We start from the raw sequence: 57,671 nt of genomic DNA, 5'->3' as shown, positions 1-57,671 counted from the left end.
TTTTTCGTTTTTAATTAAAAAAAATTTACACCCCACCTAAGGGTTTGCTTTCCGGCGTGCGACTTGAAGTTTGATACCATACTTTAAGCAATGAAGGCACCCTTTATCTCCCCGGTTTTATTGGAAAAATATCTCCTCGATCAATGCAATGATCAGGAAAAAGAAGAGGTTGAGGCGTGGTATGCTGCCATCAAAGGAGATGCCGACCATTTGGAAAAATTATCTGAAACAGAAAAATCTTCCATCAGGGAAAGCACTTTCGAAAGCATTAAAGGTGAACTGAATATTCTGGACGAATCGCCGGCACGGCCTTTCCCATGGCGCTGGATTTCGGGCATAGCGGCGTCCGTGGCCATTGCAGCGGGACTTTATTTTAATTACCCGATCCGGAAGGAACAGCCGGTTTCCATCATTGAAGAAATCCAGCAGAAGAAAAAATCGGACATTGTCCAGTTTGTCAATACGGAATCGAGGATCGTTACGCATATGCTGCCGGACAGCAGCTCGATCATCATGCACCCGGAAGCTTCGGTAACCTATCCCGCCCGCTTCGATACAGACCGGCGCATAGTCACATTTTCGGGGGAAGGTTTTTTTGATATAACAAAAGATAAAACCCGGCCTTTCCTCATCCAGAGCGGGGAAATGGTCATCAAGGTGCTGGGGACAAGCTTTAATGTAAAAGCTGCTTCGGCTCAGAAGGTGTTTCAGGTGGATGTGCTAACGGGTAGCGTAGAAGTTACCGCGCCGGGCACCGAGACGAAGCCACAGCAGCTCGTCCTGAAACCAAAGCAGCAGGCCATCTTTGAAATTGAATCCAAAAGGCTGACTGCGAGGCAAATAACCATACAGCCCCGCAAAGAAATATACGAGCCGGTAACAGTGGTTTTCGAAGAAGCACCGTTGAATAAGGTTATTGAGCAGCTCGAAAAACGGTTTGATGTAAACATTCGCTTGTCTAATCCCACCACTGCTACGTGCAGTGTAACCGCCAATTTCGAGTCGCAGCCATTTACGGTAATCCTGGAAATGCTCTGCACCACCTTGGAAGCCAACTATACTATTTCAGGAAACACGATTTTACTCAATGGAACACCTTGTGAATAACCGCCTATGAACCACCGATCTATTCCGCCATGAAAAAACCGGAGGTGTACCACCACCCCCGGTCCAGAATTCCATCCTTTTAACCTCGTACCACCGAAACTAAGGGATGTTTTTACCCAACAGTGCTTAACCATCAGACAATCAAAATTATGCAAAAAACAGTACGTAACAAGCCCGTAAACTGGCAAATGATTATGCGCATTGGATTGCTTCAATGGCTTTTTGTTGCCTTACTGGCAGGCAGCAGCTATGCAAAGGAAAGTACAGCCCAGTCTATCCTGAGCAAGGATATGACAATCAGTCTTAAAAATGTTTCGCTGAAAGAAGCATTGGATGAGATTCAGGAGAAAGTGGATGCGAAATTTGTCTACAGCAGCCGGGTTTCTCTCAAAGAAAATGTAAGTATCGAGGCAAAAAATCAAAAATTGTCGAAAGTCCTGGACCAGCTGCTGGTTTCCCGCGGCATTAACTACAGGGTTATCAACGGGCAGATCGTGCTGGCAAGAGGAAAGGCCGCGAAGGAAGAATCCAACATTCCGGATCTGGAAGAAAAGCTGCAAAATTACGTCCTGCCGGTCGAAATCAATGTAAAAGGCACGGTAACCTCTTCGGATGGCCAGGGCTCCCTGCCCGGCGTAAGCGTAGTTCTCAAAGGAAGCTCCACCGGGACAACGACGGATGGAAACGGAAACTTCGAGCTCGTGGTGCCCAATGTGGAATCGGTGCTTGTGTTCAGTTTTGTGGGTTATACTTCCCAGGAAGTCGTGGTAGGGAACCGTTCGACAGTGAATATCACGCTGGCTGCCGACAACAAGGCTTTGGAAGAACTGGTTGTGGTAGGTTACGGAACGCAGAAACGCGTAAACCTCACGGGAGCAGTAAGCCAGGTGCAATCGAGGGATTTGGAAAACAGGCCATTGAACAATATGTCGCAAATCCTGCAAGGCATGGTGCCCAACCTGAACATTACATTCGGAACGGGCCAGCCAGGACAAGGCGGAAACTTGAACGTCCGTGGTGAAACCTCGATCAACGGCGGAGGCCCGCTGGTTCTGGTCGACGGCATCCCGGGTGACATTAACCGCATTAATCCTAATGACGTGGAGTCGGTTTCGGTGTTGAAGGATGCGGCCGCGTCCGCCATTTATGGTGCACGCGGAGCATTCGGGGTGATTTTGGTTACTACAAAAAGTGCGAAGAATGGCAAAACCAGTGTCAGTTACAGCAACAACTTCGGCTGGTCAACACCGACAGTAAGTACGAACTTCCTGACCAATGGTTACGACCATACCCGCATCAATGACGAGGCATTCAAGCGCGCCAATGGAAATACCTACACGCGTTATTCCGAAGAAGATTATGCCGAGCTGGAAGCGCGCCGCTACGACAAAACGGAGAATCCTGCACGTCCATGGACAGTGGTGAAGAATGTCAATGGGAAGGACATTTACAATTATTATGGTAATTACGATTGGTGGAAAACGCTTTTCAAGCAGGTTGAGCCGTCCATGCAGCATAATATCAGCCTTTCGGGCGGCACGGATAAGGTCAATTATTTCCTGTCAGGTTCTGCATTCCAGAAGGATGGGATTATGCGGATCAATACAGACAGATTCAATTCCTATACATTAAGAACCAAGGTGAATGCGCAGCTGACGCCGTGGCTGAAAGTTAGCAACAACACCCAATATTTCGATTCGCGTTATAAATATCCAGGTTTGAAAGGCGGTGCAAATGCCAACTTTACCGCCATCACCGTGCACGCGCTTCCCGCGTATGCACCGCGCAACCCGGACGGGACCGCGACTTACAACACATTGAAAAACAACTATTCAATTGGTGACGGATTGTTTGCAAATCTCTTGAAAGGCGTGGCCGGCGGTGAAAAGAAAGTGCATGAGCTCACGACCATTAACTCGGTTACCATTGATTTTACCAAAACCTGGAACCTCGTCGCAAACCACTCCTACTCGTTCTACATCACGGATGATTGGTATCGGTCAGCCATTGCCCAGTACTCGATACAGCCTGGTATCCTGGCAACGGTCCCGAACTACAATACCGACCAACTAGAAAAGACATTCTGGTTTGATCCTATGCATGTTACCAACGTTTATTCCTCATATAATAAAACATTGGGCAAACATTACCTGGGCGCAACTGCGGGGATCAATTACGAATCCAAAAAGCATCAGGTGCTGACAGGCGCACGCAAAAACCTGCTTTCCGAAGACATTAACGACCTCAATCTCGGAACCGGAGAGCAGCTTGTGAACGGCGGCGCTTACGAATATTCGCTTTTTGGTGCGTTTTTCAGGCTGAATTACGACTATATGGGCAAGTATCTGCTGGAAGTAAATGGTCGCTATGATGGCACATCGCGGTTTGGCGCAGGCAGGCGTTACGGATTTTTCCCGTCGGTTTCGGCCGGTTGGAGACTGAGTGAGGAAAAATTCTTCGAATCAGCCCGCAATGTGGTTAGTAACCTTAAAATCAGGGCTTCATATGGAACATTAGGCAACCAGCTTCCGCCTAAGTTCAATGATAATCCAAGTTCAGCGAGCTTTTATCCCTACATCGAAATCATGCCGACGGCTCTTTCGTCGTGGATCAATAACGGACAAAAAATCCCGTACGTCGACAGCCCCAACCCCATCGCTGCCGGCCTGACCTGGGAATCGGCAACGACTTCCAACATTGGTCTGGATGCAGATCTTTTGAAAGGCAAGCTGACTATTGCCATGGACGCTTATATCCGCGAAACCAAGGATATGCTCGTGCCGGGACGTGTGCTTCCGTCGGTGTACGGCGCCACGGTGCCTACGCAGAATGCGGGTGATTTGAAGACAAAAGGATTCGAACTTTCCGTGGCGTGGAAAGACCAGTTCAAACTGGCCGGGAAGACATTTGCTTACAACGCCACATTCATGGTGTCGGATTATAAAGCGAAAATTACGCGCTATGACAACCCAAACAAGCTGCTTTCCAGCCGTTACGAAGGACAAACGCTGGGTGAAATGTGGGGGTATTCCATTGACGGATATTTTAAAACCAACGACGAGGCGCAAGCTTATCCGATTGACCAGACATTGGTTAACAAGCAGCGTTTGAGCGCACCTGGCGAGTGGAGTAAATTACAGGCAGGCGATCTGAAATTCCTGGATTTGAACGGTGACGGCAAGATTTCGGAAGGCGCAAACACACTGGCGGACCACGGCGATTTGAAAGTGATCGGAAATACCAACCCGCGGTTCAGATATGGCCTTAATCTGGGTGCTTCCTGGGGTGCATTTGATTTTTCTGCGCTGGCTCAGGGGATTCTTCGCCGGAACTGGTATCCTGGAGCAAATGCGGATAAATTCTGGGGCCCTTACTCCCGTCCTTACTATTCATTTCTTCCTGAAAACTTCGAGGATGATATCTGGACGCCTGAAAATACGGATGCATACTTCCCTATCCTGCGCGGCTACACAGCGCTTAACGGCGGTGGCGACCTCAATGCCCGCAACGATCGGTATGTGCAGAATGTGGGTTATCTGAGGCTGAAAAATATCGTGCTGGGTTTTACAATTCCTGAGCGCCTCAGCAAGAAAGTCCGCATTCCCCGGGCGCGCATTTACGTAAGCGGCGAAAACCTGTTCACTTACACGCCATTAAGATCTAAATATATTGATCCTGAGCAATTTGACGGTGATTTTACCAATGGAAGAACTTACCCGCTTTCGAAAACATACTCTGCGGGCCTAAGCATTAATTTCTAAAATCATTTGCCAAAACATTAAAAAAAATCACATGAAAAAGCTGATATATATCATGACCCTGGCCATCGGGCTCGCTTCGTGCGACCTCGACAGACTTCCGCTCGACGCCATTTCTCCCGAAACTTTTTTCAAAACTGAAAACGACCTGCTGCTTTATACCAATTCATTCTATAACATGCTGCCGAGCGCGGAAGATGTTTACAATGAAGACGTGGATAATGTGGTCAAAAACAGTTTGCGCGACGAGTTGCAGGGAACGCGTATCGTGCCTACAAGTGGCGGCGGCTGGACCTGGACCAATTTGAGGAACATTAATTATTTCCTGGCCAATTCTGGCAAAGTTCAGGATCCAAAAGCAGTGGCAAAATACAATGGCGTCGCTCGCTTTTTCCGGGCTTATTTTTATTTTCAAATGGTCAAAAGATTCGGCGATCTGCCCTGGTATAGCGGCCCGATTGAAGCAGGAGATGAAGCATTGCTGAACAAAGCACGCGATCCGAGAACGTTAGTAATGGACTCTGTAATGGCAGACATTGACTTCGCAATCGCCAATCTTGAAGCTACGCGACAAGTCGGCACCGTTACAAAATGGACTGCATTGGCTCTGAAATCCCGAATCGGATTATATGAAGGCACATTCCGGAAATATCACACCGAATTCAACCTTCCCGATTCCGAGAAATTCCTGGATGCCTGCATTACGGCCTCGGAAGATCTCATGAAAAACAGCGGATACAGCATTTATAAATCAACCCCTAAAACGGCTTACCAAATGTTTTTCGCATCCGATAATGCGATTGCAGACGAGGTGATCCTGGCGCGCGATTTCAGCGATGCATTGCAGGTCTATCACAACCTGAACTATTATACCATGACGGCATCTTACGGAAAGCCCGGATTGGAAAAGAAGCTCGTTAACAGCTATTTAATGGCTGATGGCTCCCGATTTACCGACATAAAGGGCTACGAAACCATGCAGTTTTATGACGAAGTCCAGAACCGTGATCCTCGCCTTTCACAGACGATCCGCACGCCGGGATATACGCGCATTGGCGAAACGACCCCGCTTGTTCCGGAGTTCGGAGCAACGGTTACGGGTTACCAGCTGATCAAATTTGTTTCGGAGCCAAAATGGGACACATTCGGGAAGGACATTACCGACATGCCTATCTTCCGCTATGCCGAAGTGCTGCTCAATTACGCCGAAGCAAAAGCAGAAAAGGGCACATTGACGCAGGCTGACCTGGACATTTCTACCAAACTCACCCGCGACCGCGTGGGCATGGTGAACATTAATATGGCGACTGCCAATGCAAAACCGGATCCCTACCAGGCCGCACAATACACAAAACTGACCGGCAAAAATACAGGTGTGATCCTGGAAATCCGTCGGGAAAGACGCATTGAGCTGGTTATGGAAAACTTCTTCCGCTGGGATGACATTGTGCGGTGGAAAGAAGGCCAGTTGCTCACGAAACAGTTTAAAGGAATGTATTTTCCCGGTCCAGGAAATTACGACCTGGACAAAAACGGAAAGATTGACCTTGTTATTTATGAAGGCACGAAGCCGGCTGTTCCGGGAGCGCAGTTATTAAAACTAGGCAGCGAGATCCTTCTGGAAAATGGCAACAAAGGAGGGAACATTGTTATCAACAGCCACATTACCAAACGGTTTGACGAAAACAAGGACTACTTATATCCAATCCCCACACAGGAAAGGTTATTGAATCCAAACCTCACCCAGAATCCAAACTGGAAGTAACTTTAAGCTTTGCATCTATTCCTAAACCCATAAAATATGCTTTCAGACAGAAGGTCGTTTCTTGAAAAAATGTCGCAGATCGGCGCGCTGAGCCTCTTGCCATTATCTGCTGCGCAAGCCGGCGACTCCAATGCTTCGTTAGAAGAAAAAAACCATTTCGTTGCGGGCCCTTATTTACAAAATATGGGCACCAACGAGGTGACCATCATGTGGATCACGCATAAAAACAGTTTCAGCTGGGTCGAATACGGGGCCGGGACTTACACCAGCAAGCGGGAATTTGGCTATAACAACGGACTGATTGAAGCTAATAATCGCATCAATAAGGTGACATTAAGCGGATTAAATGCGGGCACGGAGCACAAATACAAAATTGTTTCCACGGAAATAACGGGCTATAAAGGCTCGAAAGTTGAGTTCGGCGACACCATTGCCAGTGCGATGTTTGGCTTCAAAACACCGGCTGAAAATGAGGAAGAGTTTAAAATGGTAATCTTCAACGACATTCACGACCGTCCGCAAATTATCCCGCAACTCCTTTACCGCCACGGTTATACGGGTAACACCCGAGATTATGATTTTGTGGTTTTCAACGGCGATTGTTTTGATTGGGTAACCGAAGAAATTCAGATGGTTAACCATTTGATCAAGCCCGCAACGGACATATTCGCTTCCGAAATCCCATTTATCCTCACGCAGGGAAATCATGAATGCCGGGGAAGCTTTTCGAGGCATATTCCGGCTTACTATGCCTATCCCGAAAACAAATATTACTATGCTTTCACGCGCGGACCGGTGCGGTTCGTGGTCCTGGATTCGGGGGAGGACAAGACGGATGACAGCGTGGAATATGGCGGACTTTCGGCCTTTGACCGTTATCGTGAGGTTCAGAAAAAGTGGTTGGAAAAAGAAGTGGAATCCACGGATTTCAAAAAAGCTGATTTCCGGATCGTCCTCATCCACATATCGCCTTACCATTCCGGGGATTGGCATGGAACATTACATTGTCGCGAGCTTTTCGGCCCGGTTTTGAACAAGGCAAAAATCGACTTGCAGATCTCCGGCCATACGCACCGCTACGCCACGCACGAGCCTGACGCAACGCACAATTATCCGATTGTGATCGGCGGAGGCCCGCTGGAAGGCAAAAGAACATTGATCAAACTGCATGCGACCAAAAAACACCTGGACCTGAAAATGATCCGGGATGATGGCGAAGTGGTCGGAAAGTTTCTGCTTGCAAAAAAGGGCAAATGATCACGCAGTCAAAATATCAATAACCGGCAAGCCTGTTAACTTTGCTTCCGTTCACAAATCATAAGTTTTAAATGAAAAAAATCGCCTTCGCCCTTTCCCTGATGTTAGCATTGTCGCAAAGCACTTTTGCGCAAAAAAATACGATCAATGTTGCCTCCTATAACCTCCGCTATAACACCGCGAATGATGGTGTAAACGCCTGGCCCAACCGCAAGGAAAATGTGAAAGGGTTGATCCGGTTCCATGAATTTGACATCTTCGGTGTACAAGAAGCACTGATAGGTCAATTAAAAGATGTGGCCGAATTGACAGAATTCACATTCTACGGAAAAGGCCGGGATGATGGCAAGGAAGGCGGAGAACATTCGGCAATCTTTTACAAAAAAGACCGTTTCAAAGCGCTGCAATCGGGCGATTTCTGGCTTAGCGAAACGCCCGACAAGCCTGGCAAGGGCTGGGACGCAACCTGCTGTAACAGAATTGCTTCGTGGGTAAAGTTCCAGGATTTGCTGAGCAAAAAAGAGTTCTATTTTTTCAATGTTCATTTCGATCATCAAGGCGTTGAGGCCCGCAGACAATCGGGTCATCTGATGGTAGAAAAGATCAGCGAGATTGCCGGAAAATCTACGGTTATCCTTACAGGTGATTTCAACTCAACGCCTGAGACCGAGCAGATTAAAACTATTCAGGGATTGCTTAACGATTCGCATGAGGTTACAAAACAGCCTCCTTACGGTCCGGAAGGAACATTTAACAGTTTCAAATTTGACGCGGCTATGGACAAACGCATCGATTATATTTTTGTAAGCAAGAACATTAATGTGCTTAAATACGGCGTTCTAACAGATGCCAAAGAGCAACGTTACCCATCTGATCACCAGCCTGTTTTGATCAAGGTTGAGATCAAGTAACCGACGCGGTGCGCGTGCCGGCTTCTGGCAAATCGATTCTGGGATTTTTTTCCTAATTTACTTGTCAAAAGCCGGCCACTTAAAGTCGGCTGCGTCTAAATTTCCGTTGTAAGATGACCAAATGTTTCCTTCGGGTTATTGCTTTTTTCTTCCTGCTATCCCCTGCTTTTGGTCAGATTATTAAAATAAAAATTGTCAACCCGGAACAAATGAAAGGTCGCAAGGCCATTTTATTGACCCGGGAAAAAGGCTTCGCAGCAACTGTACATTCGATCAAGCTCGGCCAGGACAGCATTAATTTGCTCATGGAAAAGGACTTGGTTCCCAACCTGTACCAAATGCAGGTTTCCCAGCTGAAAGGCCAGCTTTTCTTTTTTCTCGAAAATGGTGTAAAGATCCAGCTCGACACTACGGACATTTCAAGATCCGTCGTCAGCAATTCCAGAAGCAATGATGAATGGCGGGATTACTGGAACAACATTCAAAAGCCCTCCGACGACCGCCTGCTCATCTACACCGCTGGTGAAGGACGCGCCAGAAACAAATCCCAAGCCGACAGCATCGATTACTGGCGCGGTCTGCAAGCCCTCGAACGCCTGGACCTCCAAACCAAAACCAGCACCTTCATCCAAAGCAACCTAAGCTCATTCGTAAGCCTTTACCTCTTAAAAATCAACTGGTACGCGCTCAAAAGCCAAGGATTATTCGAAAAACTCAACCCAACACTGGCAAGGCACCGGACGTATAAGTTCTTAAAGGAGAGGCGTCGGGGGAATTGATCGACATGCATCAGCGCTTTTTTTGTTCGCCAAATATAGATATTTTTGTATGTGATGCTTGGAAAAGCCTCTTGTCCTCGGACAACGTATCCAAGTAATAGATCAATGACCTGCCATTTATGACAGGTCATTTTTATTTCCCCTAGAATTAAGATTTATAGATACACTTGCTTCATAAATCCGCAATATACTTCTGCCCGCCCAGATACCGCATTTGGCGTATGATCTGACCGGTTCGTTTTTGGACGTAGCCGGATGGGTTTTTGATGGAGAAACGGACGGGGTTGGGGAGCACGGCGGCGATGCGGGCGGCTTCGGCGCGGGATAGCTTTTTGGCGGATTTATTGTAGTATCTTAATGAGGCTGCTTCTACGCCAAATGTCATTTTTCCCATTTCGGCAACATTCAAATAGACTTCCAGAATGCGCTCTTTATCCCAGATAACTTCGATTAAGACAGTGAAATAAGCCTCCAAACCTTTCCTGACAAAGCTTCTGCCATGCCATAAGAAGACGTTTTTGGCAACCTGCTGCGAGATCGTACTGGCTCCGCGCGCGCGTTTCCGCTTCTCTGTCACCGCATTATAGATCTGGTCAAAATCAAATCCCCAGTGGTTCGGAAAATTCTGATCTTCGGATGCGACAACCGCCAGCGCAACTTCCTTTGAAATATTTTCATAAGGCTCCCAATCGTGATGGATTTCCGTGTCCTCGTCGGCCCGGAAAGCTTCGATTTTTCTGGATAGCATAAATGGCGTTACCCAAACCGGTAAAAACTTCAAAACCAGCACCCAAAAGATTGAAAGAACGAAAAAAACAATGAGAATTCTAAGCGCAATAAATTGCAAACGGCGGAGCATAAAACTTTTTACTTCAAAAACCTGTGACCAAACCAAAACATCAGCGTACAAAGAACAGAAACTAATCAGGTTTAGACAAAGAAAATAAAGGCCATTACATTAAATATTTCTACACACGCTAATTCTAAATGCGATGAATGAAGATATCCTGAGTTTTATATGGCGATTCCAATATTTCGCCAACGAAGCCCTTTACACTGATGAAGGCAGCAAGCTCTCCATCCTCCGAACAGGGCACAGGAACGCCAATGCAGGCCCCGATTTTTCCGAAGCGCGGATCATTATCGAAGATTGTCAATGGGTAGGAAGCATTGAAATCCATGTTAAATCCTCCGACTGGTTTCTGCATAACCATGAGGCCGATCCTGCCTATGAAACAGTGATCCTGCACGTGGTGTGGGAAAATGACCGGCCTATTATAAGGCAGGACGGCACATTACTGCCGACTCTGACATTAAAGAATATCGTCAATCAATCGGTTCTGGAACGATATGCGACATTGCAGGACGAAACAGAGACGATTCCATGTGCATCCATGTTCGCGCAGGTGCACGACATACAAAAATACGGAATGCTCGACCGCGTACTGCTCGAAAGGCTCGATCGGAAAGCCGCTCTGGTGATGGATTTACTAAGTAAAAACAACAACGATTGGGAAGAAACGGCTTATCAATGGTTGGGAAGGCACTTTGGTTTTAAATTAAATGACGCACCATTCGCGCGGCTTACTGAAATTGTTCCCTGGAAAATAATCCGGAAACACCACGAAAAAGTGAACCAGATTGAAGCATTGCTTTTCGGTTGTGCAGGACTCATCCCCGCCGACTCCAATGACCCTTACATTCGTCAGCTACGAGCGGAACATCAATTTTTGAGTGCGAAATATGGTTTGAAAGGTCAGCAAATGAATGGTCATGAATGGAAGAACCTGCGGATGCGGCCTGCTGGTTTTCCAACGGTTCGCCTCGCTCAATTTGCCCGGTTGCTGCATAAAAACGGGAATCTGTTTCCTGAGATTATATCTGCGCAGTCGTTTTCGAACTTGCAGGCCATGTTCCAGATAGAGCAGTCGGATTATTGGCAGGACCATTATCTTTTTGGTAAAAAATCAAAAGGTAAGGTGCCATTTCTAGGAAAAGACTCGGCAAACTTACTGATTGTCAATGGCGCTGTGCCTCTTTTGGTCGCCTATGCAAAGCACCGGCAACAGCCCGAACTGCTGGAAAAGGCCATTTATTGGTTGTCGGAAATCGGCGCAGAAAAAAACCGCATTACGCGGGAGTGGGAAATATTGGGAATGAATGTCAAGACTGCCACTGATTCTCAGGCGCTTATAGAGTGGTATAACAATTACTGTACATTCCGGAAATGTCTGGAATGCACAGTTGGAGCCACACTGGTGCGCTCGGTCAGCCCTTAACAAGGTTCACACCGGTAAGCAAAAACACGGTGCCGACCAGAAACGGAACCACGGATTCCCACTTGGAAACGGTAAGTCCCAGAACGGGCTTGTCAGATAAAAATGCGATGCAGGCAAAAAGCAGAACCGAAATGCCCAGGATAGTGAGAAGTGCGCCGAAGAAGCGTTTGAACTGAGTATTGTTTTCCATTTAATTGTAATGAGGAGTCAGATTTTATGATTGTAAAGTTAAGCCCATTTTTTCGCCCTCTTGCACCATATACGCGTATGCGGGATCAAATTCATTTGGAATAATGCCTTCCAGAATGGCCTCCCGTATCACTTCTTTGATGATGCCGACTTCCTTTGCCGGTTTCAAGCCGAATGCTTGCATGATCATTTCGCCCGTAATCACGGGTTGGAAGTTGCGCAGCTTATCGCGTTCTTCGAGGTCCTTCAACTTCTGTTCCACCAGATCGAAGTTTTGCAGGAAGCGCTTTACTTTATCGGGGTTTTTGGAAGTAATGTCGGCCCGGCAGAGTTTCATCAATGCCTCAATGTCCTCTCCCGCTTCCACGAGCAGGCGCCGCATGGCGGAGTCTGTTATTTCTTCTTTGGACAAAACAATGGGCCGCAAATGCAATCGCACAAGTTTTTTTACAAACCGCATTTTTTCATTCAAAGGCAGTTTCATCCGCCGGAAAATGACGGGCACCATGCGCGCACCTACTTCCTCGTGGTTATGGAATGACCAGCCGATGCGCTTATCAAATTTCTTGGTGGCAGGTTTCGCAATATCGTGCAGGATCGCTGCCCAGCGCAGCCAAAGATCATCTGTGTTTTGGGACACATTGTCCAGCACTTGTAATGTATGGTAAAAATTATCCTTATGTCCCTTGCCATCAATGGTTTGAACGCCCAGCAATTCGATCATTTCCGGGAAAATGATTTGTAAAATGCCTGCGTGATACAGCAACTTGAAACCGTAAGAAGGTATTGGTGACAGGATTATTTTATTCAGTTCATCCGAAATGCGCTCCATCGAAACGATCTCAATGCGATCCTTCATTTTAATGATCGCGTCGAATGTATTGGGCTCAATGTCGAAGTTAAGTTGGCTCGTAAAGCGGATCGCCCGCATCATACGCAACGGGTCGTCGGAGAATGTAATCTCCGGTTCCAGCGGCGTACGGATGATCTTTCTTTTTATATCCCGCATCCCTTCAAACGGGTCCACGAGCTCACCGAATGTTCCCTTATTAAGGCTTATCCCCATGGCATTGATGGTAAAATCACGCCGGTTCTGATCGTCGCTCAATGTGCCGTCTTCCACTGCGGGTTTCCGGGAATCCGCGCGGTAAGATTCTTTGCGCGCCCCCACAAATTCGATTTCCAGACCGCCCTGGCGGATTTGTGCCGTGCCGAAGGTCTTGTATATGCTCACAAAAACGTCGGGGCCGAGCTGGCTGGCAACACTTTCGGCCAGTTCAATGCCGCTCCCGATCGAAACGATGTCAATATCTTTACTATTCCTTTTGAGTATCAGGTCCCTTACAAATCCACCGATAACATATGCCTCCACCCCCAGCTCCGCCGCAGCCTTCGCCACAATTTCAAGAATCGGATACTGGATTAACTGCTCTTTAAAATTCATGCGGCAAAGGTAAAGATTTCTTGTTCTGCCTGACTTGGAGAATTAAATTATCGAATAAGCTGGTAGTCCCCAATGAGGCTGTTTGCTGATAAATGTAGACGTGAGGCAAGGTTGCGGATCATCTCCACACTCAATTTTCTCTTTTTATTCAAAATTTCGGAAACCCTGCTTTTGCCTCCGATCGCCTCAATCAAATCGACTTGCTTCAACTGCATTTCCTCCATCCGGATTTTAATTGCTTCGATTGGATCTGGGGCTTCTATAGGATAATATTGTTGCTCGTAAGCATCAATCAGCAATGCGAGCACATCTGCTTCATCACTTTCAGGTGTTCCGATTGCCGCATCAAAAAGGATTTCCATGCGTTTGAGCGCTGCCTGATAATCTTCTTTTGTTTTAATGAGTTTCATAACATTAGATCAAATTAGCGTCAATGCCGTCATATTCCTGATGTGTTCCAATGAAGCGGATAAAGGCCCATTGCTTTTCAAAATTAAACTTTACAACCAGTCGGTACGCATTGCCTTTAACATTAAAAACGATCCTGCCATCTTTCAGAATGCTCGCAGAAGCGTAAGTCTGCTTAATATCAGCGGGGGTTTTCCAGCTGGCGTTAAAAACCGTATCATACCAGGTTTTTAAATATTGTTCAGTGTCAGGATGTGATTCCCAATATTCTCGTAGTGTGCTTTTAGCAAAGATGCGTTCCATCTAAATTTTATTGACGACACAAAGATAGGAAAAGTTCCCAAATCAAGAACTTTTTAATTTATAATAAGAATTTACTCACCGATTTACCATAAAAAACGCGGTCCTGGGAAAACGGTCGAATAACTCGTCTTTGAGCTCCTTGCTGATGGGGAGCGTTCCTACTGCTTCGGACATGCATTGGAGCCAGGCTACGGCGTCGTCTTCGGTGATGACGTGGGGCATGTGGCGGGCGCGCATCATGGGGTGGCCGTGAATGTCGGAGTAGAGTTGCGGGCCGCCTAGAAATTGGGTGAGGAAGAGGCGCTGTTTCTCCTTTATTTCTTCTTTATCACTTTTGAACAGCCTGGAAATCAACTCGTGATTGAAAACCAGGTCGTAAAATTTATCCGTTAATTGCCGTAGCGCCGCATCGCCGCCGATGCGCTCATATAATGTAGCTTCACTCATTTTGCTGATCAATTTTCAAATCGCAGATGTTTCACAGACGCACCGGACCTCGCCAGTTCCGTCAATGATTCAATGCCGATCTCAAGGTGCATTTTGACATAATTAGTAGTCACTTTTTTGTCACTTTCCTCTGTTTTTACCCCTTCCGGAACCAACGGGTTGTCGGATACCAAAAGCAATGCGCCATGCGGAATGGAATTGGCGAAACCCACAATAAAAATCGTAGCCGTCTCCATGTCAATGGCCATAGCGCGGATATCGCGCAGATATTCTTTGAAGCTGTCGTCATGCTCCCAGATTCTCCGGTTCGTGGTGTAAACCGTTCCGGTCCAGTAATCCATTTTATTTTTGGCAATACTGGCCGATACCGTGCTTTGCAGCCGGAATGAAGGTAATGCAGGAATCTCTGAAGGCATATAGTCATCGCTGGTTCCTTCGCCGCGAATGGCTGCGATGGGCAAAATAAGATCGCCTACCTGAGTCTTTTTCAAGCCGCCGCATTTACCTAAAAACAAAACCGCTTTTGGACTAATGGCAGATAAAAGGTCCATCACCGTGGCGGCCATTGGACTTCCCATGCCGAAGTTAATGATGGTAATATCCTTAGCAGTAGCCGTTTGCATCGCACGCCCTTGACCCTTTACCTCAACATTGAATTTCTCCGCAAACATGGTCACGTAATTCCCGAAGTTGGTCAGCAGAATGTAACTTCCAAAGTCCTCAACGGCCGTACCAGTGTAGCGCGGCAGCCAGTTTTCGACGATTTGTTCCTTAGTAGTCATGAATTCAATGAGTTTATTGGCTGCGTTTGTTGTGATGTGTATCTTCGTTCATGGAATCTTTGAACCTCCCGACGTTTGCTTACAAAGTTAAGCACGTTAACGGGAAACCGCATATTTTCGACATTATACGCAGGAAATTCGTGTCGCTCACGCCGGAGGAATGGGTAAGGCAGCATTTTATTCATTTGCTGATCACAGAATATGGTTATCCTAAATCCCTTTTCGCCGTAGAAACGGGCCTGCAATACAACACATTAGCGAAACGGACGGACATTATGGTCCTGTCCGGCGAATCGCTTCCGTTTCTGCTGGTGGAATGCAAAGCGCCTTTTATTACTGTGAATGATGCCACCTTTGCGCAGATCAGCCGATATAATTTCACATTACAGCCTCAATATCTGGCTGTTACCAATGGCATGGCCCACTATTGCTTCAAAGCAGTGAACGGACAGATTCATTTTATGGATGATTTTCCGAAATACAGAGAATTCAACAACTGATTTTTTTGGTATAAAAAACAAAAACCTGCCCAACCAAAAGGTCGGACAGGTTAACAATCTTAGCCATGAAAATCTTAAAACTCAGTTGATTATTTTGAAGCAACCAATTTCACGTCAATCGTGAAATCATCGTTGATCATTTTGTCACCAAGGTTTTCGAAGAAAGACTTGGAGTTGTATTTGATATCGTATTTTGAACGGTCAACAACAATTTTGCCAGTTGCTTCTGCACCAGTTGCCGTTGTTTTAACAGTTACTGGAAAAGTGACAGGTTTTGTAATGCCTTTGATCGTCAGGTCGCCCGTAACTTCGTAAACGCCAGTTGATTTTGGTGTCGCTTTCGTTACTACGAATGTTGCAGTCGGGTGTTTTTCAACGCCGAAAAAATCGTCAGATTTCAAGTGGCCGATCAACTTGCCATTGTATTCTTTGTCGGTAAGATCGGTGTTTGTGATTGTAGTCAGGTCGGCAACAAATTTTCCGCCTGTCAATTTAGCGCCGTCCATAACGATAGTGCCTTCTTTCAAAGCGATTTTGCCGGTATGCTCACCAGTGACTTTTTTGCCTACCCAGGTAAGCTCACTTTTTGAAGTGTTTACTTTCAGATTAGTTGCTTTTTTAACTTTGTCGTCAGCTGAAACAGAGCCTGATACGAATAAAGCAACAGCAACAGAAGCGAGGAAGAATTTAACGGATTTCATTGTAGTTTTCATTTTTGGATTAATTGATTGTAATTAAATTATTGGGTTATTCATTTTTGGGTATTCATGCTCATTATCACTTGTTTGATTCCCGAAGTTTGTCAAGCAAAGCGCTGATCTGGTCTGCCTCTTCGCTGGAAATCACATTGAAACGGTTTTCCCATTCTTCCACGAACGGATCAAGTTCTTCCAGCAATTTCAAGCCGTCTTCGGTAATCAACACATCCACAGCGCGCCTGTCGTTGGGGCAGGATGATCGTTTTGCGAGGTTTTTGGCCAGGAGCTTATCCACTAACCTCGATGTATTAGAATTTTTATCCAACATCCTTTCCGTAATGTCACTTACCTTGATCGGGTTCTGCTGCTGTCCGCGCAGGATCCGGAGTACATTATATTGCTGGCTGGTGATGTCATGTCCTTTAAAAAATTCAAGTTGTTTGGATTCCAGCCAGTTGGTTGTATAAACCAGGTTCAATGCAAGACGCTGATAGGCGCTTCGAAATTTTTTTTGTTTTATATCAGTTTCAATAGACATAGCTGACGGCAAAATGTAATTATGATGTATATACATTTAATGTAGTAACATCAATATTCCGGCGAATGGTTCATGCATGTGAAAGAATTTTTAAAATATCTGCTAACAGAACTTAAATACGTTGATTATCAGCGTCATTTCCTTTTTCTTAAATGATTCAGTTAAAAAAACCCCTCATACTCGCTTCTAATTCACCGCGCCGCAAGCAGTTGCTGGCAGATGCAGGATTTGATTTTACTGTGGAAGTGCTGCCAACGGACGAGACATTTCCAGCCACATTAACAGCCGAAGCGGTTGCCGATTATATTTCACGGGAAAAGGCAGAAATGTTCTGCGGCCTCCGGCCGGACGACATGGTCTTGACCGCGGATACGATTGTGGTCGCAGATCATGAAATCCTGGGAAAGCCGGCCAATTTTCAGGAGGCATTTCAAATGCTGCAAAAGCTGTCCGGCAAAACGCACACGGTGATTACATCGGTGAGTTTGCTGCATGATAACAGCATTCAAACTGTTTCAGATGTTGCGGAAGTGACATTCAGCAGACTGGAAGATTGGGAATTAACACACTACATTGATCAATATAAACCTTTCGACAAAGCCGGTTCCTATGGCATCCAGGAATGGATCGGGATGGTTGGGGTTGAAAAAATTCAGGGATCATTTTACACGATTATGGGCTTACCGGTGCATATTGTTTATAAATTGCTGAAACCTTATTTCATCCGCTGAGCCGGTCCGGTTTCGGGCAACATTCATATGATTGCAGACAAGTCAAGATTTATTCCGAGGGTTTGCTACGAGATATTTGTCCGTTCTTTCTGCGATTCCAACGGCGACGGGATTGGTGACTTAAATGGCATTACTTCAAAACTGGATTACCTGGCCGACCTCGGCATAGAGGCAATCTGGCTCACGCCTATCCATCCATCGCCCAGTTATCATAAATACGATGTGACGGATTATTATGCCATTGAACCGGAATTCGGGACAATGGATGATTTCAAAAAGCTGCTCGCCAGTGCGCGTGATCGGGGCATTGAAATTTACCTCGACCTGATCATTAACCACACCAGCACGCTCCACCCGTGGTTTTCCGAAGCGCGTAAAAACACGGCGAACGCTTATCGCGAATTCTACTGGTGGATGACGCCCACACAAATCGAGGCCCTGGGAATTTCAGAAAGGGAAACCTCGGACGATTCGCAGGTGGTTTATCCATGGCACGAGAATCCCGAAGATTTGGAAAAGTATTACGGCCTGTTTTACAAAGGCATGCCCGACCTCAATTACCATTCGCAGGCATTACGGGAAGAATTGGAAAAAATTATTCGTTTTTGGCTTGTGGACGTGGGTGTCGACGGTTTTCGTCTGGATGCTGCCCGGCACGTTTACCCGGAATGGGAGAAACATTTAAGTGTTGAATTCTGGCAATATTTTTCAAAACTCGTGCAGGATATCAAGCCGGGTGCATTTACGGTTGGTGAAGTATGGGCGGAGACGGAAGAAGTAGCACCCTATTTCCGTTATCTGGACGCCACTTTTCATTTTGATCTTAGTTTCGCTTTGCAGCGTATGCTTATCGGTGAAAAGGATGAAGACATTGTTGAGAAGCTGCAATCCAGTTATGCGGTTTTTGAAAAATATAACCCGCTCTTTGTGGACGCTATCATGCTTACCAACCATGATCAGGACCGGATTGCGAGTGTCACCGGCAACCATAAAGAGAAAATTAAGATGGCGGCAAGCATTCTGCTGACATTGCCCGGCCAGCCGTATATTTATTATGGAGAAGAAATCGGCATGCTAGGCACGAAGCCCGATCCTTATATCCGCGAGCCTTTTATATGGTCCGATGACCTGGAAAGCAGCGGAAACACCAATTGGATTGATGCCCAATTTTCAAAAAAAGAAACCGTCGTGCCGCTGTCTGTACAAATGGAAGATCCGGATTCGGTTTACAATCATTATAAAACATTGATAAATCTGCGGAAGTCCGAGCCGGCGCTGAGCCAGATCTTTGCGCCGAACCTCCACCGCGTGTGCCTGCAAGACGATCAGATGCTCTCCTATTTCCGGCCGCATGTGGATAAATCGCTGGTTATCATTCATAATTTAAGCAGTTATGACAAGCCTATCCTGATGCCCGACGATAAAGCTGACTTCAAGCATATCCTTTTTTCAACCGATCCCCAACATTCTGGCATGTTACAAACCATGCAGCTCGCGCCACATTGCAGCCTCATTCTGGCTTCTCATTCGTGAAATCCGTACAGTAGGTTGCGGTGTATCCGATTCTTTCTTCCATATTCAGGTTGTATTCTAAATAAACTTCGGAATCATGAAGCTCTGCGCGCCATTTCTATGTTCTCTCCTATTGCTTTCGGTATCTGGTTTTGCCCAAAAATCGTATCCCACCATGGGAAAGATCATTTACGAAGATCCTGCATTTGAGAAGCTGCTTGCCAAAGACGCGAAAATCGAAGTGCTTGCTTCGGGTTTTGAATGGTCCGAAGGGCCGGTTTGGGTGAAGGACAGCAGCTTTTTGCTGTTTTCGGATGTGCCTAAAAACAAGGTCTATAAATGGGATGAAAAAAGTGGTCTGTCGGTCTTCCTGGAACCTTCGGGTTATACAGGCCGGGGCGTTTACAGCGATGAGCCGGGCAGCAACGGCCTGATCATCGACAGCAAGGGACGGCTTGTTTCCTGCGAGCACGGCGATCGCCGCATTTCAGCAGTTTCATTAACAGTGGGAGGAAAAGTTACGCTTGCGGATCATTTCGAAGGCAAAAGGTTTAATAGCCCAAATGATGTGACAGAGCATACGAATGGCAGTTATTACTTCACTGATCCACCTTACGGGCTTGCTAAAAAGCATGAAGATCCCACCAGAGAAACCAAACAATTCGGCGTTTATCGCATTGCAAAAGACGGGAAAGTAAGCCTGCAAATCCCCGACCTTACCAGGCCCAACGGGCTCGCTTTTTCCCCTGACGGAAAAATGCTCTACATTGCCCAATCCGATCCTGAAAAAGCCATAATCGTGGCCTATAATGTGGATGAGAGCGGCAATGTGACAGGAAAAGGAAAACTCATTTACGACGCGACACCTATGGTAAAAGCAGGAAAACCGGGCCTTCCGGACGGTTTGAAAATAGACAAAGACGGAAATCTCTGGTCCTCCGGCCCCGGCGGAATGCTCATTATTACCCCGGCTGGAAAGCTGATAGGCAGGATCGAAATGGGCGAATTGACCTCCAACTGTGCCTGGGGAAATGATGGCTCTACATTATATATGACCGTGGATGGTTATGTGTGCAGGGTCAAAACAAACACCAAAGGCGCGGGCTGGTAATTAGCGGTCCGCAACTCGCCGAACCGATCGCAGATCATTCTCTACATCCCGTTTTACGGAAGCCCAATTGGTTTTGCCATTGCGGTAAATGTTTGTATACGCCCTGTAAAGAACCAGTTGGTCCGCGCTAATCCTGTCCAGCTGATCCGCCAAAACGCCTTTTTGCGAAGATTTGGCCGTCCGGTATTCGTTGATCAGCACATTATAGCGGCTTTCCAGGTTGTCCAGTTCATACAACACCACTTCGCCCAGCTTGTCCATTTCCTGGTATTGGGCGATCAGCTGCTGGTTGTAATCCGAGCTTCCGGCTGAAACCGCATTATCGCTGCGCGGCGTTTCGTTGAGAACGCGGTCATAATCTCTTTTGTAAGTGCCGTTATTGGAGCGATAGTCGCTGTCGTACGAACGGTCGGAAGCATCAGTACTGCCGGAAGATGTGCCGTGGCGCTGGTCGTAGCGACGTTGTAATTGCTGGGAGCACGATGAGCCGATCACCGTCAAAGCGGCCATACAGCAGATAAAATAAATGTTTTTCACGATTTTGATGGTTAAAAGTTGTGTCTTAATCCAATGCTCAGATTGGGATTGAAGTAAAAAAACTTGGGGATCAATTCAAGATAACCACCGCCTTCTACGAAAAATGAAGCAGGTTTCTGTGAGAAAAAGAATTCCAGCCCCGCTATGGCCGACGGCCCTGTTGAAATGTTGGTTGTATAAACTGATTTCACATTCCGGTCTGGGTAATATCTTCGCGAATTCACCTGCACACCCGGACCTGCATACGCAATCATCCGTTCGTTAAAAAACGGCGCATACCAAAGATACGTTCCATTGAACATAACGCCTACACCGCCCAGATCGTCATTGCTAACTTTGTAATTATCTTTGCTTTTGAACAACCCGATGTACGTTCCGATGCTGATATCCAGCGCATTACGTTCTCCGTATTTACGAATACTCACGGCGATGGGCTCACCGACTTCAAATCCGACGGCCCATTTTTGAGTCTGGGCAAAGGCAGGGGATGCGATAAAAAACAGAGAAACGAGCGTAAGAATTTTTTTCATATTCACTATTCAAAATTGTAAAGAGGACAAAAATAGTGCCATAATAATGACATTGCCTTCCATTTCCAGTTGCTCAAATTACGATTCTGCTTTTGTTTCAGGATCATTTTCTTTCTAATATTGGGTCACAATTGTTCCCGGCAGTCCATTAACCAACTCTCAAGTGGCCCAAGTAAAGCAGGATAAAATTCTCAATGCCAAAGATTTAATAGCGTATTTTCTTGTTGCGGGCACCGGGGCAGTTATACAACTTGTTTCAAGCAGTTTAATCCAGGATTGGTTCGATGTGACATGGAGCGAGTCCATCACATTGTCTTATTTAGTAGGATTTGTTGTCGGTTTTATCCTTACCAAATTATTTGCATTTGACGCCCGCCGCAGCAATCAGACGCGCCGGGAAATGGTGAAGTTCTTAATCGTTGCTTTAATATCACTGGGCGTCACGAAGATTTTCACATTAGGATCATTCAAGCTGGCGACCGAAGTTTTAGGCATGGACATCTACATTGTGAAGCTTCCATTTGGCAAAAAACAGGTTAACATCACCGAAATGGGCTCATATGTGTCGGGAATGGGTTTTAGTTTTGTGAGTAATTATATTTTGCACAAAACCTTCACCTTCAAAAGCACAGGATTTTACAATCGCCTCAAAGTCCTTATCCGCTAATTTTCCTACAATCTTTCAACTATAATTGCCGACGCGCCGCCGCCACCGTTGCAGATGGCCGCCAGGCCATATCGTCCATTTTTTTGTTCCAAAACAGAAAGTAATGTCGTGATGATCCGCGATCCCGAAGAACCCAGCGGATGGCCGAGCGAAACGGCGCCTCCAAAAACATTTACCTTGTCTATATTAAGTTCCAGCATTTTAATGTAAGCCAGCGCCACCACAGCAAACGCCTCATTCACTTCAAAATAATCGATCTGGGAAAGTGACATTCCGGCCTTTTTCAAAACTTTTTGTGTGGCCAGAACGGGCGTTGTCGTAAACCAGGCCGGTTCCTGTTCCGCGTCGGCATAGGCGACGATCCTGGCTCGGGGTGTAATGTTGTTATTTCTGACAAATTCTCCTCCTGCAATAACCAGTGCCGAAGCGCCATCATTAATGGTGGGGGCATTTGCCGCGGTCACCGTTCCTTCCTTGGAAAAGGCAGGTTTAAGAAAAGGGATCTTTTCAAATTTTACTTTCTTGAATTCCTCATCCTCAGAAACGATCGCAGACTCTCCACCTTTCGGCGAAGGCACTTCCACTGCTGCTATTTCATTTTTAAAAAAGCCGCTTGCCGTTGACTCCGCACTTTTTGTATAGGACCGGATGGCAAAAGCATCCTGCTCCTCTCTTGAAATCTCATATTTTTCAGCCGTCCGGTCACCGCAAACGCCCATTCCGATCTGGTCGTAAACATCCACCAAACCATCTTTCAGCAATCCGTCAATGATCTCGCCATTTCCATAACCATAACCATTTCGGGCTTTGGGCAGATAATAGGGCACTTGCGACATATTCTCCATCCCACCTGCCACCACCAGATCCGCATCGCCCAGCCGAATGGATTGCGCCCCAAAAACCACGGCCTTCATGCCCGAAGCGCACACTTTATTGACCGTCGTGCAGATCACACCGGAAGGCAAACCGGCATATAACGCAGCCTGACGCGCAGGCGCCTGACCCAGATTGGCAGAAATCACGTTGCCCATAATCACTTCCTGAACCTGCTCCGAAGAGACACCCGCTTTTTCAAGAGCGCCCTGAATGGCCGTCGCACCCAGCTTTGCAGCATGAACAGCAGACAAACTTCCACCGAAACTGCCTATTGGTGTTCGGGCTGCGGACAAAATAAAAACTTCCTCTTTCATGGTCATTGGCTTGTATGATGAGATCGTCAAAAATAAAAACTATCCTGACAAATTCATGTTAACAAGCACCAAATCCACAAAAGAAGAAGTTTGTGCACTCCTCGCTCCTATAAATCAGCCGAGCTTCCGGGCAATTTCTCGTACTCGCCTTTCCAGCCGTAGTAGCCGAAAATCACCAGTCCCGCGCAAATGGGGATGAAGATCAGGATGATGATTGACCATTGCAATGTTGTGTTTGTCCGTGCAATTCCCTCCGCTGCCAATCCTATTTTTTCAATGGCCTGCATGAAGAGGAAAATAATGATAATGGGCCCCAGCAGCATCCATACTACGCCCAGATATTTCTTTAAAGCATTCATATTAAGCTATTTTTAAAAATATTTTTTACAAATCAAAAACTCAATCCGCCACGTTCTCATCTCCCTTATTATTAATGTAAACCGCCCCGATCACAAAGGAAAGCGCAGCAATGCCGATCGGATACCAAAGTCCGGATAATGGCGTAGAGCCGCTGAACGAAGCAACCAATGTAGCGATAAACGGCACCAGACCGCCAAAAACGCCATTTCCAATATGGTAGGGAAGCGACATGGAAGTATAGCGGATCTTGGTAGGAAACAATTCCACCAAAAAAGCTGCAATAGGCCCGTAAACCATTGTTACCAGCAAAACCTGGAAGAAAACCAGCGCAATAATGATAATATAAGATGACCCCGAAAGCGTCACGTCCTTGATCACCGTTTGCGGTTCGGGCAATGGCGCCAGCACATCGTCGGGAATGATCACGACTTTTGCTTCCTTAAACGTCATTCCGTTGTTGAGTGTCTTGAATACGGTGGTTGTGATCAGCGAATCCTTGGTATCGTTCAGTAAAGTCCTTTCAACAACCGGATCCGAAGCACTTTTCAACTCCGTCTTCTGGAATTCCTTTACATTGGTTGCGTCAATAAAATATTGGTAAATAGGGCGATAGCAGATCACCCCCAGCAGCATTCCGGTAAGCATGATCCATTTCCTCCCCACTTTATCGCTCCACGAACCAAACACAACAAAGAACGGAGTCGCAAATAAAATGGCCCAAAGCAGCACATAACGCGATTCATTGAAATCCAGCTTGCAAGTATTTTCCAAAAACGATTGGGCATAAAACTGTCCGGTATACCAGACCACCCCCTGCCCCATTGTGGCGCCGAATAATGCCAGCAACACCATTTTGAAATTCGCTTTCTTCTGAAAACTTTCTTTAAGAGGATTGGTAGAAACCTTACCCTCCGCTTTCAGTTTGGTGAAAACAGGGGATTCATGCATTTTCATCCGGATATAGATCGAAACGCCCACCAGCAATATCGACACCAGGAATGGGATCCGCCAGCCCCAGTCCGCAAACGCTTCGGCACCTAACATGTTCTTGGTGAGCACAATAACACCCAGGGAAAGAAACAAGCCCAATGTTGCCGTGGTCTGGATCCAGCTCGTAAAAAATCCTCTTCTGCCAACCGGTGCATGCTCCGCCACATAAGTCGCCGCGCCGCCATACTCACCACCCAGCGCAAGGCCCTGCACCAGTCTAAGGATCAAAACCAAAATCGGAGCTGCATACCCGATGCTTGAATATGAGGGAATCAGTCCAATCAGAAATGTGGAACCGCCCATTAGCACCAGGGTAAGCAGAAATGTATATTTCCGGCCAATGAGATCGCCTAACCGACCAAAAACCAATGCCCCGAATGGGCGCACGATGAAGCCGGCGGCGAAGATGGCCAATGTGTTGATTAATGCCGATGCGCCTGCGTCGCTGGGAAAAAGTTGTTGCCCGATGATAACGGCCAGGCTGCCAAAAATGTAGAAATCATACCATTCAATTAAAGTACCAAGAGAAGAAGCAGCAATTACCTGGGTAATGCTTTGGGTAACATTTTTGTCTGTGGACTGCATGGGTTTAGGTAAAGGTGAGGATAAGATGTTCTTCCTGAATTAGCTGGAAAAGCCTTGGGACGGGTATCATTACTCATTATATCAATAAAAAAGCCCCTGGACAAATCCAGAGGCTATATTTATTTAAATCAACTTATTGGACGGATCGTTATAAAACGTCATCGTCCTCATCGTCATCTTCACGGTCGATAATCTCGTCCCCGTCAATGATCACAGGCTCTTCGTCATCTAGCAGGCTGTCATCATCATCGTCCAGGACATCTTGTGGCAGGACATCATCTGCATCGTCGTCGCCATCCAGATCGTCGTCATCATTACCGCCTACCAGGTCCGGATCATCGGCTACTGCGCGGGTTTTTTGTGTATTTGTTGGAAAGTCCGGAACTACCGGTGCTTCCAGAATGGGTTTGCTGGTATCAGCTATTGCGGGTTCTCCTCGTTCGCGTATCATAATGCTAAAAGTTAAATGGTTTTCAGTTGATTGATATGTGCCATTTGTTAAATAATCATTCCAAAGCGTGCCGCAGTCTGGAAAATCGGGCACTTACGGAAAATAATCATTTGGTAATATCTAAAAACCTGAGGAAATTGCCGGAACCTGCTTCCCGCAGCCCCTATTCCATTCCTAAACCATACAATGATGTTGAAAAAAATCGTCCCCTTTTTTCTATGGGCGGGCATTTTGACGGGCGCAATTGCTCCACGTGCCCAGGCGCATGCCGCAATCCCGGATTCTTCCATGGTGATCAAAAAAACGACCGACTTTAAAGTTGACGGGCAAGGCAGTGCTGCAAACTGGGCCACTGCGAAGGCTTTTGACATCACGGTCCAGAAAGGTCCTAACCAGCCCGCGCCGGGAAAACAATTTCCCACCAAAGTAAAAATCCTTTACTCCGAAAAAGGAATGTATTTCCTCTTCGACTGCACCGATAAAAAACTGACTGCGACCATTATGGAGGATTATGGTTCGCTGTTTAAAGAGGATGTTGTGGAAGTTTTTCTCTGGCCGGACACCACAGTGCCCATTTATCTGGAATACGAGCTTTCACCATTGGATTACGAACTTCCCATCATCATTGCCAACATAAAAGGCCGGACAGAAGGATGGAAAGCCTGGCATTACACAGACCGCAACCGCGTACAACATGCCACCAGCGCCCAAGGAGGCCAAAAGAAGAGCATGGCGTCAGTAGAGGGCTGGAAAGCCGAATTCTTTATCCCTTATGCATTGATGAGCCCCATGGTAACAGCCGCGCCAAAGTCCGGGACCAAGTGGCGCGGCAACTTCTACCGCATTGATTATGATGAAGAAACCGCCTATTACTCGTGGCAGAAAACAGGCGGCAGCTTCCACGAATTTAACAAATTCGGCACCTTGATTTTTGAATAGCAAGTCGCTGCCACTCCTAACATTGATCCAAACATTTAATTCCTGAACCATGCGCAATACAATTTTAACATTCATTTGCCTATTATCCGCTGTCATGACATTTGCACAAAAATCCGGAAAAGAAATCCTTTACATTGGCACTTACACCCAAAAAGGTGAGGGCATTTATGTCTACGAATTCGACAGAAGCAACCTGTCTTTCAAAGAAATACAGGTGATGGTGAATAAAAACAGCCCCTCATTCCTGGAATTCCATCCTAACAAAAAATTCCTGTATACAGCTAACGAAGGCAACAGCACGGTTTCTTCTTATGCCATTGACGCCGCCGGAAAACTGACAACAATGAATTCCAAACCCTCGCTCGGCAAAGGCCCCTGCCACGTCAGCGTAGATCCGAAGGGCCGGTTTTTATATGTTTCCAATTACGGAAGCGGGCAACTGGGCGTTTACCTCATCAATACTGACGGCACAATCGGCGCGGTTGCCGACAGCATTCAGGACAAAGGTTTAGCGTCCCAGAAACCACATATGCACTCGGTAATCCCCTCAGCAGATGGCAAATACATCTACGCCTCGGATCTTGGCATCGATAAGATCATGGTATACAGCATTGATGCCAAAACGGGTAAGCTCACGCCCGGAGCCGTTCCCTATGCAGAAGTGAAGGCCGGTGATGGCCCGCGTCACTTTGCTATTCATCCTAATGGCAATTTCGGTTACTCAGCCTGCGAGCTGGGTTCGGCTGTTAACTCCTTCAAAATTGTTAAGAATTCCGGCGCGCTTGTGCCTATGGAGCGGGTAACGATGCTTCCTGCGGATTTTACGGGAAAAAGCTTTGCCGCTGACATTCATTTCTCGCCGGACGGCAAATTCCTGTACGCTTCCAATCGGGGACATGAAAGCCTTGCTATTTATGCAGTAGATGCCAAAACCGGCAAATTAACCGTCGCCGGGCATGCCGAAACGCACGGAAAGCACCCGCGCAACTTCCTGGTGGATGCCAAAGGTGAGCTTGTATTGGTGACCAATCGCGACAATGATAATGTGGTGTTTTTCAAAAGAAATGCAGAAACAGGCCAACTGACTTATGCCAGCAAGGAGATCAGCATTCCTACGCCCGTATGTGTGAAGCAGCTTTTTATCGATTAGGAATTGAGCCGGAATAAAAAGGGCGTCAATATTTACATTGACCAAAGTTTATTTTCTAATTTTCAATAATTAAAAAAAATAATCTTACAAAAAAGAGTATCAGCATGCATTTCCTGCATCATTGATATGTTGATGCTTTCATCGTAGATTTTTAACGCCCTTAACACTTTTCAAGTCCTTTCCAATATCATGATAAACCGTAGAGATTTAATCAAACATTTGTCCGCTGTGCCCCTAATAGGCGGATTTTTGGGGAACGGCAGTGCAGAAGCTGCAACTTTCGCGGCTAAGCTGCCTGCGAGGAACCTTGCAAAGGAGCTGGGGATCCGAACTTTTATTAATGCTGCGGGTACCTACACGGCTATGACCGGTTCCCTCATGCAGGACGAAGTGGTAGAAACGATCCAGGGCGCTGCCCAGAATTTCATGATGCTGGACGAAGTTCAGACCAAGGTTGGTGAAAAAATTGCTGCATTAACGCATGCCGAATCTGCGGTAGTTACTGCCGGATGCTTTTCTGCATTAACATTAGGACTTGCGGGTGTGCTTACCGGAATGGATCAGAAGCGGGTGGAAGCATTGCCGCATCTGGAAGGAACGGGCATGAAGTCCGAAGTTATCATCCAGAAAGGCCATAACATCGGCTACTCCCACGCGCTGACCAACACAGGTTGCAAAATTATCCAGGTTGAGACGGTTGAGGAGTTGGAAAAGGCCATTAATGAAAAAACTGCATTGCTTTGGTTCCTGCATATCCAGTCGGACAAAGGGCAGATCAAGCATGAGCAATGGGTGGAAATTGCAAAGAAAAATGGCATTGCTACGATGATAGACATGGCTGCGGATGTGCCGCCTGTTGAAAATCTTTGGCGATTCAATGATATGGGCTTTGACCTGGTGTGCGTCTCTGGCGGAAAAGCCATGCGCGGGCCGCAAAGTGCAGGCATACTGATGGGTAAAAAACACCTTATCGACGCTGCCAGACTGAGCATGCCGCCACGTGGTTCTACGATCGGGCGCGGTATGAAGGTGAATAAAGAAGAGATCCTGGGCATGTATGTGGCTTTGGAAAAGTTCGTAAAAATGGACCACAAGAAGGAATGGAAAATGTGGGAAGACCGCGCGGCACTGATCAGCAATGCGGCAAAAAGCGTGGCTGGTGTCAATGTTGAGACATTTGCTCCGGAACTGGGCAACCATACGCCTACCCTCCGCATTTCCTGGGACGCTGCCAAAGTGAGCCTGCCTGTGAAATTGTTGCAGGAAAACATGCGGAACGGCAACCCTTCCATAGAGATCATGCCCGGCGAAAACAACACATTAACCATCACAACCTGGTGCCTGAAACCCGGGGAAGAAAAAATAGTTGCCACCCGCCTGAAAGAAGAATTGTCAAAGGCGGTTGTTTAAGATTTTGCATTACCAAGAATACCTATTCCTAAGCCCTATAAAAAATGAAACACAGATTCCTGCTTATCCTTTTCCTGATATGCAGTGTAACTCTCGCAGTTAATGCGCAGACTTACAGCATATTGATCAAAGGCGGAACGGTCATCGACCCTAAGAATAACCTCAACCAGATCATGGATGTGGGCATATTTGAAGGAAAGATCAAGAAGGTTGCCAAGGACATTGATCCGAAGGAAGCCCGACAGGTTGTGGATGCCAAAGGCATGTATGTCACGCCCGGACTCATTGATATTCACGGACATGTGTTTTTCGGAACGCAACCAGACCATTATTTAAGTAATGGTTTGGTTGCATTACCGCCCGATGGTTTCACTTTTCGCGTAGGCGTAACCACGATCGTGGACGCAGGCGGTGCGGGTTGGGATTCGTTTTCTGAATTTAAAAAGAATGTGATTTTCAATTCCAAAACGCGGGTTCTTTCCTTCCTTAACATTGTTGGCGAAGGCATGCGCGGGGGAAATTGGGAACAGGATACCAGCGACATGAACCCCGAGCTGGCTGCGGGCGTCGCGCTGAAAAATAAGAATGATGTGGTCGGCTTTAAAGTCGCACATTTCATGGGCAATGACTGGAAGCCGGTCGATAATGCTGTGAAGGCGGGTAAGCTGTCCAACATGCCCGTCATGATCGATTTTGGCGGAAGCACGCCGCCCTTGCCATTGGAAGAATTGTTTTTAAAACACCTTCGCCCCGGAGACATTTTTACACACGCATATACTTTGCTGGAAGGCAATGTAAGAGAAACCATTGTAGATGAAAAAGCGCAGAAAGTGCGCCCGTTCGTTCTGGAAGCGCGCAAGCGCGGGATTATTTTTGACGTCGGCTACGGCGGCGCGAGCTTCAATTATTCACAGGCTATTCCTGCCATCAAACAAGGCTTTTTCCCCAACACCATCAGCACCGACCTGCATACGGGCAGCATGAACGGCTCCATGAAGGACATGCTGAGCATTATGTCCAAATTTTATGTGATGGGCATGGATCTGCCTTCGGTGATCAAGGCCAGCACCTGGGAACCTGCGCAGGTGATCAAGCGCGAAAACCTGGGACACATTTCAGAGAATGCCATTGCAGATGTCGCCATATTTTCGATGCGCAAGGGCAATTTTGGTTTTTATGATAAAACCGGTTATAAAATGGAAGGAAAAGAAAAGCTGGAATGCGAGATGACGATCATGGGCGGCAAGATCGTCTACGACCTCAATGGCATTGCCAAGCCGATCTATCTGAAATAGCTGCTGACCCTGTTATTCCTAAACTCCTCTATAAATAATGCGCTACCATTCTCTCAAACTCTCAGCTTCGCTTCTGCTGCTTTTTGCATTGGGGTTTACTCAAAAGAGTGACCGGCAGAACGACGTGGCTAATGACAAGAACGGCGGCCTGTTCCTACCGGACGGCTTTGAAGCAACCGTTGTGGTGGACAGCCTGCCCGGCCGCGCCCGCCACATTGCCGTGAATGACAATGGTGATATTTATGTAAAAGCGCGTTTTTCCGGAAAAGGGAAATCCGTGATTGCGCTGCGCGACACCAATGGCGACGGCCGTGCAGACATTATTAAACATTTTGGTGGACGTGACGGCGAAGGTGTTTACGGAACTGCCATGCGCATTTACAAAGGTTATCTTTATTTCAGTTCAGAACTGATTGTTTCACGTTACAAACTGAACCCGGGCGAGCTTGTTCCGTCCGGCGAGGAAGAAATAATCCTGACGGATGACCACGCACACGGCATGCACGAGCACATTGCAAAGCCGGTCACATTCGATGACAAAGGATTTATGTATGTGCCATTCGGCGCTAATTCCAATGCCTGTCAGGATGATAACCGAATCCCCTCATCCAGCGGCCTCGATCCCTGCCCTATCCTCGAAGATCACGGTGGGATCTGGCGTTTTGACGCGAATAAGAAAGGTCAGTTGCAGAAAGACGGTCTGAAATTCGCGACCGGCTTGCGGAGCGTAGTGGCGCTCGACTGGAATTTTGCTGATAATAATTTATATGCATTGCAACACGGACGGGACGATTTATTGCGCCTGTTTCCGCAGCTTTTTTCCCCCTGGCAAAGCGCTATGCTTCCTTCCGAGGAGTTTTTACGGATCAAAGAGGGCACGCATGCAGGCTGGCCTTATTGTTATTGGGATCAAATGCAGGGCAAAAAGGTCCTTAATCCTGAGTATGGCGGTGATGGAAAAGAAGTGGGCCGCTGCGGCGAATATGAAAAACCGCTGATCGGTTTTCCTGGCCACTGGGCTCCGAATGACATTCTGTTTTACCAGGGAAATCATTTTCCGGAACGCTACAAAAACGGCTCATTTATCGCATTCCACGGTTCTACCAACCGCGCTCCTTACCCGCAATCGAGCTATTTTATTGGATTTGTTCCTTTCAAAAATGTTCAGCCATCGGGTGATTATGAGGTTTTTGCAGACGGCTTTGCGGGCGTAGATCCGATTGTGAATGTCAGCGACGCGGTTTATCGTCCGATGGGCCTGGCGATTGGTCCTGATGGTGCGCTTTACATTGCGGAGACAGAAAAAGGAAAGATCTGGAAAGTGACTTACAAAGGCGATAAAAAGAAATTTGCAAAAACGGCTTTGGTCAAAATGGAAAAGAGAAAATCCATGTCCAACATCCGCACGCCGGACGAAATTGCCGACAACCTGGATAAGGATAAGCCCGTTGCCGGAGGGAAGGTTTACAGCGTTTACTGCTCAGCTTGTCATCAGCGAAACGGCATGGGCGATATGCAGCGTTTTCCACCTTTGGGCGGGGCCGAATGGGTAACCGGAGACAAGGAACGCCTTATAAAAGTATTGCTCAAAGGGCTGGAAGGGCCGTTGGAAGTGAAAGGGCAATCCTACAACAATGTAATGCCCCAACACAGCTTTTTAAAAGACGAAGAAATCGCAGAAGTTCTGACGCATATCCGCAGTAATTTTGGAAACACCGCCAGCGCCGTTTCTGCAAATGAAGTTTCGAAAGTCAGGGCAGCCGTTGAAAAAACAAATTAGCAACAACGTTTTTCTCCTTCCAACCTCGTTTAAGTGGATATTACTCTCCGGCAATTGAGTGTTCCTTTAAGGGGTTGGAGGGAGAAAAATCAGACATTTATATATATCACGTTTCTTTACATTTGATGTTTAAAAATAAGATTTTAGCCGCAAATTTTATCGTTTTAGCCGGAATTATTCTGACTGGATTTTCTTCCGGGCATTTCAATCCGCACGTCAGCCAGGATCCCTGGAAAGCACCCGCCTGGGCAGATACACTGAAAAGTCCCTATCACGAGGAACCGCTGACATTGGCGCAGGGCGAAGAACTTTTCACACTCTACTGCGCCACCTGCCACGGCGATGCTGGTTATGGTGACGGCGCAGCGGGCGGCGCGTTGGGGCAGAAACCCGCTAATTTTCACGACACATTGGTAAAAGCCCAGAGCGACGGCGCCATTTTCTGGAAAATCTCCACCGGCAGGGGTAACATGCCGCCATTTAAAGATGTGTTCACCGACGAGCAGCGCTGGCAGCTTGTGGCCTACATCCGTCATTTAGGCAAAACTGAATAAACTGAACCCATAGGATAAAATGCTGACTATTAGCCGTTATTTCAAACCCAAAGTCGCTGCATTGCTGCTTGCCACCATTGCAGGACATGCATTTGCGCAGCCTAAAGAAACCGTCACAAGCACGCCGAAATCACTGCGCGACGACATTACCATTGAGCACTACATGAAAATTGAGCCGGAAGCGGTGCGGATTATTCAGCATCCCGTCACGGGGGAAATTTATTATACGACGTTCTTTGGCGATGTATTAAAGATCGTCACAAACAACGGTCAGCCCGAAAGTAAGAAAATCCTCAGCGCCGAAGACCACGGCATTACGCGCTTGCAAGGTGCGGCATTCAAAGGGAATACATTGTTTTTGGCAGGAAACATTAATGTCAACAACAACAAAGGGAACAAAGGCCGCATGGTTCGTTATGAGCTGAAAGCTGGCGTAGATACGAACTCAACTGAAAAGCCTGCGATGACGGTTGTTTTCAATACGGTGGAATATGGTGCCAACAAAACAACATTTGACCACGGCTGGAACGCGTTGGAAATTAGTCCGGATGGTAAATATATTTTCGTTAACACAGGCGCCAGAACAGACCACGGCGAAGTGCAGGACAACGGCGGCGAATATCCAAACGCGCGCGATAATGCATTAACAGCCAACATCTTCCGCTTCCCGATCGATGCCAAAGATTTGCTGCTTTCCACCGATACACAAAAATTAAAAGCAGACGGCTATCTCTACGCAGAAGGCATCCGCAATGCATATGACATGGCTTTTGATCCGAAAGGGAATCTGTTCGCAGTCTCCAATTCGGGTGATTACGACCATTCCGAAGATATGTTCTGGGTGCGACAGGGCCATCATTACGGTTTTCCGTGGGTTATGGGCGGCATCGATAATCCACAGCAATTTCCAGATTATCAACCCAATCCGGACACCGATCCTTTCCTGAGCAAATTTGCTTTTGCCTGGCTGATGAAGTATTTTCACAATGACCCAAATTTCCCGAAACGCCCCGCGGGCGTGAAGTTCAGCCCGGGCGTGCAGAACATGGGCCCGGACGCCAACGAGTACCGCGACCGCAAAACCGGCCAGGTCTACGACGGCGATTCCACAGGCGTGGGCGTAAGCACATTCAACGCGCACTCTTCCCCGCTTGGGTTGTTTTTTGATACTAAAAATACACTGGGCAAAGACCTTACCGGTGACGGTTTTGTCATCCGTTACACGGGCGGACCAAGAAACGGGGTCGCTAATCCGAGTCCGCTGAGGAAGCAAGGACGGGATTTGTTACACCTCGAAATGGCCTACGACAAAGCCACAGACAATTACAAAGTTAAAACCACCCGCATCATCGACGGTTTTACTTCGCCTACGGATGCGCTGCTTGTTGGCAATACGCTTTACATTATCGAATATGGCGGCAAGCAGGGCGGAAATAAATCGGGCGGAAGCATTTGGAAAGTGACGCTGCCTGCGAACGAGAAAATGGCTAAGAAGAGCAAGAAAAAAAGATCATAATACATTCGTTAATAACTTAATTATACTATCATGTCCGAAAGAAGATCAATCCTTAAAAAATTATTCGCCTCAGTTGCCGGAGTAGCCGGAATTGGCGTTGCTTCCAAAGCAATCGCAGAAACGCCTGCTGCGCCAGCGCCCGAAAAGGAAGTCGGTGATGTTGTTATGTATCAGGATGTTCCCTTGTTTTCAGGCCATACCAAGTTCAATAATATGGTGTTCATCGCCGGCAAAGGCGCCCACTTCGAAGGCGATATCACCGCCCACACCAAGCACGTTCTGGACGAACTGGAAAAAGAATTGATCAAAGCCGGTTCTTCAATGGAGAAAGTGCTGAAATGCAGCGTTTTCCTGCATGATTTGAATGATTATAAGGCAATGAATGAGGCTTACAAAGGCCGTTTCGGCTCAAAACCGCCTTGCCGGACGACAGTGGCTGTTTATGGCGGAGTTCCAGGGGATTCGTTGGTGGAGATTGATTGCATTGCTTATATCTAGGAGGATGACGTGGTGCTGCCCTTCGGCCGCCGGGCGGCCCCGTCCGCTCAGGGTGACAACGGCAGTTGTTAGTGTCGCCGGGTATGCCCTTCGGCTCCGCTCAGGGTGACAGGGCTGGTGTAGCAGTCGTCGCACCAGCCCTGTCACCCTGAGCGGAGACGAAGGGCAAGCACTAGGCCACTTACTATCGCCTTGTCACCCTGAGCGGAGCCGAAGGGCAGGCACCATGCTAATTGGTCCGCGTAATGCCCGACCGCCAACAACACGCCAACCCCTCCCCCAAAATCAAATCTTTATTCTGGCATAATCCAATTCTGCCGAATGTAATTTTAAAATAAAAAATAAAGTCGGTGTTATATTTTAAAATTAAGCGATTAAGCAGTTTCTTTGTTGCCTGACCCAATAAGATTTGAACAAACGACAACGCATCGCTGAGGAGAATGTAATTCTTCTGAATCTCTGGCAACAATCCCAGGCCGGGGACAGTCTTGCATTTTGTCAGCTTGCCGATAAGCAATATCGCACGCTCTTCAACTACGCCACCAGCTTCACGTCGGACCGGGAATTTATCAAGGATTCCATTCAGGAATTGCTGATCCACATTTGGGAAAAGCGCGAGACAATTCATATTCAGTTTGTTTCCATTTACTTTTTGAAAGCGCTTCGCAACCAGTTGCTGCAAGAATTTCGGAAAAACAATCCGGCCAATTCACTGCTGGACATTGAAGAAGTTGGGCAGATGTCAGATTATCAGACTGTCGAAACGCAGATTGAGCAAAGTGAAATATACTCTGAAAACCAGATTAAAGTCCGCTCGGCCATAGAAGAACTTCCACGCCGCCAGAAAGAAGCCGTTTTCCTCAAATATTTCGAAGGAATGGATAATGAGCAAATTGCAGACCTTATGCAAGTCAACCGCCAATCCGTCGCCAACCTTCTCTTCAAAGCCATATCCTCCCTAAAAACCCATATCCGCGCAGTAACAAGCCTGATGCTGCTGGTTTTTGTGAATAATGGTTAGCTGCATTATACCAAATGACAATTTTGGATTTTAATAACTCTCGAAAGAATCCTGGGCATATAGACTGAGCGCGTCGCTGATGTTTTCCATCACTTCGTTGATGGTCTCTCCTTGCGTCATGACAGATGGAATTTCCTTGATGCGTCCGATCAGGAATTCCTCGCCCTTTGATATTAATACTGTGAATTTCATATGAATGTTTAGTGTGGTTTAAATCAGAATTAAAACTAAACATTAAAATGCCATCTCACAAACTTTACGTCTCAGAACATTAATACTCAAAACGGTCTTCATCAAAAAATAATTTCTAAAAAAGAGTATTGGCCGGAGGAAAGTGCATCCTTAAATAAAATAGCTATACAATTATTTGCCCTATATGCACAATTACCGCAATTTTCTTCCGGAGGAACTCGCAGCCGATCCATCGTTCAGACGCTGGACGTTGTTTAACGATCCCGAAGAAGACATTTTCTGGGCTGAATGGCTTGAACTTAATCCGGATAAAAAAGAGCTTGTCGCAAAAGCAAAATACTTTCTTATTAACACCAAATCGGCTTTTGACCAGATTTCCGAAGATGAAATTGCAAATGAGATTTACCGGCTTTCACATTCTATTGGAGAAAATAAGGCAAAGAAATCGGGTATAAGAAAGCTTTTCAGGCCCAATTGGTATAATATGGCGGCTTCCGTCGTGCTGCTGATGTTTGCGGGATGGTGGTTTAACAAGCAAACGCCTTCACAACAGCAGTCAGACCAGTATAAGGTGATCCTGAGCCAGATTAAGGAGCCGTTGGTGAAGGCTGAGAATGTGACGGACAAGGCGCAGCTGATCGTTTTGGCGGATGGAAGCTCGGTGCTTTTGCAACCCAATAGCCGTATTACCTACCCTTCCAGGTTCGAAGGAAATAAGAGAGAAGTGTTCCTGAGCGGGGAAGCGTTTTTTGAAGTTGCCAAGAATCCGGACAAACCCTTCTATGTATACGCACACACATTGGCGACCAAAGTGTTAGGCACCAGTTTCAAAGTGAGCGCATTTGAAGGCGATAAGGAAGTGAAGGTTGTAGTAAAAACAGGAAAAGTTTCTGTGTTCCCGATGACCAAAGAAGCCATCGCAACGCAGCAGGCGGACGATAAGCTTGGTGGAATGGTGTTAACACCGAATCAACAGATCGTATTCGCTCCCAAAGAGTTACGCCTCACACGCAGCCTGATTCCGGACCCAAAACTGCTTGAATTACCGATCCAGAGCCAGTCGTTTGAATTCAAAGGCACGCCTATTACCGATGTTTTTGAGACGCTGGAAAAATCTTATGGCGTGAAGATCATTCACGATGCCGATGTAATGAAGGATTGCTATCTGACCGCATCCCTTTCCGACGAACCGCTTTTTGAAAAAATAAACCTGATCTGTAAAACGATAGGCGCACAATATGAACAGCTGGATGCCAGCATTATCATTACCAGCAAAGGTTGTTACTAACGTTCCTCACCAATCCCCTAAAATTCTGACAATGCCTATGACGAGATCTGTTACCAGTCCCCTAAAAAATGAGCCGATGATGCTGCAACACCACCGGCTCCGTTAATCCCCTGTTTGTTTCTTCTTACGGTTATCGCCTCGCAGCGGCCGTGGGAATCAATTAATGCCAAATTTTAATCCGACAAAAATCAAAATTATGTCAAAAACAGTACAAATTCATCATGCTTTACAGAAAATCATGCGCATTACGCTGTATCAAGCCATACTCGCTATCGTCGTCAGCACATTTGTGCAAGCCAATGACGTACGCGGTCAGCGGGTTTTAGAACAAAAAGTAACGCTGCGTTTAGCCAATGCCGAAATTGACAAGGCACTGGAAAAAATTGAGAATGTGACCAAGGTTAAGTTTATGTATAACCCGCAGATTTTCAATGCACAGAAATATACATTCAAATTCCAGGACGAAGCATTGTCCGATGTGCTGGGCAAAATCCTCGCTCCGCATAAAGTGACTTACGAAGTGGTGCAGGACCGTATCATTCTGAAACGCGAAACGGCAGCCTCCGAAACAGGATCTTCTTCCAAAGAAGCTCCAAAACGCAATGTTACGGGTGTGGTTACGGACGAAACGGGCGCGGGTCTTCCGGGTGTAAGTGTTTTAGTAAAAGGCACCCAGCGCGGAACATCTTCGGACGCGGAAGGAAAATTTACGATGGACATTCCGGATGCAGAAGCAGCGTCAGCAGTGCTGATTTTCAGCTTTGTAGGTTACACGCCACAGGAAGTTGCAGTAGGAACGCAGACAACACTCTCCGTTCAGCTGGCTCCCGAAGCCAAAGCATTAAATGAGGTTGTTGTAACGGCTTTGGGTATTTCCAAAGAGAAAAAAGCACTTGCCTATGCAGTGACCGAAGTAAAAGGTTCTGAATTCACACAGGCCCGCGAAAACAACGTTGCCAATGCCTTGACAGGTAAAATCGCCGGTGTAAATGCAACGGGGATGTCGACAGGACCGGGTGGATCGAGCCGGATTATCATTCGTGGTAATGGTTCTTTGAGCGGAAACAACCAGCCTTTGTATGTGATCAATGGTATGCCGATGGACAACAGCGTTCCGGGCGGTGGAAATGCTTCTGACGGAAATGGTAACAATACCGACCGCGGGGACGGAATCGGCGGGATTAACCCGGACGATATTGAATCGATCAGCGTTTTGAAAGGCGGACCGGCAGCAGCTTTGTATGGTGCTCGTGCGGGTAATGGTGTTATTTTGATCACCACCAAAAAAGGTCGCGCGCAAAAAGGCATTGGTGTGGAATTCAACAGCAACTTTACAACGGAGAACCTGGCGATCATTCCGGACTGGCAATATGAGTTCGGACAAGGTGTGGACGGTGTCAAACCAATGACGCAAACGCAGGCAAAAAGCTCAGGGCGCTTGTCATATGGCGCAAGAATGGACGGCACGGATGTGATCCAGTTTGACGGCCAGATGCGCCCCTATTCTCCTCAGAAAGACAATCTTAAGAACTTTTACAGAACGGGAACGAACTACATTAACTCCATTGCCTTCACAGGTGGAAATGACAAGATCAACTTTCGTTTTGGTCTGAACAATACAAAATCAAACAGCATTGTCCCCAACTCTGATTTCACGAGAAGGATTGCAAACTTGAATGTGAATGCATTTTTGGGCAAAAAACTGAGCATCGAAACGGTTGTTCAATACAACATTGAAGACGGCCACAACCGTCCGAAAGTGGGTTATGCAGATTACAACCCGCACTGGGCAACACATTTGATCGCCAACACGGTGGATATCAGAAGCCTTTCTCCTGGTTATGACGCCGTTACAGGCAAAGAATTGGAATGGAACCCGGTTCCGGCTGCACCAAATCCTTATTTTGTCATTAATAAATTCAAAAACGACGACCGTAAGAATCGCTTTTTGGGACAGGCTAACATTCGTTATGATATCCTTGATAACCTGTTCATCAAAGGAAGCGTGAGCCAGGATTACTACAATTTCAAATACGAATTCATCGTGCCGACGGCCAATGCTTTCGAACCGCTTGGAAAATACGAGTCCAACAGTACGACTTCGTCTGAAACCAACGGCATGCTGACATTGAACTACAACAAGGAGTTTGAAAATTTCAGCTTCTCGGCATTACTCGGCGGTAACACGCAGCGCAGCATTTACGACGAAATGGCTTACAGAGGCGCTGAATTCACAATCCCGAATTTTTACAGCTTTACCAACCTTGCAACGACAACAACGACGCCAAGATATTTGAAAAGCGGCATTAACTCGGTGTTTGGATCGGTGGATTTGGGTTACAAAGGATTAGCCTACCTGACGATGTCGGGCAGACAGGACTGGTTTTCTGTTTTGAACAAATCAAACAACAGCATTTTTTATCCGGCAGTTGGTGGAACGGTGATTCTTTCTGAGGCTATTGATATGCCTTCGGCGATCAGTTTTGCCAAAGTGCGTGCTTCGTGGGCGCAGGTGGGTGCTGTGAACGTGGATCCTTACCGGATTTACCAAAGCTATCAAATGGCGCAAGGCGGTCATAATGGTCGTCCGGTGCAGCAATTGGCTTCGGCGTTGGTTCCTAACCCTGATTTGCGTCCGCTTACTTCTACCACTTACGAGGCTGGTTTGGAAGCGCGTTTCCTGAACAACCGTTTTGGTCTTGACCTTACTTTTTACAATCGTAAGACCACCAATGACATTGTGCAAAGCAACATTGCATCGTCATCAGGATACACGCAGGCTCTTTTGAATGTGGGCGAACTGAGCAACAAAGGGGTTGAGCTTTTGCTGACTGCAACACCGCTTCGCAAGAATAATTTTACCTGGGATATCAGTTACAACATGGCTTACAACCAAAGCAAGATCGTTAAACTGGCTGATAACCTGAAAACATTGAGCATCGGACTTGGTGTAGGCGGCGGTATGATCAATAACGTTGTCGGCGGGACTTACGGAGAAGTTTGGGGTTACAACAAGAAAACGGACGGCAACGGAAATGTGGTTTTCAACACAGCAAGCGGATATGCCGTAAGAGGTGATCTGGAAAAACTAGGCAATGGTATTCCCCCGTTGACGATGGGTATCACGAACAATTTCAAATACAAAAACTTCTCGCTGAACATCCTGATCGATGGTAAGTTCGGAAGCGTGGTTTACTCCAACATGTATCAGTATGCGTATCGTTTTGGTTTGCCAAAAGAAACATTGCCAGGCCGCGAAACGGGTGTAACGGTAACGGGTGTGACGCCTGAGGGTGCTCCTTTTACCAAAACCTGGGAGAAAAAGGATGTGGATACTTATTATGACAATGACAAAAACTACACGGGAATCTTCACTTTCAACAACGATTTCGTGAAGCTGCGCCAGGTGATTTTGAGCTACAACCTGAATGTGAGCAAAATGTCATTCCTGAAACTGCAATCTGCTTCGGTGTCGCTGGTTGGCCGTAACCTGCTGCTGCTTTACAAAGACAAGCGCAACAATTATTTCGATCCGGAATCGAGCTATACTAATGGCAATGCGCAAGGTCTGGAAGCATTCGGGGTTCCAAGAACGAGGAGTTTGGGTGTGAACCTTACAGTGAAGTTTTAATCATTAAAAAGCATTTTAGTGAATATGAAAAATTTGATAAAAGTCCTATATCTGGCTCCGGCCCTGTTCATTGCCTCCTGCGACAATGGATTTGAAGAAATGAACATTAACCCCAATGCTTCGACGGAAGTTGTGCCCGGCTTCCTTTTCACAAGGGCGCAACTTGTGACGTTGAGCAACAACTTTACCGGCGCGGCTTACCTGACGATCGGCGGTTCGATGCAGCATTTCGCAACTTATAAGGAAGTGCCTGGCGCGGGTGACAAATATTTCAATTTCGGTTACAGCCAGGGCAGCTGGCAGCTGTATGGCGGCGATCCGGTTTCTCAGGGTGCGGTGATTGACATTGCGCAGGTTATTGAAGCTGTTTCAACAAATCCTGCCGACGTAAACAAGCTGTCCGTTTCGCGGATCTGGAAAGCTTATCTGTTCCATCGCTTGACGGATTTATACGGAGACATTCCTTATTTTGACGCAGGAAAAGCACTTTCCAGCCAGAATTTCACACCGAAATACGATACGCAGCAAGCCATTTACGCGGATATGCTAAAAGAGCTGGACGAGTCGATCAATGCATTTGATGCGGCGCAACCTACTTTTGGAAATGCGGACCTGGTTTACGGCGGGGAAATTGCAAAATGGAAAAAATTCGGTTACTCGCTGATGCTTCGTCTTGGCATGCGTCTGACAGAAGTCGATCCGGCCAGCGCTGAAACCTGGGTAAAAAAGGCCATTGCAGGCGGTGTGATCACATCTGATACGGATATGGCGACGATCGCTTACGTGGATGGCTCCATCACAGCCAGCAGAAATTTCATCGCTGCGGGCCTCATGGCGACAGATTATGTTTCTCCGGGCGGTGACAATGTGGAAGGTGGAAAGTTGGCCAAAACATTGGTTGACCATTTGAAAACAACCAAAGATCCGCGTTTGAATGTAATCTCTGTGGTTTGGACAAAAGCTTCTGCAACAGCTCCTTACGTTGCCGACACGGCTACTGCATTGCAAAAAGGAATGCCTAATGCGGCTTTCAACTCATTGCCAGCAGATTTTGATTCTTATTCCGAGCCAAATCCGAATACGATTTTGAAATACAATGCGCCCTTATTGGTCTTCACCCCTGCAGAAGTGCATTTGCTGCTTGCTGAGGCCGGTTTGAGAGGCTGGTATTCGGCTACAACGCCGGCTGCGGAATATGAAAGCGCCGTAACATCAGGCATGAAGCAATGGGCTGCATTTGGTGCAGGCGGTGTCATTTCCGATGCCAAAATCGCTGCTTACCTGAAAGCAAATCCCTTTAAAGCAACAGGAACATTGGCTGAAAAAATGGAGCAGATCGGCACGCAGAAGTGGGTCGCGCTGTTTTTGGAAGATGAATATGAAATCTGGTCTAACTGGAGACGCACCGGATACCCTAAGCTGACGCCTACCAACTATCCTGGTAACCTCACCGGCGGCAAAATCCCAACCCGTTTTGTAATTCCTGATTCGGAAGAGCAGTATAACCAGGCCAATTTCTACGAAGCAAGAACCAGACAAGGCGGCACGAATACGCTTTCCAGCATGGTTTGGTGGGATAAATAATTTTTGCAAAACAATGTAATGTCAGACTTCCAGGCCACAAACCCGGAAGTCTGATTTATTCATAACCAACGCTCTAACATTAAACACACTTGTAGCATTAAAAACGAGCCGAGAATTCCTTTAACTATCTAATGCCCATATTCCTAATCCTGAAAACATGAACAAGAAATTACGCTTAACTTGTTTTGCGCTGCTATTTGCATGCGCCGCCAACGCCCAGCAATATTCTGTGGTGATCAAAGGCGGCCACGTTATCGACCCTAAAAACAATGTGAACGGCATTATGGACGTTGCGCTGAAAGGTGACACCGTCATGCTCGTTGCCAAGAACATCGATGCCAAAGAAGGCAAGCAGGTCGTGAATGCCAAAGGGCTTTTCGTAACGCCCGGCCTCATCGACATGCATTCCCACAACTTTTACGGCACCAAGATGGACCAGACTTACAGCAATGGTCCGAATGCACTGCCACCGGATGGTTTTACATTCCGCACCGGCGTTACAACGGTGGTAGACGCAGGATGCGCCGGCTGGAAATCGTTTCCTGACTTTAAGAAACAAACCATTGACATTTCAAAAACCCGCGTGCTCGCATTCCTGAACATTGTAGGAGAAGGCATGCGTGGCGGCACTTACGAGCAGAATGTGGACGATATGGACGCAGCTGCGACGGCAAAAGTCGTAAAGGAAAATCCGGATTACATTGTCGGCATAAAACTCGCACATTACAACGGTTACAACTGGACGCCCACCGAACGCGCCGTGGAAGCCGGAAAACTTGCTAATGTACCTGTGATGGTTGATTTCGGTGGCAGCAAGCCCGTTTTACCGCTTCAAGAATTGTTTACAAAATACCTGCGCCCAGGCGATATTTTCACACATTGCTTCGGCCAGCTCAACAGCCGGGAGCCGATTCTGGACGTGGCGACTGGCAAAATTAAGCCATTCGTTTACGACGCGCGTAAGAAAGGGATCCTTTTTGACGTGGGTTATGGCGGCATCAGCTTTGCCTTTTCACAAGCCATTCCAGCCGTTAAAAGCGGTTTTTATCCCAACACCATCAGCACCGACATTCACACCGGCAGCATGAACAATGCCATGAAAGATATGCTGAATGTTATGTCCAAATTCCTGGCTATGGGCATGGATCTTCCGGCTGTGATCAAAGCCAGCACCTGGGCGCCTGCTCAAGCCATTCACCGCGAGGAGCTAGGAAACCTTTCAGTTGGCTCGCGTGCAGATGTGACTGTTTTGAGGGTTCTGGATGGTAAATTCCAATTGAACGACACAGGAACATTCGGTTTCTGGGATTACACAGGAACCAAGATTCAGGGAAAACAAAAACTGGAAGCAGAAGTAACAATCCGCGCCGGAAAAGTCGTTTACGACCTCAATGGCCTCACCGAACCGCTCGTGATTACCAAAAGATAGTTTGAATGATAAGCCATTCGATGCATCTTTGACATTTATCTTGCCGCAATTTTATTTTTCAAACATGAGAGTACAATTTTTAGGTGTAATAGCCCTTTTAGCCCTCAATTTTAATGGTCTGCAAACGACGCAGGCGCAAATGATGCCCAAGGAAGAACTGATGTTCCTCACTTCCGAATGGAAAGGCGAACGCTTCCCCGACGGCCGCCCCAAAGTCTCCGACGAGCTCATTAACCGCGCCAAAAATATCTCCATTGAAGAAGCGTGGGTGGTGTTGCAAAATGAGGGTTACAACTGCCAGTTCGACGGAAACTGGAAAATATTGAAAGACGACATCGTCATCACGGGCCGGGCACTAACCGCCCAATTCATGCCCTCCCGCCCCGACGTTGAAAAGCTCGTAAAAGACCGCGGCAACAAAAACGGCATGTTGGGAAACACCAATTCCTGGCCCATCGATAAGCTTTCCAAAGGCGACGTATACGTAGCAGACGGCTTCGGCAAAATCGCCAGCGGAACATTGATCGGCGACAATTTAGGAACATCCATTTTTACAAAATCAGGCAATGGCGTTGTTTTCGACGCATCCGTCCGCGACCTGGAAGGACTTTCCAAAATCGAAGGTTTCAATGCATTTGTAAGAGATTTTGACCCATCATTCTTAAAAGACGTTTTCCTGACCGGCATAAACACACCAATCCGCATAGGCCGCGCGATTGTATTGCCAGGAGACATTGTGCTTGCTAAAAAAGAAGGTGTGATCTTCATTCCGGCGCACATGGCCGAAAAAGTGATCCTAACCGCCGAATTCCTCACATTAAGGGACAAATTCGCCCTCCAAATGCTACGCGAAGGCAAATTCACCCCCGGCCAGATCGACAACCAATGGACCGATCAGCTCAAAGAAGCATTCCTGAAATGGCTGGACAGCAATCCAAAGGAAATCCCGATGAAACGCGCCGAACTGGACGAATACATGAAGAAAAGAACCTGGTAACTTTCTTATTGAAGTGCCAGGGCACTTTTGCGTTCTTTTTTAAATAGCATTATAACGACAATTATATGAATGTTTACAAGCTACTAGCCGGTGTTGCAGGTCTGTGTCTTCTTGTTGCGCTTTTCCTCGCGCTCTCCGGAAACCTGCCGCAAGCCGGTCCCTTCTTTATTGCTTTTTTTCTTGCCTTAGCAGTCAGTTTCAGGGGTTTTGAAAAACTGAAAGGTTTCACTTATACAACCGTCATTTTCGCCGCAGTAACCACAGCCCTCTACTATCCGCAGCATTTCCAGTCAGTCAACGGCTTCAAGCTGGCAGCATTAATTACGCCTTTGATCCAGATTATCATGTTCGGAATGGGGACGTCAATGAGCTTCGGGGATTTTGTAGGAGTTGTAAAAATGCCAAAAGGCGTGCTGATTGGCGTAGTAAGCCATTTTATCATCATGCCAACCATTGGATTTACATTAGCTAACCTAAGCGGCTTCCCACCCGAAATCGCGGCCGGAATTATCCTCATCGGCTGTTCACCAAACGGAATGGCTTCAAATGTAATTTCCTATCTGGCCAAAGCAAACCTGGCATTATCGATCACGATCACGGCGATCTCTACAATGCTCGCTCCTATCGTGACGCCCTTGCTAATGAGCGCATTGGCAGGTGCATTTGTACAAATAGATACATTGCACATGATGTGGGACATCATTAAAATGGTCATCATCCCAATCGGCGCCGGACTATTATTCAACAAGTTTTTCAGCGGCAAAGCAAAATGGCTCGACGACGCCATGCCGATCGTTTCCATGGCCGGCATCGCCTTCATCATCGTCATCATCACCGCCGCCGGCCGCGACAGCCTGCTTACCATCGGACCAACATTACTCCTACTCGTCCTGATCCACAATTTATCGGGTTACACATTGGGTTACTGGTCCGGCCGCCTCTTCAAAATGAGCGAACGCGACTGCCGCACCATCGCCATTGAAGTAGGCATGCAAAACGGCGGTCTGGCATCTGGTATAGCCAAAGAAATGGGAAAAATGGCCACCGTAGGGCTGGCACCCGCGATTTTCGGGCCGTTAATGAACATTACAGGATCAATTTTAGCATCCTGGTGGCAAGGCAAACCGACGGGCGATGAAGAGACCTATGTGGAGACGGGAAGGGCGCATTGAACGGGAAACCCGGAGGGATGACATATTGGCGGCCGCCGATATTACATCCCTCCGGGATTTGCGTCTATTTTATCTATCTTTTTCCTACCGCGGCGCGGCCACCAATGTTACATCGCTCCGCGATTTGGGAGTCGCCTTGAACAATTCCTCAATCTTCTTCCAACAACAACTGCATAAACACCAAATCCAACCACTGGTCAAACTTATATCCAACCTCCTTCAAATAACCCTTCTCCACAAAACCATACTTTTTGTGAAATTCAATGCTGCCGCGGTTGGCGGCGTCTATGCCCGCTATCATGCTGTGGAGGCCGGATTCGCGGGCGCGTTGGATGAGGCTGCCGAGGAGTTTGCCTCCCACGCCTAAACCTCTTGATTTTTCATCAAGGTAAATCGAATGTTCTACGCTGAATTTGTAGCCTATTTTCGGCCGGAAAATATTGTAAGAGCCGTAACCAATTACTTTTCCTTCCCTTTCCGCGACAATCACGGGCATGCCGTCATTGAACATTTTCTCAAACCATTCCCGTTGCTCGTCCAGCGTGCGGGGCTCGTAATCGTAAATCGCAGTGGTGTTAAGAATGGCGTGATTAATAATTTCTAACAGGGATGGCAAATCCTTTGGAGCAGCGCTTCTGATAATAAGATCCATCAAGTAACGTAGGTTCGATATAATTGGTAAATATGACCTTAAAGTTACCCGATAATTCTTAAAATAAAAGTGCTTCCATTGCTTCGTTTCGCGGTGTTTTCTTTGGTTAATTTTTGAAAATACATTTTTTGCGATAGCTTTGTCCAAACTTTAGGGGTGTCCCGAAATGCGGACTGAGATAATACCCTTTGAACCTGATGCAGTTAGTACTGCCGAAGGGAAAAGTAAGAGATACTGCTATTGTATCTCAATGTATCTTTCTTCCAAAAGGTCCATTCCTGAAGTTTTTCTCAAAAACATTATTCAGAATGGAAATTATCATCAACGGTCAATCGCGTGAATTTTCTGAACCGCTCTCGGTCCAGCAATTACTTTCTGCTCTTTTTCCGGATCCTGCCAAAGGAATTGCTGTCGCTGTAAACCAGTCGGTTATCCCTAAAACGGCGTGGGCAGCGCATCCGTTGCAACCGCACGACCGCGTCATGCTGATCACAGCCACGCAAGGCGGCTAGCCTCCATTCTTCCCCATTTGTTTAATCCTTAATCCAACATTTTATGAAAACCGAAAAAACGCCACAAAGCAGCAGTGTGACCACCGACCCGTTCCCGAATTCACGGAAAATTTACGTAAAAGGCAGCCTGCACAATGTGTCCGTTGCGATGCGGGAAATTGCACTAACCGACACGCGTTTGCATGGAAAGCTAGGCCAGGTGGAGAAAAATGCGCCTGTCACGGTCTACGACACGAGTGGCCCTTTTACAGATCCCAATGTTGAAATCGATGTAAAAAAAGGATTGCCTGCGTTGCGTGCAGAGTGGATTAAAGCACGGCAGGATGTAGAGCAGCTGGAAGGCATCAGCTCGCAATACGGACAGCAGCGACTTTCGGATCCTTCATTGGATGCACTGCGCTTTGCGCACATTACCAAGCCGTTTCGGGCCAAACCGGGTGCGAATGTATCTCAATTGCATTATGCAAAAAAGGGCATTATTACTGCGGAAATGGAATACATTGCGATACGGGAAAATCAGCGTATCCAGGAAAATCTGTTGGAATTAAACGGCAAAGCGGGTTCGCTTTCGCACCAGCATCGCGGCCATAGTTTTGGGGCAAATACGCCGGTTAACTTCATCACACCCGAATTTGTGCGCTCCGAAGTAGCAGCCGGCCGCGCAGTGATTCCGGTGAACATCAACCATCCGGAAAGCGAGCCGATGATCATTGGTCGTAATTTTTTGGTTAAAATCAATGCCAACATTGGCAACTCCGCGGTGTCATCCACCATTGAGGAAGAAGTCGAAAAAGCCGTTTGGGCTTGCCGCTGGGGTGCTGATACGATCATGGATCTTTCAACCGGCAAGAACATTCACGAAACCCGCGAGTGGATCATCCGCAACTCACCCGTTCCCATTGGCACCGTTCCGATTTATCAGGCTTTGGAAAAAGTAAATGGTAAGGCCGAAGACTTGACTTGGGAATTGTTCCGAGACACGCTCATTGAGCAGGCCGAACAGGGAGTGGATTACTTCACGATTCATGCCGGCGTTTTGCTGCGTTACATTCCGCTTACGGCCAAAAGGATCACGGGAATTGTTTCCCGCGGCGGCTCGATCATGGCCAAATGGTGTCTGGCTCATCACAAGGAAAATTTCCTTTACACGCATTTTGAGGAGATCTGCGAGATTATGAAAGCTTATGATGTCGCGTTTTCGCTGGGTGATGGTTTGCGTCCGGGCTGCATTGCAGATGCCAATGATGCCGCACAATTTTCCGAACTGGAAACTTTGGGCGAACTAACAAAAATTGCCTGGAAGCACGACGTGCAAACCATTATCGAAGGTCCGGGCCATGTGCCGATGCATTTGATCAAAGAAAATATGGAGAAGCAGCTGGAACATTGCCAGGAAGCGCCATTTTATACATTAGGGCCCTTAACAACAGACATTGCACCTGGTTATGACCACATTACGTCTGCTATTGGTGCGGCTATGATCGGCTGGTTCGGGACGGCAATGCTTTGTTATGTGACACCGAAAGAACATTTAGGACTGCCGAATAAAAAAGATGTGAAGGACGGCGTGATCACTTACAAAATCGCTGCGCACGCCGCGGATCTTGCAAAAGGGCATCCGGGCGCGCAATATCGTGATAATGCATTGAGCAAAGCCCGCTTCGAATTCCGCTGGGAAGATCAGTTCAATCTTTCCCTCGATCCCGAAACGGCCAAATCCTTCCACGACGAAACATTACCAGCCGAAGGCGCCAAAATCGCCCATTTCTGCTCGATGTGCGGACCCAATTTCTGCTCCATGAAAATCACGCAGGACGTGCGCGACTATGCAGATGAGCATGGTTTAAATGAGGACGCAATTGCGGAAGGAATGGAAGAAAAATCGCGGGAATTCGCGAGTCTGGGCAGTCAGATCTATCTATAATCAGCTCTTTTATAATATGGAACTGATCGCAATATCTCATCCAGATTTCATCCCGAATGAAGCCGAACGGATTAACGCGCTTTTTCGGGATGGCTTGCAGCGCCTGCACCTGCGAAAACCTGTGTGTAATGTGCTCGATTTGAACCGATTGATTGGTGAGATTAATCCAGTGTTTTATTCTAAAATAGCCCTGCACTCGCATCACGAAGTCGCGGCGCAATATGGAATTACCAGGCTTCATTTCCCGGAAAAATTGCGAAAAAAAACGCCGGAATTTATGTTAGAAAAACTGAAAAACGGAGGTTTTAAGCTTAGCACTTCTGTTCACAATATTGATGAGCTGGCTGATCTTTCTGACAATTTCGAATACACATTTTTCGGTCCAGTGTTCGACAGCATTTCTAAAAAAGGCTATTCAACGATCATCAGTAAGGATTTTTATTTAAATAATGAACAGAAAACGGTGAAAGTAATCGCGATCGGAGGCATTGATCATTCCAACATAAGCCAAATTCAAAAAATGAACTTTGACGGCGCTGCCTTACTAGGTGCAATCTGGCATGCTCCCAATTTCAAATTTTCAAACATTGCCGGAGGCCTAAGCCCCCGGCAAATGAGATCAGAATTGCAGCACATTGACAAGCTGCAATTTATTTCTAATCAGACACAGGAGTCTAGCCATTTGGAAAGCATTAGCCTTGCTTTGGAAGCCGGCTGCCGATGGATCCAGTTGCGTGTAAAGAATGAGCCGGAAAACCTCGTTTTGGAAATGGCCCAAGCCGCCAAAGCACTGTGCAACACTTATGGTGCCAAACTGATTATCAACGACTTTCCAAACATTGCAAAAGCTGTTTCTGCTCACGGTCTGCACCTTGGATTGAACGATATGCCCATTCCCGAAGCTAGGAAAATCGTAGGTGACAACATGATCATCGGCGGCACAGCCAACACATTCGAAGACATTCTTTTACGGATTAAAGAAGGAGCGGATTGCATTGGGTTAGGCCCATTCCGATTTACCAAAACCAAACAAAACCTCAGCCCAACCCTGGGCCTGGAAGGTTATCGCGACTTGATGCAAAGGCTCGCGAACGAGAAAAAGGAAATCCCAATCATTGCTATCGGCGGCATCCTGCCCGATGACATTCCAACATTGCTAAGCACCGGTATACACGGTGTCGCCATGTCTTCCGCATTGATTCAGTCAAAAGTACCAAGAGAAACGGTCCAAAAACTTGAAGAAATATTATGTTAAAAATCGCAGATAAAACATTTGAATCGCGGCTTTTTACCGGGACTGGGAAGTTCAGTTCTGCCGCGTTGATGGAAGAAGCTTTGCTGGCTTCGGGCTCGGAACTGGTGACCGTTGCGTTGCGGCGGATAGATGTGCATGATGCGCAGGATGATATGCTTTTGCATTTGAAACATCCGCACATTCATTTGCTGCCCAACACTTCCGGCGTCAGAACGGCAAAAGAGGCAGTTTTTGCGGCGCAGCTTGCCCGGGAAGCATTGGAAACCAACTGGCTCAAACTGGAAATCCACCCCGACCCAAAATATCTCCTCCCCGATCCGATTGAAACGCTAAAAGCAGCGGAGGAACTGGCAAAGCTCGGGTTCGTAATCCTGCCCTACATTCATGCAGATCCGGTTTTGTGCAAAAGATTGGAGGAAGCTGGCGTGGCCGCCGTAATGCCTTTGGGTTCTCCCATTGGCAGTAATAAGGGTTTGAAAACCATTGATTTCCTGGAAATTATTATTGAGCAGAGCAATGTTCCCGTCATTGTAGACGCTGGGATTGGCTCACCTTCGGATGCTGCGAAAGCGATGGAAATTGGTGCGGATGCGGTTTTGGTCAACACAGCGATTGCGGTTGCTGGCGATCCCGTGGCGATGGCGGAGGCATTTAAGATGGGGGTGATCGCAGGGCGTATGGCATTTGAGGCGCTATTGGGAAATCAAGAAAATTTTGCCGTGGCTAGCAGCCCGTTAACCGCATTCTTGGATGAGCTTTAAGGACAAATTCGAGGCCTATGACTGGGAGGAGGTTATGGTCAGCATTTATTCCAAAACGGCACAGGATGTCCGAAATGCACTTTTGGCCCAAAAACGAACATTGGAGGATTTCAAAGCACTCATCTCCCCTGCAGCATCCCATTTCCTTGAACCCATGGCCCAGCTCAGCTGCAAACTGACCCAAAAGCGGTTTGGTAAAACCCTGCAAATGTACATTCCGCTGTATTTATCAAATGAATGCACCAATATTTGCACCTATTGCGGGTTTAGTCTGGACAACAAAGTGCGGCGAAAAACGCTTTCTAAGGAAGAGATATTGCGCGAGGTGAATGTGATCAAATCCCTGGGTTATGACCATGTTTTGCTCGTAACCGGTGAAGCAAACCAAACCGTGCACACGGCTTATTTCAAGGAAGTGATTGAGTTGATACGGCCTTATTTTTCACAAATATCCATGGAAGTCCAGCCACTGGAAACCGCGGAATATGAGGAATTGATCGCATTAGGGCTGTATTCGGTGCTGATTTACCAGGAAACTTACCACAAGGAAGATTACAAAAAGCATCATCCAAAAGGGAAAAAGTCAAATTTCAATTACCGGCTCGAAACGCCCGACCGGCTTGGACAGGCAGGCATTCATAAAATGGGTTTGGGCGTCTTAATCGGCCTGGAAGATTGGCGGACGGACAGTTTTTTTACAGCCGCCCACCTCCAATATCTCGAACGAACCTATTGGCAAACGCGTTATAGTTTATCATTTCCCCGGCTGCGGCCATTTTCCGGTGGGCTCGAACCAAAGGTAGAAATGACAGACCGGGAACTTGTACAGCTGATTTGTGCGTATCGGATCATGAATGAGGAAGTTGAAATTTCACTTTCAACGCGCGAATCTGAGCAGTTTCGCGATCATTGCATTCAGCTGGGCGTGACTTCAATCAGTGCAGGGTCCAAAACCAATCCGGGCGGATATGCCGTTGAACCTGAGTCGCTTGAACAGTTTGAAATTTCAGACGAGCGCTCGCCGGCGCAGATTGCAGCAATGATCCGGGAAAGGGGTTATGAGCCGGTTTGGAAGGATTGGGACGCGGTTTTTGTGCCATAGAAATTTAAATACAATGTTTGAAAAGGAAGAAAGGAAGCGTTATAGTCGGCAGATCATCATGCCGGAAATCGGCCTGGCTGGGCAGGAAAAGCTGAAACAGGCCAGAGTGCTTATTGTTGGCGCGGGTGGTTTGGGTTGCCCGGTGCTGCAATATCTGGTGGCGGCTGGTGTCGGTAACATTGGCATCGTCGATGATGACGTGGTGGATTTGAGCAACTTGCATCGCCAGATTTTGTACTCTGCCGCAGATGTAGGCAAAAGCAAAGTCACTACCGCCGTCCAAAAGCTCAAAGCATTGAATCCCTTTGTGCAGCTTACGCCTTATGCCGTTCGCTTACAGGAAGATAACGCAGCCCAGCTCATTGCCAATTACGACCTCATCATCGACGGCTCCGACAATTTTCCAACCCGCTATCTGGTCAACGATATCTGCGTGGCATTAGATAAACCCTTCGTTCTCGGTTCCATCCTGCGTTTCGAGGGACAAGTGTCTGTCTTTAATTACAAAGGCGGCCCCACATACCGCTGCCTTTTTCCCGACGCCGAAGAAGGCGACAACTGTGCCGAAGCCGGCGTTATCGGCATTTTGCCCGGAATTATCGGAAGTTACATGGCCAACGAAGCCATTAAAATTACTTGTGAAATTGGAGAACCGCTATCAGGTAAACTGCTTATCATCAATACATTAACCAACACCACCAATATTTTTACTTTCACAAGGTCCAGTAACATCCCAGCATCCGCCTCCAAATCAACCCAAACATACTCAGCAAAGGCCGACATAGCAAAAGCAGACCCAAAATCTGACCTCAAAGAGCTAACCTTTGCAGAATTCGAACGCATTGAAGCCTCCTACCCCGGCCAGATCCACCTTGTCGACGTCCGCGAATACAACGAATTCGAAGCCGATAACTTCGGCGGCATTAACATTCCCTTATCCGAAATCCCAGACATTCTCCCCACATTACCGCCAAACAAAACCATTGTTTTCTACTGCCAAACCGGAAAAAGAAGCGCGCAGGCTGCAAAATTGCTGGCGCAGAGTGGATTTGACGGGGCGAGTTTTTGGGCTGGGAATTGGTAAGTTGTTATCTTAATCAATACTTTCCGTATCAATTTTGTTAATTCATTGAATTAACTCAACAGATTTAGCTAAATTCGTTGAGTTCATTCAACGAATTGGTAATTATGTATTACTCTAGACACATTTTTTCCGCTATTCAGGAGAAGCTGAAATCTAATAAGGTTCTGATTCTGACCGGCGCACGCAGAGTTGGTAAGACCGTTCTTTTAAACCAACTTATATCTGATTTTAATGGAAAATCATTGTTCATGAATGGTGAGGATCTTGATGTGATCGGGCTTTTGGCCGATCGGCGTGTTGCATCCTTTCAGCGATGGGCTGGAAATCTGGATCTGCTAGTCGTGGATGAAGCGCAGGTTGTTCCGGAAATAGGGAAATCACTAAAACTGCTCATCGACTCTTTTCCTAATCTTACCATTCTTGCCAGTGGTTCATCTGCCTTTGAACTCTCTAACCAAACGGGCGAACCATTGGTTGGCAGACAAATAAACTTTCAGCTTTTCCCTTTGGCTCATTTGGAATTGGCACAAAAGGAGAATTTCCTCGAAACACGCCAGAACCTTGAAAATCGTCTGATTTTCGGCAGCTATCCAGATGTCGTGCAACTTCCCACCGCCGAAGAGCAAACCGATTATCTTAAAGGTTTGGTAAACGCCTATTTATTGAAGGACATTTTGATGTTTGAACAAGTGCGTTACTCGCACAAAATGTTACAGTTGCTCCAACTGGTTGCCTATCAGGTTGGCCAGGAAGTTTCATTTGAAGAACTTTCCAAAGCTTTGCAGATTGATCGTAATACGGTCGAGAGATATCTTGATTTGTTTTCAAAGGTGTTCATCATTTTCCGCGTTGGCGGTTACAGCAAAAACCTCAGAAAGGAAGTTACAAAATCTTCCAAGTGGTATTTTTTTGACAATGGGATCAGGAACGGACTCATCAATAATTTTGCCCCTATATCACAACGCCAGGATATAGGCGCGCTTTGGGAAAATTATCTGGCTTCTGAACGCGTAAAATACAACACTTACACGCGCACTTTTCCTTACACTTATTTCTGGCGGACCTATGACCAGCAGGAACTCGATTGGCTCGAACTTAAAAATGAACAGCTTAGTGCATACGAATTTAAATGGAATGACAGTAAAGTAAAGTTTCCCAAGGCTTTCGTTGAAGCGTACCCGGATGCCAAAACCAACTGGATTAACCGGGACAATTACACTGACTTCCTAACCGGCGTCATTTAACAACAAATCCACCTTTATCAAGACTTTCATGATCATCAAAAATATGCTGCGGTGGATTTTGTCAGGCTTTGCTCTTCTTGTTTTCAGCAAACATTGCTCTGCCCAAAAAATCAAACAAAAACCCGTCGCCATCGAAATCAACCTCGCTGTCGAAAAGGGCCCGGCGAAGCCGATTTGGGCTTGGTTTGGATATGATGAGCCGAATTATACTTATATGAAGGATGGGAAGAAATTGCTAACGGAGATTTCGCAGTTGAGCAAGGTGCCGGTTTATGTTCGGGCGCATAGTATGTTTGTAACGGGTGATGGCGTGGCGGCGTTGAAGTGGGGCTCGACGAATGTTTATACTGAGGACAAAAAGGGAAATCCGGTTTATGACTGGACCATTGTTGACAAAATCTTTGATACTTATATAGAAAGAGGTATGAAACCGATCGCGCAGATTGGCTTCATGCCCGAAGCATTATCGTCCAAACCACAGCCTTACCGCCATCATTGGAAGCCGGGCGATGATTATAACGACATTTACACAGGCTGGGCTTATCCACCCAACAACTATGAAAAATTTGCGGAGCTGGTGTTCCAATGGGTGAAACATTCGGTGAAGCGATATGGCCAGGCCGAAGTTGAATCCTGGTATTGGGAGCTTTGGAACGAGCCCAACATCAGTTACTGGAAAGGTACGACGGAAGAATACATTAAACTTTACGATTATTCCGCCGACGCCGTGAAGCGTGCATTACCAACTGCAAAAATAGGCGGACCGGAAGTTACGGGCCCAAACTGGGATGTATCTGCCAAGTTTTTCAGGACTTTTCTGGATCATGTCGTGAGCGGCAAAAATTATGTAACAGGCAAAACTGGCTCGCCGCTCGACTTCATCACCTTTCACGCAAAAGGCAATCCCAAAGTCGTGGACGGCATTGTGCGCATGGATATGGGCACGCAGCTGCGCGACATTGACAAAGGTTTCGAGATCGTGGCCTCCTACCCAAGCCTGAAAAATCTGCCGATCATCATCGGTGAATCCGATCCCGAAGGCTGTGCGGCTTGCTCGGAAGATCTGCATCCCCAAAACGCTTACCGGAACGGCACCATGTATTCGAGTTACACGGCTGCCTCATTTGCCAGAAAGCATGAACTGGCTGATGCGCATGGCGTGAATCTGCTGGGTGCGGTGACGTGGGCCTTTGAATTTGAAGACCAGCCCTGGTTCCGCGGTTTCCGGGATCTGGCGACGAATGGTGTTGATAAGCCTGTTTTGAATGTGTTCAGAATGTTTGGGATGATGGACGGAAACCGTGTGGAGGTGAAGCAAAATTTGGCTTACAATTTTGAAAAACTAAGAAAGGAAAGCGTTCGAGGCGAGCGGGATATCAATGCTTTCGCAACCAAAAATGACCGTGAAGCTGCCGTTATGGTCTGGAATTATCATGACGACAACAAGATCGTCGAAGCTTCTCCGGTAAGTGTGCAGCTCAATGGTGTGAAGGCAAAACGCGTTCAGGTGCAGCATTACCGCATTGATCAGGAGCACAGCAATGCGTATGAAGTCTGGAAAAAAATGGGATCACCGCAAAAGCCGACGTCAGAGCAGATCGCAACATTGGAACACGCCGGTCAGTTACAAACATTGACTTCACCACAATGGGTTAATGTTGAGAACGAGCGAATTAAGCTTGATTTCGATTTATCCGCCCAAGGCGTTTCACTTTTAAAGATTATCTGGTAAACCAAAAAACGGATCAAATTTTAATAATCTATTAATTACGTAGATTAAATAGTTTTACTACTTTTGTAACTTCCTGTTCAACGGCGATTCCAAAATCCAACAGTAATGCTTACAAAAGTGCTCTCACTTAAACTGCCCACAATATCCAACTGGTACATTGTTCCCGCGGGCATCGTGGTCATATTATCTGCGCTATTTATTTTCAACGGCTCATTTTCGATCAGCGAAGAGAATGTTAGTGCGTTTATTGGAAGCGATTTTGCATTGTATCTGTTGGTAGGTCTGGCCGCACAGCTTGTGGATGGCGCTTTGGGCATGGCTTATGGGGTTACATCCACATCTTTTTTGCTAAGCCTGGGCGTTCCGCCGGCGATCAGCAGCACGAGCGTGCACGTGGCAGAAATGTTTACGACCGGTGCTTCCGCGATCTCGCATTTTCGTTACAAAAATATCAATAAGAAACTCTTCAAAAGTCTGCTGATCCCCGGCGTGCTAGGCGCGGTTACAGGTGCTTATCTGCTCTCAGACGTGATTGATGGCGATTTAGTTAAACCTTACATTGCGGCTTACATGCTTATTTTGGGCCTGATCATCATCAGGAAAGCATTGCAAAAGAATCTGGTTAAAAATAAAACCAAGAAAATAGGCATCCTGGCAGCAGCAGGTGGTTTCCTGGATTCCATCGGCGGCGGCGGCTGGGGACCGATCGTTACTTCAACATTGCTTGGCCAGGGCCGCGATCCACGCTACACCATTGGTTCTGTAAATGCTGCTGAATTTGTAATTGCATTTGCCAGCGGTGTTACATTTCTCATTTTCACGGGAGTTAGCAGCTGGCAAGTTGTTTCGGGCCTTATTATCGGCGGCGTTATTGCTGCTCCCTTTGGTGCAATGCTCGTTGGAAAAATAAAGCGCAAACCTTTGATGCTGATTATCGGAGCGCTGGTAATCGGGCTGAGCGTAAGAACAATCTGGCTAAGTCTTTAAGCTACAAGCCTCTTCTTTGCCACTTCAAACGTTTTAAAGCCTGAATTTACGTCAAAAGCCTAAAATCAGTAGCTTTGTAAAAACGAGTCCCGGACTATGATCTCTGATTTTGGCTACATCCTACTCTTCATCA

General features: G+C 46.9%; 55 protein-coding genes and 1 riboswitch (2 of these 56 only partly in view). Of the genes, 38 read left to right on the top strand and 17 right to left on the bottom strand.

What is annotated here, in order from left to right; genetic code table 11:
* From LZG74_RS17520 to LZG74_RS17490, 7 genes are all read left to right on the top strand, one after another.
* A protein-coding gene (locus LZG74_RS17520; RefSeq protein ID WP_233797825.1) for an RNA polymerase sigma factor crosses the window boundary here: on the top strand, positions 1-18 show its end. 567 nt of this gene lie to the left of the window's left edge; only the last 18 of its 585 coding nucleotides appear in the window; its start codon lies off the left edge, out of view; the stop codon is at positions 16-18.
* Between the two features lie 72 nt (positions 19-90).
* Positions 91-1,107 carry a FecR family protein gene (locus LZG74_RS17515; protein ID WP_233797824.1) on the top strand — a complete coding sequence of 339 codons (1,017 nt, stop codon included), beginning with the start codon at positions 91-93 and terminating at the stop codon, positions 1,105-1,107.
* A gap of 149 nt (positions 1,108-1,256) precedes the next feature.
* Positions 1,257-4,868 (top strand): TonB-dependent receptor, encoded by a 3,612-nt coding sequence (locus LZG74_RS17510; RefSeq protein ID WP_233797823.1) that lies wholly within the window; start codon positions 1,257-1,259, stop codon positions 4,866-4,868.
* A 31-nt stretch (positions 4,869-4,899) separates the two neighbouring features.
* Positions 4,900-6,630 (top strand): RagB/SusD family nutrient uptake outer membrane protein, encoded by a 1,731-nt coding sequence (locus LZG74_RS17505; RefSeq protein ID WP_233797822.1) that lies wholly within the window; start codon positions 4,900-4,902, stop codon positions 6,628-6,630.
* 36 nt (positions 6,631-6,666) lie between these two features.
* Positions 6,667-7,887 (top strand): metallophosphoesterase, encoded by a 1,221-nt coding sequence (locus tag LZG74_RS17500; protein ID WP_233797820.1) that lies wholly within the window; start codon positions 6,667-6,669, stop codon positions 7,885-7,887.
* A 71-nt stretch (positions 7,888-7,958) separates the two neighbouring features.
* Positions 7,959-8,798: an endonuclease/exonuclease/phosphatase family protein gene (locus tag LZG74_RS17495; RefSeq protein ID WP_233797819.1), complete on the top strand. Its 840-nt coding sequence runs from the start codon at positions 7,959-7,961 to the stop codon at positions 8,796-8,798.
* A 209-nt stretch (positions 8,799-9,007) separates the two neighbouring features.
* On the top strand, positions 9,008-9,577 hold the full coding sequence (locus LZG74_RS17490) for a hypothetical protein (RefSeq protein WP_233797818.1): 570 nt from the start codon (positions 9,008-9,010) through the stop codon (positions 9,575-9,577).
* A gap of 172 nt (positions 9,578-9,749) precedes the next feature.
* Here the strand turns inward: LZG74_RS17490 and mtgA are convergent, their stop codons facing one another.
* Positions 9,750-10,436: a monofunctional biosynthetic peptidoglycan transglycosylase gene (mtgA, locus tag LZG74_RS17485; protein ID WP_233797817.1), complete on the bottom strand. Its 687-nt coding sequence runs from the start codon at positions 10,434-10,436 to the stop codon at positions 9,750-9,752.
* A 133-nt stretch (positions 10,437-10,569) separates the two neighbouring features.
* On the opposite strand from mtgA, the gene LZG74_RS17480 reads away from it, so the two are divergent.
* Positions 10,570-11,856, top strand: a complete 1,287-nt coding sequence (locus tag LZG74_RS17480; protein ID WP_233797816.1) for a DUF2851 family protein — start codon at positions 10,570-10,572, stop codon at positions 11,854-11,856.
* On the opposite strand, the gene LZG74_RS17475 is transcribed toward LZG74_RS17480, so the two are convergent.
* The 6 genes from LZG74_RS17475 to LZG74_RS17450 form a co-directional block, all read right to left on the bottom strand.
* Positions 11,846-12,046 (bottom strand): hypothetical protein, encoded by a 201-nt coding sequence (locus tag LZG74_RS17475; protein WP_026630003.1) that lies wholly within the window; start codon positions 12,044-12,046, stop codon positions 11,846-11,848. The genes LZG74_RS17480 and LZG74_RS17475 overlap by 11 nt on opposite strands.
* 24 nt (positions 12,047-12,070) lie before the next feature.
* A complete protein-coding gene (locus tag LZG74_RS17470; RefSeq protein WP_233797815.1) occupies positions 12,071-13,489 on the bottom strand; it encodes a CCA tRNA nucleotidyltransferase in 1,419 nt (472 codons plus the stop codon).
* A 47-nt stretch (positions 13,490-13,536) separates the two neighbouring features.
* Positions 13,537-13,899, bottom strand: a complete 363-nt coding sequence (locus LZG74_RS17465; protein ID WP_233797814.1) for a type II toxin-antitoxin system HigA family antitoxin — start codon at positions 13,897-13,899, stop codon at positions 13,537-13,539.
* Positions 13,900-13,903: 4 nt separating this feature from the next.
* A complete protein-coding gene (locus LZG74_RS17460) occupies positions 13,904-14,200 on the bottom strand; it encodes a type II toxin-antitoxin system HigB family toxin (protein WP_233797813.1) in 297 nt (98 codons plus the stop codon).
* Positions 14,201-14,275: 75 nt separating this feature from the next.
* Positions 14,276-14,647 (bottom strand): globin, encoded by a 372-nt coding sequence (locus LZG74_RS17455; RefSeq protein ID WP_233797811.1) that lies wholly within the window; start codon positions 14,645-14,647, stop codon positions 14,276-14,278.
* An 8-nt stretch (positions 14,648-14,655) separates the two neighbouring features.
* Positions 14,656-15,429 (bottom strand): AMP nucleosidase, encoded by a 774-nt coding sequence (locus LZG74_RS17450; RefSeq protein WP_026629998.1) that lies wholly within the window; start codon positions 15,427-15,429, stop codon positions 14,656-14,658.
* Positions 15,430-15,479: 50 nt separating this feature from the next.
* Between LZG74_RS17450 and LZG74_RS17445 the strand changes: the two genes are divergently transcribed.
* Entirely contained in the window at positions 15,480-15,929 is a 450-nt protein-coding gene (locus LZG74_RS17445; RefSeq protein WP_026629997.1) for a type I restriction enzyme HsdR N-terminal domain-containing protein, read from the top strand.
* A gap of 89 nt (positions 15,930-16,018) precedes the next feature.
* Here LZG74_RS17445 and LZG74_RS17440 read toward each other — a convergent pair whose 3' ends face one another.
* Both LZG74_RS17440 and LZG74_RS17435 read right to left on the bottom strand, forming a co-directional pair.
* The gene (locus LZG74_RS17440) at positions 16,019-16,630 is read right to left on the bottom strand and encodes a YceI family protein (RefSeq protein ID WP_233797810.1); all 612 of its coding nucleotides are present in this window, start codon (positions 16,628-16,630) and stop codon (positions 16,019-16,021) included.
* A 76-nt stretch (positions 16,631-16,706) separates the two neighbouring features.
* Positions 16,707-17,165, bottom strand: coding sequence for a MarR family winged helix-turn-helix transcriptional regulator (locus tag LZG74_RS17435; RefSeq protein ID WP_233797809.1), 459 nt, complete (start codon positions 17,163-17,165; stop codon positions 16,707-16,709).
* A gap of 152 nt (positions 17,166-17,317) precedes the next feature.
* Between LZG74_RS17435 and LZG74_RS17430 the strand changes: the two genes are divergently transcribed.
* From LZG74_RS17430 to LZG74_RS17420, 3 genes are all read left to right on the top strand, one after another.
* Complete coding sequence (locus LZG74_RS17430) at positions 17,318-17,896, top strand: Maf family nucleotide pyrophosphatase (protein WP_233797808.1); 579 nt, start codon at positions 17,318-17,320, stop codon at positions 17,894-17,896.
* Between the two features lie 27 nt (positions 17,897-17,923).
* Positions 17,924-19,429, top strand: coding sequence for an alpha-amylase family glycosyl hydrolase (locus LZG74_RS17425; protein ID WP_233797807.1), 1,506 nt, complete (start codon positions 17,924-17,926; stop codon positions 19,427-19,429).
* 154 nt (positions 19,430-19,583) lie between these two features.
* Positions 19,584-20,519: an SMP-30/gluconolactonase/LRE family protein gene (locus LZG74_RS17420; RefSeq protein WP_233797806.1), complete on the top strand. Its 936-nt coding sequence runs from the start codon at positions 19,584-19,586 to the stop codon at positions 20,517-20,519.
* Here LZG74_RS17420 and LZG74_RS17415 read toward each other — a convergent pair whose 3' ends face one another.
* Complete coding sequence (locus tag LZG74_RS17415) at positions 20,520-21,056, bottom strand: hypothetical protein (RefSeq protein WP_233797805.1); 537 nt, start codon at positions 21,054-21,056, stop codon at positions 20,520-20,522.
* Between the two features lie 11 nt (positions 21,057-21,067).
* Positions 21,068-21,586 carry a hypothetical protein gene (locus tag LZG74_RS17410; protein WP_233797804.1) on the bottom strand — a complete coding sequence of 173 codons (519 nt, stop codon included), beginning with the start codon at positions 21,584-21,586 and terminating at the stop codon, positions 21,068-21,070.
* Between the two features lie 163 nt (positions 21,587-21,749).
* Here LZG74_RS17410 and LZG74_RS17405 point away from each other — a divergent pair, with 163 nt between their 5' ends.
* Positions 21,750-22,253: a GtrA family protein gene (locus LZG74_RS17405; protein ID WP_026629989.1), complete on the top strand. Its 504-nt coding sequence runs from the start codon at positions 21,750-21,752 to the stop codon at positions 22,251-22,253.
* A gap of 5 nt (positions 22,254-22,258) precedes the next feature.
* Here the strand turns inward: LZG74_RS17405 and LZG74_RS17400 are convergent, their stop codons facing one another.
* From LZG74_RS17400 to LZG74_RS17385, 4 genes are all read right to left on the bottom strand, one after another.
* The gene (locus LZG74_RS17400) at positions 22,259-23,443 is read right to left on the bottom strand and encodes an acetyl-CoA C-acyltransferase (RefSeq protein ID WP_233797803.1); all 1,185 of its coding nucleotides are present in this window, start codon (positions 23,441-23,443) and stop codon (positions 22,259-22,261) included.
* A gap of 107 nt (positions 23,444-23,550) precedes the next feature.
* Complete coding sequence (locus LZG74_RS17395; protein WP_233797802.1) at positions 23,551-23,802, bottom strand: DUF6814 family protein; 252 nt, start codon at positions 23,800-23,802, stop codon at positions 23,551-23,553.
* A gap of 40 nt (positions 23,803-23,842) precedes the next feature.
* The gene (locus LZG74_RS17390) at positions 23,843-25,378 is read right to left on the bottom strand and encodes an MFS transporter (protein WP_233797801.1); all 1,536 of its coding nucleotides are present in this window, start codon (positions 25,376-25,378) and stop codon (positions 23,843-23,845) included.
* A 148-nt stretch (positions 25,379-25,526) separates the two neighbouring features.
* Positions 25,527-25,829 (bottom strand): hypothetical protein, encoded by a 303-nt coding sequence (locus LZG74_RS17385; RefSeq protein WP_026629985.1) that lies wholly within the window; start codon positions 25,827-25,829, stop codon positions 25,527-25,529.
* 186 nt (positions 25,830-26,015) lie between these two features.
* Here LZG74_RS17385 and LZG74_RS17380 point away from each other — a divergent pair, with 186 nt between their 5' ends.
* The 9 genes from LZG74_RS17380 (at position 26,016) to LZG74_RS17340 (ending at position 35,992) form a co-directional block, all read left to right on the top strand.
* On the top strand, positions 26,016-26,768 hold the full coding sequence (locus LZG74_RS17380) for a carbohydrate-binding family 9-like protein (RefSeq protein WP_233797800.1): 753 nt from the start codon (positions 26,016-26,018) through the stop codon (positions 26,766-26,768).
* Positions 26,769-26,862: 94 nt separating this feature from the next.
* Positions 26,863-27,918, top strand: a complete 1,056-nt coding sequence (locus tag LZG74_RS17375) for a lactonase family protein (protein ID WP_233797799.1) — start codon at positions 26,863-26,865, stop codon at positions 27,916-27,918.
* A 189-nt stretch (positions 27,919-28,107) separates the two neighbouring features.
* Entirely contained in the window at positions 28,108-29,328 is a 1,221-nt protein-coding gene (locus tag LZG74_RS17370; RefSeq protein ID WP_233797798.1) for an aminotransferase class V-fold PLP-dependent enzyme, read from the top strand.
* 44 nt (positions 29,329-29,372) lie between these two features.
* Entirely contained in the window at positions 29,373-30,623 is a 1,251-nt protein-coding gene (locus LZG74_RS17365; RefSeq protein WP_233797797.1) for an amidohydrolase/deacetylase family metallohydrolase, read from the top strand.
* A 37-nt stretch (positions 30,624-30,660) separates the two neighbouring features.
* Positions 30,661-32,403: a c-type cytochrome gene (locus tag LZG74_RS17360; RefSeq protein ID WP_233797796.1), complete on the top strand. Its 1,743-nt coding sequence runs from the start codon at positions 30,661-30,663 to the stop codon at positions 32,401-32,403.
* Positions 32,404-32,528: 125 nt separating this feature from the next.
* A complete protein-coding gene (locus tag LZG74_RS17355) occupies positions 32,529-32,957 on the top strand; it encodes a cytochrome c (protein WP_233797795.1) in 429 nt (142 codons plus the stop codon).
* A 19-nt stretch (positions 32,958-32,976) separates the two neighbouring features.
* Positions 32,977-34,473: a sorbosone dehydrogenase family protein gene (locus LZG74_RS17350; RefSeq protein WP_233797794.1), complete on the top strand. Its 1,497-nt coding sequence runs from the start codon at positions 32,977-32,979 to the stop codon at positions 34,471-34,473.
* A gap of 27 nt (positions 34,474-34,500) precedes the next feature.
* Positions 34,501-34,971 carry a RidA family protein gene (locus LZG74_RS17345; protein WP_233798815.1) on the top strand — a complete coding sequence of 157 codons (471 nt, stop codon included), beginning with the start codon at positions 34,501-34,503 and terminating at the stop codon, positions 34,969-34,971.
* A 409-nt stretch (positions 34,972-35,380) separates the two neighbouring features.
* On the top strand, positions 35,381-35,992 hold the full coding sequence (locus tag LZG74_RS17340; protein ID WP_233797793.1) for an RNA polymerase sigma factor: 612 nt from the start codon (positions 35,381-35,383) through the stop codon (positions 35,990-35,992).
* Between the two features lie 30 nt (positions 35,993-36,022).
* On the opposite strand, the gene LZG74_RS17335 is transcribed toward LZG74_RS17340, so the two are convergent.
* Positions 36,023-36,184 (bottom strand): type II toxin-antitoxin system HicB family antitoxin, encoded by a 162-nt coding sequence (locus LZG74_RS17335; protein ID WP_233797792.1) that lies wholly within the window; start codon positions 36,182-36,184, stop codon positions 36,023-36,025.
* Between the two features lie 184 nt (positions 36,185-36,368).
* On the opposite strand from LZG74_RS17335, the gene LZG74_RS17330 reads away from it, so the two are divergent.
* From LZG74_RS17330 to LZG74_RS17305, 6 genes are all read left to right on the top strand, one after another.
* Positions 36,369-37,472 (top strand): FecR family protein, encoded by a 1,104-nt coding sequence (locus LZG74_RS17330; RefSeq protein ID WP_233797791.1) that lies wholly within the window; start codon positions 36,369-36,371, stop codon positions 37,470-37,472.
* A 196-nt stretch (positions 37,473-37,668) separates the two neighbouring features.
* Positions 37,669-41,103, top strand: coding sequence for a SusC/RagA family TonB-linked outer membrane protein (locus LZG74_RS17325; RefSeq protein ID WP_233797790.1), 3,435 nt, complete (start codon positions 37,669-37,671; stop codon positions 41,101-41,103).
* A gap of 24 nt (positions 41,104-41,127) precedes the next feature.
* Positions 41,128-42,687 (top strand): SusD/RagB family nutrient-binding outer membrane lipoprotein, encoded by a 1,560-nt coding sequence (locus LZG74_RS17320; protein WP_233797789.1) that lies wholly within the window; start codon positions 41,128-41,130, stop codon positions 42,685-42,687.
* Positions 42,688-42,844: 157 nt separating this feature from the next.
* Positions 42,845-44,116 carry an amidohydrolase/deacetylase family metallohydrolase gene (locus LZG74_RS17315; protein ID WP_233797788.1) on the top strand — a complete coding sequence of 424 codons (1,272 nt, stop codon included), beginning with the start codon at positions 42,845-42,847 and terminating at the stop codon, positions 44,114-44,116.
* Positions 44,117-44,180: 64 nt separating this feature from the next.
* Entirely contained in the window at positions 44,181-45,113 is a 933-nt protein-coding gene (locus LZG74_RS17310) for an RraA family protein (protein WP_233797787.1), read from the top strand.
* Positions 45,114-45,178: 65 nt separating this feature from the next.
* Positions 45,179-46,285: a bile acid:sodium symporter family protein gene (locus LZG74_RS17305; RefSeq protein WP_233797786.1), complete on the top strand. Its 1,107-nt coding sequence runs from the start codon at positions 45,179-45,181 to the stop codon at positions 46,283-46,285.
* A gap of 148 nt (positions 46,286-46,433) precedes the next feature.
* Here the strand turns inward: LZG74_RS17305 and LZG74_RS17300 are convergent, their stop codons facing one another.
* On the bottom strand, positions 46,434-46,937 hold the full coding sequence (locus LZG74_RS17300; protein ID WP_026629968.1) for a GNAT family N-acetyltransferase: 504 nt from the start codon (positions 46,935-46,937) through the stop codon (positions 46,434-46,436).
* Positions 46,938-47,079: 142 nt separating this feature from the next.
* Positions 47,080-47,175, top strand: a riboswitch (TPP riboswitch).
* A gap of 70 nt (positions 47,176-47,245) precedes the next feature.
* On the opposite strand from LZG74_RS17300, the gene thiS reads away from it, so the two are divergent.
* The 10 genes from thiS to LZG74_RS17250 form a co-directional block, all read left to right on the top strand.
* Positions 47,246-47,449, top strand: a complete 204-nt coding sequence (gene thiS, locus LZG74_RS17295; RefSeq protein WP_026629967.1) for a sulfur carrier protein ThiS — start codon at positions 47,246-47,248, stop codon at positions 47,447-47,449.
* Between the two features lie 43 nt (positions 47,450-47,492).
* Complete coding sequence (gene thiC / locus LZG74_RS17290; protein ID WP_233797785.1) at positions 47,493-49,373, top strand: phosphomethylpyrimidine synthase ThiC; 1,881 nt, start codon at positions 47,493-47,495, stop codon at positions 49,371-49,373.
* Between the two features lie 16 nt (positions 49,374-49,389).
* On the top strand, positions 49,390-50,628 hold the full coding sequence (locus LZG74_RS17285) for a thiamine phosphate synthase (protein WP_233797784.1): 1,239 nt from the start codon (positions 49,390-49,392) through the stop codon (positions 50,626-50,628).
* Entirely contained in the window at positions 50,622-51,389 is a 768-nt protein-coding gene (locus LZG74_RS17280) for a thiazole synthase (protein WP_233797783.1), read from the top strand. The genes LZG74_RS17285 and LZG74_RS17280 overlap by 7 nt, the downstream gene beginning before the upstream one ends.
* Complete coding sequence (thiH, locus tag LZG74_RS17275; protein WP_233797782.1) at positions 51,379-52,491, top strand: 2-iminoacetate synthase ThiH; 1,113 nt, start codon at positions 51,379-51,381, stop codon at positions 52,489-52,491. The genes LZG74_RS17280 and thiH overlap by 11 nt, the downstream gene beginning before the upstream one ends.
* Positions 52,492-52,504: 13 nt before the next feature.
* Positions 52,505-53,575 (top strand): HesA/MoeB/ThiF family protein, encoded by a 1,071-nt coding sequence (gene moeB / locus LZG74_RS17270; protein WP_233797781.1) that lies wholly within the window; start codon positions 52,505-52,507, stop codon positions 53,573-53,575.
* Between the two features lie 104 nt (positions 53,576-53,679).
* A complete protein-coding gene (locus LZG74_RS17265; RefSeq protein ID WP_233797780.1) occupies positions 53,680-54,819 on the top strand; it encodes an ATP-binding protein in 1,140 nt (379 codons plus the stop codon).
* Positions 54,820-54,847: 28 nt separating this feature from the next.
* A complete protein-coding gene (locus LZG74_RS17260; protein ID WP_233797779.1) occupies positions 54,848-56,551 on the top strand; it encodes a GH39 family glycosyl hydrolase in 1,704 nt (567 codons plus the stop codon).
* 105 nt (positions 56,552-56,656) lie between these two features.
* Positions 56,657-57,538, top strand: coding sequence for a sulfite exporter TauE/SafE family protein (locus tag LZG74_RS17255; RefSeq protein ID WP_233797778.1), 882 nt, complete (start codon positions 56,657-56,659; stop codon positions 57,536-57,538).
* Positions 57,539-57,634: 96 nt separating this feature from the next.
* Positions 57,635-57,671: the 5' portion of an NADH-quinone oxidoreductase subunit A gene (locus LZG74_RS17250; RefSeq protein WP_233797777.1), read on the top strand. Its footprint extends 434 nt past the window's final position; 37 of the gene's 471 nt are visible here — the first part of the coding sequence; its start codon is at positions 57,635-57,637; its stop codon lies off the right edge, out of view.

Origin of the sequence: Dyadobacter sp. CY327, assembly GCF_021390415.1 — a bacterium.
Classification (GTDB): Bacteria; Bacteroidota; Bacteroidia; order Cytophagales; family Spirosomataceae; genus Dyadobacter; species Dyadobacter chenhuakuii.
The sequence above is the reverse complement of the archived record's forward strand: the minus strand, read 5'-3'. Positions and strand labels throughout refer to the sequence as shown.

Excerpts from the sequence above, each read along its gene's own strand:
- LZG74_RS17375 (WP_233797799.1), top strand. The coding sequence starts at position 26,863 with ATGACATTTGCACAAAAATCCGGAAAAGAAATCCTTTACATTGGCACT.
- LZG74_RS17445 (WP_026629997.1), top strand. The coding sequence starts at position 15,480 with ATGGAATCTTTGAACCTCCCGACGTTTGCTTACAAAGTTAAGCACGTT.
- LZG74_RS17325 (WP_233797790.1), top strand. The coding sequence starts at position 37,669 with ATGTCAAAAACAGTACAAATTCATCATGCTTTACAGAAAATCATGCGC.
- LZG74_RS17500 (WP_233797820.1), top strand. The coding sequence starts at position 6,667 with ATGCTTTCAGACAGAAGGTCGTTTCTTGAAAAAATGTCGCAGATCGGC.
- LZG74_RS17390 (WP_233797801.1), bottom strand. The coding sequence starts at position 25,378 with ATGCAGTCCACAGACAAAAATGTTACCCAAAGCATTACCCAGGTAATT.
- LZG74_RS17305 (WP_233797786.1), top strand. The coding sequence starts at position 45,179 with ATGAATGTTTACAAGCTACTAGCCGGTGTTGCAGGTCTGTGTCTTCTT.
- LZG74_RS17420 (WP_233797806.1), top strand. The coding sequence starts at position 19,584 with ATGGGAAAGATCATTTACGAAGATCCTGCATTTGAGAAGCTGCTTGCC.
- LZG74_RS17480 (WP_233797816.1), top strand. The coding sequence starts at position 10,570 with ATGAATGAAGATATCCTGAGTTTTATATGGCGATTCCAATATTTCGCC.
- LZG74_RS17400 (WP_233797803.1), bottom strand. The coding sequence starts at position 23,443 with ATGAAAGAGGAAGTTTTTATTTTGTCCGCAGCCCGAACACCAATAGGC.
- thiC (WP_233797785.1), top strand. The coding sequence starts at position 47,493 with ATGAAAACCGAAAAAACGCCACAAAGCAGCAGTGTGACCACCGACCCG.
- LZG74_RS17410 (WP_233797804.1), bottom strand. The coding sequence starts at position 21,586 with ATGAAAAAAATTCTTACGCTCGTTTCTCTGTTTTTTATCGCATCCCCT.
- LZG74_RS17455 (WP_233797811.1), bottom strand. The coding sequence starts at position 14,647 with ATGAGTGAAGCTACATTATATGAGCGCATCGGCGGCGATGCGGCGCTA.
- LZG74_RS17425 (WP_233797807.1), top strand. The coding sequence starts at position 17,924 with ATGATTGCAGACAAGTCAAGATTTATTCCGAGGGTTTGCTACGAGATA.
- LZG74_RS17430 (WP_233797808.1), top strand. The coding sequence starts at position 17,318 with ATGATTCAGTTAAAAAAACCCCTCATACTCGCTTCTAATTCACCGCGC.
- LZG74_RS17255 (WP_233797778.1), top strand. The coding sequence starts at position 56,657 with ATGCTTACAAAAGTGCTCTCACTTAAACTGCCCACAATATCCAACTGG.
- LZG74_RS17505 (WP_233797822.1), top strand. The coding sequence starts at position 4,900 with ATGAAAAAGCTGATATATATCATGACCCTGGCCATCGGGCTCGCTTCG.
- LZG74_RS17435 (WP_233797809.1), bottom strand. The coding sequence starts at position 17,165 with ATGTCTATTGAAACTGATATAAAACAAAAAAAATTTCGAAGCGCCTAT.
- LZG74_RS17495 (WP_233797819.1), top strand. The coding sequence starts at position 7,959 with ATGAAAAAAATCGCCTTCGCCCTTTCCCTGATGTTAGCATTGTCGCAA.
- LZG74_RS17395 (WP_233797802.1), bottom strand. The coding sequence starts at position 23,802 with ATGAATGCTTTAAAGAAATATCTGGGCGTAGTATGGATGCTGCTGGGG.
- LZG74_RS17370 (WP_233797798.1), top strand. The coding sequence starts at position 28,108 with ATGATAAACCGTAGAGATTTAATCAAACATTTGTCCGCTGTGCCCCTA.
- LZG74_RS17310 (WP_233797787.1), top strand. The coding sequence starts at position 44,181 with ATGAGAGTACAATTTTTAGGTGTAATAGCCCTTTTAGCCCTCAATTTT.
- thiS (WP_026629967.1), top strand. The coding sequence starts at position 47,246 with ATGGAAATTATCATCAACGGTCAATCGCGTGAATTTTCTGAACCGCTC.
- LZG74_RS17360 (WP_233797796.1), top strand. The coding sequence starts at position 30,661 with ATGCGCTACCATTCTCTCAAACTCTCAGCTTCGCTTCTGCTGCTTTTT.
- mtgA (WP_233797817.1), bottom strand. The coding sequence starts at position 10,436 with ATGCTCCGCCGTTTGCAATTTATTGCGCTTAGAATTCTCATTGTTTTT.
- LZG74_RS17315 (WP_233797788.1), top strand. The coding sequence starts at position 42,845 with ATGAACAAGAAATTACGCTTAACTTGTTTTGCGCTGCTATTTGCATGC.
- LZG74_RS17365 (WP_233797797.1), top strand. The coding sequence starts at position 29,373 with ATGAAACACAGATTCCTGCTTATCCTTTTCCTGATATGCAGTGTAACT.
- LZG74_RS17260 (WP_233797779.1), top strand. The coding sequence starts at position 54,848 with ATGATCATCAAAAATATGCTGCGGTGGATTTTGTCAGGCTTTGCTCTT.
- LZG74_RS17515 (WP_233797824.1), top strand. The coding sequence starts at position 91 with ATGAAGGCACCCTTTATCTCCCCGGTTTTATTGGAAAAATATCTCCTC.
- thiH (WP_233797782.1), top strand. The coding sequence starts at position 51,379 with ATGAGCTTTAAGGACAAATTCGAGGCCTATGACTGGGAGGAGGTTATG.
- LZG74_RS17320 (WP_233797789.1), top strand. The coding sequence starts at position 41,128 with ATGAAAAATTTGATAAAAGTCCTATATCTGGCTCCGGCCCTGTTCATT.
- LZG74_RS17510 (WP_233797823.1), top strand. The coding sequence starts at position 1,257 with ATGCAAAAAACAGTACGTAACAAGCCCGTAAACTGGCAAATGATTATG.
- LZG74_RS17490 (WP_233797818.1), top strand. The coding sequence starts at position 9,008 with ATGAAAGGTCGCAAGGCCATTTTATTGACCCGGGAAAAAGGCTTCGCA.
- LZG74_RS17460 (WP_233797813.1), bottom strand. The coding sequence starts at position 14,200 with ATGGAACGCATCTTTGCTAAAAGCACACTACGAGAATATTGGGAATCA.
- LZG74_RS17450 (WP_026629998.1), bottom strand. The coding sequence starts at position 15,429 with ATGACTACTAAGGAACAAATCGTCGAAAACTGGCTGCCGCGCTACACT.
- LZG74_RS17300 (WP_026629968.1), bottom strand. The coding sequence starts at position 46,937 with ATGGATCTTATTATCAGAAGCGCTGCTCCAAAGGATTTGCCATCCCTG.
- LZG74_RS17380 (WP_233797800.1), top strand. The coding sequence starts at position 26,016 with ATGATGTTGAAAAAAATCGTCCCCTTTTTTCTATGGGCGGGCATTTTG.
- LZG74_RS17280 (WP_233797783.1), top strand. The coding sequence starts at position 50,622 with ATGTTAAAAATCGCAGATAAAACATTTGAATCGCGGCTTTTTACCGGG.
- LZG74_RS17285 (WP_233797784.1), top strand. The coding sequence starts at position 49,390 with ATGGAACTGATCGCAATATCTCATCCAGATTTCATCCCGAATGAAGCC.
- LZG74_RS17330 (WP_233797791.1), top strand. The coding sequence starts at position 36,369 with ATGCACAATTACCGCAATTTTCTTCCGGAGGAACTCGCAGCCGATCCA.
- LZG74_RS17350 (WP_233797794.1), top strand. The coding sequence starts at position 32,977 with ATGCTGACTATTAGCCGTTATTTCAAACCCAAAGTCGCTGCATTGCTG.
- LZG74_RS17440 (WP_233797810.1), bottom strand. The coding sequence starts at position 16,630 with ATGAAATCCGTTAAATTCTTCCTCGCTTCTGTTGCTGTTGCTTTATTC.
- LZG74_RS17335 (WP_233797792.1), bottom strand. The coding sequence starts at position 36,184 with ATGAAATTCACAGTATTAATATCAAAGGGCGAGGAATTCCTGATCGGA.
- LZG74_RS17265 (WP_233797780.1), top strand. The coding sequence starts at position 53,680 with ATGTATTACTCTAGACACATTTTTTCCGCTATTCAGGAGAAGCTGAAA.
- LZG74_RS17355 (WP_233797795.1), top strand. The coding sequence starts at position 32,529 with ATGTTTAAAAATAAGATTTTAGCCGCAAATTTTATCGTTTTAGCCGGA.
- LZG74_RS17475 (WP_026630003.1), bottom strand. The coding sequence starts at position 12,046 with ATGGAAAACAATACTCAGTTCAAACGCTTCTTCGGCGCACTTCTCACT.
- LZG74_RS17465 (WP_233797814.1), bottom strand. The coding sequence starts at position 13,899 with ATGAAACTCATTAAAACAAAAGAAGATTATCAGGCAGCGCTCAAACGC.
- LZG74_RS17385 (WP_026629985.1), bottom strand. The coding sequence starts at position 25,829 with ATGATACGCGAACGAGGAGAACCCGCAATAGCTGATACCAGCAAACCC.
- moeB (WP_233797781.1), top strand. The coding sequence starts at position 52,505 with ATGTTTGAAAAGGAAGAAAGGAAGCGTTATAGTCGGCAGATCATCATG.
- LZG74_RS17470 (WP_233797815.1), bottom strand. The coding sequence starts at position 13,489 with ATGAATTTTAAAGAGCAGTTAATCCAGTATCCGATTCTTGAAATTGTG.